A 57,671-nucleotide genomic window follows, 5' to 3' on the forward strand; every position below is an offset into this window, starting at 1 on the left:
CAGGTTGAAGGTTAGGTAACACTGACTGGAGGACCGAACCGACTACCGTTGAAAAGTTAGCGGATGACCTGTGGATCGGAGTGAAAGGCTAATCAAGCTCGGAGATAGCTGGTTCTCCTCGAAAGCTATTTAGGTAGCGCCTCATGTATCACTGTAGGGGGTAGAGCACTGTTTCGGCTAGGGGGTCATCCCGACTTACCAAACCGATGCAAACTCCGAATACCTACAAGTGCCGAGCATGGGAGACACACGGCGGGTGCTAACGTCCGTCGTGAAAAGGGAAACAACCCAGACCGTCAGCTAAGGTCCCAAAGTTATGGTTAAGTGGGAAACGATGTGGGAAGGCTTAGACAGCTAGGAGGTTGGCTTAGAAGCAGCCACCCTTTAAAGAAAGCGTAATAGCTCACTAGTCGAGTCGGCCTGCGCGGAAGATGTAACGGGGCTCAAACCATACACCGAAGCTACGGGTATCACGCAAGTGATGCGGTAGAGGAGCGTTCTGTAAGCCTGTGAAGGTGAGTTGAGAAGCTTGCTGGAGGTATCAGAAGTGCGAATGCTGACATGAGTAACGACAATGGGTGTGAAAAACACCCACGCCGAAAGACCAAGGTTTCCTGCGCAACGTTAATCGACGCAGGGTTAGTCGGTCCCTAAGGCGAGGCTGAAAAGCGTAGTCGATGGAAAACAGGTTAATATTCCTGTACTTCTGGTTATTGCGATGGAGGGACGGAGAAGGCTAGGCCAGCTTGGCGTTGGTTGTCCAAGTTTAAGGTGGTAGGCTGAAATCTTAGGTAAATCCGGGGTTTCAAGGCCGAGAGCTGATGACGAGTTGCCTTTAGGCGACGAAGTGGTTGATGCCATGCTTCCAAGAAAAGCTTCTAAGCTTCAGATAACCAGGAACCGTACCCCAAACCGACACAGGTGGTTGGGTAGAGAATACCAAGGCGCTTGAGAGAACTCGGGTGAAGGAACTAGGCAAAATGGCACCGTAACTTCGGGAGAAGGTGCGCCGGTGAGGGTGAAGCACTTGCTGCGTAAGCCCACGCCGGTCGAAGATACCAGGCCGCTGCGACTGTTTATTAAAAACACAGCACTCTGCAAACACGAAAGTGGACGTATAGGGTGTGACGCCTGCCCGGTGCCGGAAGGTTAATTGATGGGGTTAGCTAACGCGAAGCTCTTGATCGAAGCCCCGGTAAACGGCGGCCGTAACTATAACGGTCCTAAGGTAGCGAAATTCCTTGTCGGGTAAGTTCCGACCTGCACGAATGGCGTAACGATGGCGGCGCTGTCTCCACCCGAGACTCAGTGAAATTGAAATCGCTGTGAAGATGCAGTGTATCCGCGGCTAGACGGAAAGACCCCGTGAACCTTTACTATAGCTTTGCACTGGACTTTGAATTTGCTTGTGTAGGATAGGTGGGAGGCTTTGAAGCGTGGACGCCAGTTCGCGTGGAGCCATCCTTGAAATACCACCCTGGCAACTTTGAGGTTCTAACTCAGGTCCGTTATCCGGATCGAGGACAGTGTATGGTGGGTAGTTTGACTGGGGCGGTCTCCTCCTAAAGAGTAACGGAGGAGTACGAAGGTGCGCTCAGACCGGTCGGAAATCGGTCGTAGAGTATAAAGGCAAAAGCGCGCTTGACTGCGAGACAGACACGTCGAGCAGGTACGAAAGTAGGTCTTAGTGATCCGGTGGTTCTGTATGGAAGGGCCATCGCTCAACGGATAAAAGGTACTCCGGGGATAACAGGCTGATACCGCCCAAGAGTTCATATCGACGGCGGTGTTTGGCACCTCGATGTCGGCTCATCACATCCTGGGGCTGAAGCCGGTCCCAAGGGTATGGCTGTTCGCCATTTAAAGTGGTACGCGAGCTGGGTTTAGAACGTCGTGAGACAGTTCGGTCCCTATCTGCCGTGGACGTTTGAGATTTGAGAGGGGCTGCTCCTAGTACGAGAGGACCGGAGTGGACGAACCTCTGGTGTTCCGGTTGTCACGCCAGTGGCATTGCCGGGTAGCTATGTTCGGGAAAGATAACCGCTGAAAGCATCTAAGCGGGAAACTTGCCTCAAGATGAGATCTCACTGGAACCTTGAGTTCCCTGAAGGGCCGTCGAAGACTACGACGTTGATAGGTTGGGTGTGTAAGCGCTGTGAGGCGTTGAGCTAACCAATACTAATTGCCCGTGAGGCTTGACCATATAACACCCAAGCAATCTGTAGACTCGAAAGAGACCAGATTGCGGTGTGTGAAGACGCAATGAACCGAAAGTTCGACGCTCACAAAACACCGACAGCTGTCACATACCCAATTTGCTGAAGCGAGACCATCCGGTCACGAGTCAGTAGCCGAATTTCTTGACGACCATAGAGCGTTGGAACCACCTGATCCCATCCCGAACTCAGAAGTGAAACGATGCATCGCCGATGGTAGTGTGGGGTTTCCCCATGTGAGAGTAGGTCATCGTCAAGATTAAATTCCGAAACCCCAATTGCGAAAGCAGTTGGGGTTTTGTTTTAGTAGAAGTCACCGATTTTTGCCGGAACGTTACTGCGGTAACGGGCTGGTCACAGAATTTCTTGACGACCATAGAGCGTTGGAACCACCTGATCCCATCCCGAACTCAGAAGTGAAACGATGCATCGCCGATGGTAGTGTGGGGTTTCCCCATGTGAGAGTAGGTCATCGTCAAGATTGAATTCCGAAACCCCTGTCTGCTAAAGCAGACAGGGGTTTTGTCGTTTCAGGGGACACCAAAAACCTGTCTTCAAACCGCTCTGCGTGCCTTGCTGCTCCGACGAGCCTGCCATTTGCGCCACCAGATGTAGACGCCAGTCCCCGACAACCCCGCAATCAGAACACCCAATACTGCGATCATCACTTGCCCGGTGAAACCTATGATCCGCCCCCCATGTATCGGCAACTGCAACCGATAAAACTGCTCTCCCAACGTCCCTTCTCCTGCGATCTCCTGCCCTAATAATCGTCCGTCAGTACCGTGGAAGAACAACCAGGATTTGCCGTGGGCCTCGGTGTCATGCTGTCCAAACCCCGCACCGTAGAAGTTGTACTCAAAGCTGTAATACAACTCGCCGATCGCCGCTGTCAGCCCCAACCTTTTCCCCTCCTGCTGTGCCCTTTCGTATGCCTGTTGATAACTCAATCGAGTGATCCCCAGCTCTTCGGCAGGCATTCGTCCTCGGGCTTCATACACGCTCGGTTCAATCGGAGAAAACAACGACACCGCAGGTTTGAAGACCTGACTCGGCAGGTTCATCGCCACGCTGCTGACGGCTATCGGTAGCAACAACAACCACAGCCACAAGCCCCCTGCCCGATGCAGATCGAAGTTGAGCCGATAGGCATGCCCGCCCTTGATCTTCCAGGCGTTCGACCACTTCTTCCAGAACGGTTTACCCCGCGGCAACGTCAGCCAGAGGGCGATGAAGCAATCGATTACCCAGGCGATGGCCACCAACCCCATCAACAGCAAACCCCAGTTACCGGGCAGTGTCAGGTTGTAGTGAAACTCGAGAATGAACGGAACGAAGTTCTCACGCTGGAAACAGCATTCGCCCCAATAGCGCTGACCTTTCTGCTCGCCACTGACCGGGTCGAGGTAGAACACTTCATTGCGTTCTTTGAACGGTTCGCCCGTCGCCGGATCATTTCGCGGAACCGCCGCCAGTAATGCCGTGTGGCCTGCCTCGTTCGGGTACTCCATGTACCAGACCTGCAACTTCGGATGTAACGATTGCACCGCATCCACCAGCTCACCTGGCGGTAGTCTCGCCCCCTCGGCTGAAGCTGCGTAAAACTCCGGATTCAACCACTCATCCAGCTCATGGTGGAACGCCAGAATGCTCCCGGTAACCCCTGCCAGCAGCAGAAAAACCGCCGTTGCCAACCCGATATACCGGTGCAATAAAACCAGAAACGAACGCATGAAAATTCCCCTACAGATACGACAAAGCCAGCCCCTGAAATCAGGGGCTGGCTTTTTTATGCACAAGACAAAGGCTTAGAACTGGTAACTGACCGTAGCGGCGACGTTGCGCTCTTCGCCCATGTAGCAGAAGTCCAGACTGGCGCAGGAGGCCACGTAGGATTCGTTGGTCAGATTGTTCGCATTCAGGCGTACGTCGACACCCTTCAAACCGACCTTGCCGAGGTCATAGCCAATCGATGCGTCGAACAATGTGTAGGACGGCACCTTCATGGTGTTCTCTGCATCCGCCCAGCTATAGCCGACATACCGCACACCACCGCCCAGTCGCAGACCATCGAGTGCCGCGCTGTCGAACTTGTAGTCGGCCCACAAGGACGCCATGTGCCGTGGCGCCTGGGTTGGCGAGTTGCCTTTGTTCTCGATCACATTGGTCGGTGTGCTCAAGGTGCTGGTCATCGACTTCGAGTATTCAATGTCGGTGAAGGTGTAGCTGCCGAGTACTTTCAGGTTATCGGTCAACTGCATGTGCGCTTCCAGTTCCAGACCCTGAGAGCGGACAGCGCCTACAGCGCGATAGAAGTTTTCCTGCGGCAGCTTGGTCGCCAGGTTCTCTTGATCGATGTGGAACAAGGAGGCGGTGAACAGATTGTCGGTGCCCGGCGGCTGATACTTCAGGCCCACTTCCCACTGCGTTCCATCGGTCGGTGCGAGAGGATTGCCGGCACTGTCCGCGTAGGAGTTCGGATTGAACGACTCGGAATAGCTGACGTACGGCGCAAGCCCGTTATCGAACAGATACAGTGCGCCGGCACGGCCGGTGAGCTTGGTGCGTCGGTCGTTGATCTCGGTTCCGACCGGGCGGCCCGCTTCGGCGATACGGTTTTCGTCGGAGGTTTCCACCCAGTCCTGACGCAGGCCCAGCGAGAAGCGCCACTTGTCCATTTCGATCAGGTCTTGCAGGTAAACGCCGGTCTGCTCCAGGCGCCGCAGATAGCTGGTCTCGCCGTACGGTGTAATAGCGGAATTGCCGTACACCGGGTTGAACGCGTTGATCGGCGCTAGACCGCCGCTGGTCCAGTCGACCACGGTTTTGCGCCGCTGGTAATCCGCACCCATCAGCACTGTGTGCTTGGTCGCGCCGGTGAAGAATTCGGCCTGGAGCATGTTGTCGACGATGAACGCATGGAGGCGCTCGTTACCGCCGGTGTAGTAGCGATTCAGTTCGTTGCTGGTCGGCGACGTCCAGCCATAGGCGTACACCTGATCCATGTTCACTTTGGAGTCGAGGTAGCGGAAGTTCTGCCGCGCGGTGAAGACGTCGTTGAAGCGGTGTTCGAACTGGTAACCGAACGACTGCTGATCACGGGAGTAGCCATCGATGCCCGGCTCGCCTTCGAAGAAGTGCGGCGAGATACGATTACCGTTGCGTTGATGAATCGTGCCGTCGGCCGGCACGCCACCGTGATAGCCGCCATCCGGGTCATGCTGCAGATACGCTTGCAGAGTCAGTGAGGTGTCTTCGCTGAAATCGATGCTGACGGTCGGCGCGAGGGCGAAGCGCTTTTCCTTGTTGTGGTCGAATTGCGTGTCGGACTGATCCGTCAATCCGATCAGACGATAGGCGATGCGCTTGTCGTCATCGACCGGTCCGCTGAAGTCAAAACCGACACCGCGCTGGCCCTGAGTGCCGACGGTGGCTTGAACCTGGTGATAGGCCTCGTACAGCGGCTTCTTGCTGGTCAGCGCCACCAGACCGCCCGGCGAGCTGCGGCCGTACAGCACCGACGACGGGCCCTTCAGGATATCGACACGCTCGAGGAAATACGGATCGACCTGCATGGTGCTGTAGGTGCCGCTGTCGCCCATCGACTTGAGACCGTCGAGGTAGATGTTATCCACCGAACCGTCGTTGAAGCCGCGCATCGCCACATAGTCGTAACGGTGCGTGGCGCCGTAGGGGTTGGTCAGCACGCCGGGGGTGTAACGCATGGCCTGGGACACGGTTTGCGAGCCCTGGTCATCCATTTGCTCGCGGGTGACCACGGACACGCTTTGCGAAGTTTCCAGCAGCGCGGTACTGGTCTTGGTGGCGATCTGACTGTGCGTCGCGTTATAGCCGTCCATGCTGCCCAGTGCGTTGCCGAGGGCGAAGCCTTTGATGTCGGTGGTCGGCAGGGCCAGCGCTTCGGTTTCTGCGACCGAGCGCAACACATAGCTGCTGCCGTCCTGGCTGACCGCCTCCAGACCCGAACCACCGAGCAGATGACTGAGCGCCTGATCGGTCGAATACTCGCCCTGTACACCCGGTGACTGCCGGCCTTGGGTTTGCTGCGGCGTCATCGACAACGTGATGCCCGCCTCACGCGCGAACTGGTTGAGCGCATCGCCCAGCGGTCCGGGGGCGATGTTGTAGCGGTGGCTGCTGACCTCGCTGGCATTGGCCGCCATGCTCAGGCTCGGCAGCACGCCAACGCCCAGTGCAGTAGAAAACAGCGCCGCCCGAACGGCGTGGCGCAACAATCCCGATTCGGCAGAGAAATTCAGAGGGTTCTTACAGGTAACGCGCGCAGTCATTGTAGGTTTCCGTAGGCAGTCGCGAAGGCTGAGTTGAAGTGCTTACTGACTAAGCCGGACTTGCCGCGAAAACCCGCCAAAATACTTTCAGACCACAGACTCCAGCGTCACCCACCAACGGGTGCGGTAGCGCAATTGCACCGGCAGGGTCTGCGGCAGGATCGCCAGCAGCTTGTCGGTGTCCTCAAGACGGAACACGCCGGACAGACGCAAATCCGCAATATCCGACGCACAGCTCAGAAATCCCTGACGATACCGGCCGACTTCGCCGAGGAAGTCGCCCAGCCGCATGTTGCGCGTCACGATCAGCCCGTCGACCCAGGCGCCGGCGTCCATGTCCAACGGCGGCGCGGGACGTATCTGATGGTGATCGATCAGATAGCTCTGGCCGGCGATGGCCTCCGTCGAGTTGCCAGCGGAATGAATCGCGACCCGGCCACTGGTAACGCTCAGGCGGGTGCAACCCTCTTCCTGGCGCAGGATGAATCGAGCGTTGAACGGTTCGTAACTGGCATGACGATTCTGCACCCGCAGCGGTCGATCAAACGGCGCACCTTCATCGGCACCGCCGCAGGTGACGACGATTTCGCCACGGGTCAGTTTGATCAGCCGTTGTTGCGCGGTGTAATCAAGATCCACGCTGCTGGCGGTGTTGAGCTCGATCCGCGTGCTGTCCGGCAACTGGAAGCCACGGCGTTCGCCCGTGGCGGTGGCATAGTCGGCACGCCACTGTTGCCAGACGGAAGTGTCGCTGGCCAGCCATCCCGCCGAGCCCATCAGCAGCGCGCCGGACAATAGCTTCAAGGCCTGACGTCGACCCAACCCTTGCGCACTGTTTTCCAGCGTGTTGAACGCCACCTGCGCACCGGGCACGGCGCGCAGATTGTGGGTCAGTTCGGCTTGCAGAGACTGCACCCGCTGCCAGGCCAGTTCGTGATCATGGTGTTCGGCGCGCCATTGTTCGCACTGACGATTCAGACGCGGGTTGCCATGGTTGTTGCGCAGACGCAGGAGCCAGTGAATGGCCTGTCGGACGACTTGTTGCGGTGGCTCGGCGCGTCGGCCAAGCGAGAGGTTATCCACAGGCATCAGCTTTCATACCGCAACATGTAGCAGTGAAACAGCGCGTCGGCGACGTAGCGCTCCACCGAACGCAGGGACAGCCCCATCTGCTCGGCAATCTGTTTGTGGGTCAAACCTTCGCACTGAGCCAGCAGAAATGCCTGACGCACTTTTGGCTTCAAGCCTTCAAGCATGCGGGCGATGCCCTCGAGCAGTTCGATCACCAATGCGCGGGATTCGGCACTCGGAGTTTCGGCTTCAGGCAAATGGGCGATGGTTTCCAGATAGGCGCGTTCAATTTCCTCACGGCGCCAATGGTCGATCACCAATCCCCGGGCAACCGTGCGCAGAAACGCGCGGGGTGACTTGAGTTCCAGGCGCTCGGTGCGCTGCAACAGGCGAACGAAGGTGTCCTGGGCCAGATCCGCCGCATCGGCAGCATTGCCCAGCCGAGCGCGCAACCAGCCGTTGAGCCAGCCGTGATGACTCGTGTAAAGCGCCTGTACAGCCAACTCAGGTGAGGACATGAACGCGACAGCCCGAACGTCACAAATGATAATTAGTCGCATTGTCATCAAGGGTTACAGAATTTGCAACCGGCGCTGCAAACGCTCATCAAAAAAGCAGAGGCGACCGCTCTAATACGCCGTCCGGCGGGAATCTGGCAGAAATGCCATCCATTTCCCGCAAAACCCTAAGTTTTCTCCAAAGCGTGCCGACAGACTGGTGAGACATGCGTGCACCAAAGTAGAGCAGCCGTCAGAACGCTGCCTGCGCTGTACATGGAATGTTGCATCCGGAACGCATCCCCACTTTTCGCATAAGAAGTCCCATGAAATGAATCTCAAGTTCAGCCATAAAATCCTGCTGGCCGCCTCGGGCGTCGTGGTCCTGGCGTTCGCGCTGTTCACGTTGTACAACGACTATCTGCAGCGAAACACCATTCGCCAGAACCTCCAGTCCTCGGTCCAGCAGGCCGGTGACCTGACCGCCAGCAGTGTGCAGAACTGGATGAGCGGGCGGATTCTGGTACTGGAAAACCTCGCGCAGAACGTTGCCCATCAAGGCAAAAACGCCGACTTCCCGGGCCTGGTCGATCAACCGGCCTTCACCTCGAACTTCCAGTTCACCTACGTCGGTCAGGCCAACGGCGTGTTCACCCAGCGCCCTGACGCGAAGATGCCGGACGGTTACGACCCGCGTCAGCGTCCCTGGTACAAGCAGGCCGTGGCCGCTGACCAGACCATGTTGACCCCGCCGTACATGGCCGCCGTTGGCGGTCTGGTGGTGACCATCGCCATGCCGGTGAAAAAGAACGGCGAGCTGCTCGGCGTAGTCGGCGGTGACCTGAGTCTGGAAACCCTGGTGAAGATCATCAACTCGGTGGACTTCGGCGGCCTGGGCCACGCGTTCCTGGTCAGCGGTGACGGTCAGGTGATCGTCAGCCCGGACAAAGACCAGGTGATGAAGAACCTCAAGGACATCTACCCGAACGCCGGTGTGCGTATCGAGAAGGGCAACCAGAACGTGGTGCTCAACGGCCAGGAACGCATCCTGTCGTTCACTCCGGTCGCCGGTCTGCCGAATGCCGAGTGGTACATCGGTCTGTCGATCGACCGCGACAAGGCCTACGCCGCACTCAGCCAGTTCCGCACCTCGGCACTGATCGCAATGTTCGTCGCAGTGGGCGCGATTGCGGTGTTCCTGAGCCTGCTGATCACCGTGCTGATGCGTCCGCTGATCACCATGGGCCGTGCGATGCAGGACATCGCTCAGGGTGAAGGCGACCTGACTCGTCGTCTGGTGGTGGAAAGCAAGGACGAGTTCGGCGAACTGGGCAGTTCCTTCAACCAGTTCGTCGAGCGGATTCACGCCTCGATTTCCGAAGTGTCGTCGGCGACTCGACACGTACACGACCTGTCGCAACGGGTGATGGCATCGTCCAACGCCTCGATCATCGGCTCCGACGAGCAAAGCGCGCGCACCAACAGCGTGGCTGCGGCGATCAATCAGTTGGGTGCCGCCACCCAGGAAATCGCCCGTAACGCCGCCGATGCTTCGCAACACGCCAGCGGCGCGAGCGAGCAGGCCGATGACGGTCGTCAGGTGGTCGAGCAGACGATTCAGGCCATGACCGAGCTGTCGCAGAAGATCAGCCTGTCGTGCACCCAGATCGAAACCCTGAATGCGAGCACCGACAACATCGGCCATATTCTCGATGTGATCAAAGGCATCTCCCAGCAGACCAACCTGCTGGCGCTCAACGCGGCCATCGAAGCGGCCCGGGCCGGTGAAGCCGGACGCGGTTTTGCGGTGGTGGCGGACGAAGTGCGCAACCTCGCTCACCGTACCCAGGAATCGGCGGAAGAGATCCACAAGATGATCACTTCGCTGCAGGTCGGCTCCCGCGAAGCGGTGACCACCATGAACGCCAGTCAGGCGTCCAGCGAGGAGACCGTTGAAGTGGCTAACCAGGCCGGTCTGCGACTGGTCAGCGTGACCCAGCGCATCGGCGAAATCGACGGCATGAACCAGTCGGTGGCCGCCGCTACCGAGGAACAGACTGCCGTGGTGGAAACCCTCAACGTCGACGTCAACCAGATCAACCTGCTGAACCAGCAGAGCGTGGCCAACCTCAATGAAACGTTGAAGGATTGCGATGCGTTGTCGCAGCAGGCCAACCGTTTGAAGCAACTGGTCGACAGCTTCAAGATCTGACACCAAGTCAGACCGCGATCGTTCATCGCGGGCAAGCCCGCTCCCACAGGATTTCTGGCGCACACAACATTTGTGACCGACCGGGAACCTGTGGGAGCTGGCTTGCCAGCGATAGCGGTGGCTCAATCACCGCAGAACTGAAACCTTACACAAACAGCTTCAGCACATTGCCCATCGCATCATCGGCAAAGCCCTGCACGAAGTCCTTGAACCCCGGCAGTGCCTCGGGCCCACCGCTGGCCGGTTCGGCAATGATCGTCCAGGTTGCCCGCGACTTGCCCGCGCCCAGCGACTCTACATTCATCGCCGCCCACAGATTGGCCACGCCCAGGGTGTTGTAGATCGTGGTCCAGGTCATGCTCAGCGCCTGGTCGTCCCGAGAGTTGAGTTGCTCGACCACGATGTTGCCATCCTTGAAGAACTTCTTGCGCAGCGAAGACACGCCTTCGCCGGTCATTTCGATGTGCGACAGCGCCGGAATGAAACGGTCGAAACCGTCGAATTTGCCCACTACCGACCACACCTCATTGGCGTCCACCGGCACTTCCACCGAAGACACGACGTGGCAGCCGTGAGGATTCTTGATCAGGGTGTCGGGTTGCAGATTGCTCATGGTGTTGCTCCTTGGTTGATGAGTCAGATGAAGTTGATTTCTTTCAGGTAGTCGCAGCCGCGACGCAGCAGCGCCGGGGATTTTTCCGGGTAGTGCGCGCCCATCTGTTGTACGCCGGCCTGGGCGTTGGCGTGGCCGATCAGGGAGATGTCGCCGATGTCTTCCTCGAAGCCGTTGAGGTAGAAACCGAGCACGCCGAACAGCGCGTTGTCGACATCGACCCGGCCCAGTTGCTGCTGCCAGTCGGCGACGCTGACCAGCGAAAACTCGCTGCCGGTTTCGCGGAACGACGCAACGTAGGCATCCCAACTCAGAGGCTCCGGGTTGTGCAGGTTGAACACCGCCCGTTCGGGCGAATAACGGCTGGCGTGGAAGGCGATGAAACGGGCAAGGAAGTCCACCGGCATCAGGTCGAAATTCAGCGCGAAGGCCGGTACCTGGCCGAGCTGGATCGAGCCCTTGAGCATCAGCATCAAACGGTTCTTGTGCGGCTGGCACACGCCGCTGAGGCTGTTGAAACTGATGTTGCCGGGTCGATACAGATTGACCCGCACCCCACGCTCCCGGGCCCGTTCGAGGATGCGCTCACCGACCCATTTCGACAGGTTGTAGCCGTTGCGGATGTAGATCGGCGGCGTCGGTGCGGCGGGCAATTCCAGCACCCGGCCCGCGTCGTCGACGGTGCTGGAGGCCGACAGCGTCGAGACGAAGTTGAACACCTTCTTGCTGCGTCCTTCACACAGCCGCAGCAGTTCGAAAATCGGCTCGACGTTGTCCGCCGCCAGCGACTCGTAGTCGAGTACGTGATTGACGTTGGCCGCGTTGTGCACCAGCGCGCCGAACTCGCGATCCAGTCGCTCGAAATCCTCATTGGCCAGGCCCAGTTGCGGCCGGGTGATGTCCGCCGAATAGACCCGCACCCGACTCAGGTCCAGATGCTCCAGCCGGTTCTCTCGCAGCGCTTGGGCAAAGCGCTGCGCCGCGGTTTGCCCGCCGCCGTCGCGCACCAGACATGCCACCTCGCTGGCGCCCCATCCCAGCAGCGCCTCGACGATGTGCACGCCGACAAAACTGTTGGCGCCGGTGACGATCACCTTGTGAACATCGCCCATGCGGCTGATCGGCAACGGCTCGATTTCCAGCGCTCGCTCGGCGTCGGCCATCGCCTGAGCGCTGAGTACCGCGCTGTCATCGGTGCCGCGCACCAGCGTGGCGAGCTTGGCGATGGTCGGCAGTTCGATGAAGCGGTTGATCGAGATGCTGCGACCGAATTCCTCCCGCAGACGCAGGAGCATGCGTGACAGCAGAATCGAGTGACCGCCGAGATTGAAGAAGCTTTCGTCGGTGGAAATATCGCTGGTCGGCAGCTCTAGCAACTCGCCCCAGATCTCCAGCAGCAGCGCTTCGTCGGCGTTGGCCGGCAGGCATTTGGGGCCGCTGTCCTGCACGCTGACCGGCAATTCCAGCAAGGCTTTTCGGTCGACTTTGCCGTTGGCGGCGAACGGCATGTTCGGCAGTTCCGTCCATGCCACCGGTTGCATGTAGTCGGGCAAAAACTGCTGTGCGTGAGCTTTCAGCGACTCGCGCGCGGCATCCGATTGCGGCTGGGCGAGGAACGCCAGAATCCGTCGCTGACTGTCGATCACCACCGCGATCTGCCGATACAGCTGACTCTCGCGCAGGCACCGTTCGATCTCCTCCGGCTCGACCCGGAAGCCGCGGATCTTCACCTGATTGTCGCGCCGTCCGCACAGTTCGATGCCGTCCTCGCCCCACTTGGCCATGTCGCCGCTGCGGTAGGCGCGCAGACGCTGACCATCCGGCAACTCCAGGTCCAGATAGCGCTCGGCGGTCTGCTGTGGATTGTTCAAGTAACCCAGGCACACGCCGGGGCCGACGATGAACAGTTCGCCCACCGTTTGCTCCGGCACCGGTTGCAGGTCGTCATCGAGGATCAGCACCCGACTGTTGGCAATCGGTCCGCCGAGCGTGCGATTGCTGTCGCCCGGTTGCAGTTGCCGCGCGGTGATCAGCACCGTGGCTTCGGTCGGACCGTAGAGGTTGTGCAGCTTGCCCTGGCGGGTCAGTTGCTCGATCACGAACGGCTCACACACATCACCGCCGGTCATGATTTGCCCGACACTTTGCAATTGCTCCAGCGGCAGGATGCTCAACAGCGCCGGCGGCAGGAACGCGTGGGTCAGTTGCCGACGGCGGATCAGCGCCACCAGTTGCAGTGGGTCGCGGCGCTGGTTGTCGTCGGGCACTACCAGTTCCGCGCCTTCGAGCAGGGTCGGGAAGATGTCGATCAGCGACGAGTCGAAACTCAGTGACGAGAACTGCAACACCCGGCTCTCGGCGTGCAACTGCACGTAGTCGGCGTACCACGCGGTGAAGTGCGCAAGATTTGCCTGACTCAGCAGCACACCCTTCGGATGCCCGGTGGTGCCCGAGGTGTAGAGCGCCATGCACGGCGCATCGAGCTCGGGCCGACGACGCATCAACGGTTGCGACAGATCGGCGTCGGTGCAGTCGATGCGGCAGACATCCAGTCCCGGCATCGAACCGCTCAGCGGGTGTTCGCCGTCGTGCAGCAACAGCACCGCCCCGGCGTTTTCCAGAATGTACTGCTGGCGCTGAAGTGGATGGCTCGGCTCCAGCGGCAGGTACACCGCGCCGCTGCCGAGAGTCGCCAGGATCGAAGCAAACAGCGCATCGCATTTCGGCAGGCAAATCCCCACCACCCAGGGTTGCGGTTGTGTCTCCAGCATGGCCAGCAAGCGTTGCTGGATCGCCCGGCTGTGAGCATGCAACTGGCGGTAGCTCATCGACTGCTCGGCGAGGTGCAGCGCCGGGCGCTCCGCGTGCTCGATCAGACTCTGTTGCAGCCGCTCGATCACCGGGATCTGCGCCTGTTGCAGCAAGGCCGGATTAGCCGTGGCATTCAGGCGATGGACGTAGGCCAGACTGTCGAGAAACAGCAGGTTTTCCACCTGTTCGAAGTCCGGCGAACGGGCCGCTGTCGCGTGCTGGAAATACTCGGCATCGCGGGAAAAGCGGCTGACCAGCAGCGCCACTTCGTCCACCACCTGCGCCAGTGTTCGCTGGCGCAAGGCTTGACCGTTGCCGGACGGTTCGTCGGCGATGGGCACGCGGCTCAGCAGTGTCGTGTTGCAGAGGCATAGCAGATCGAGCACCGGCAGTCCGCCGATGCCCGTTGCACCAATGCCCAGGCGCAAGTTCAGCTGCGATGTGGTGCCGTAATCCTGCGGCGCAAGACTGCCGTCATCGATCACCAGATCCACCGACGGTGCAATCTCCGTCAGCAACGAATGACCGTGTTGTTCGAACTCCTCCGCCAGGTCGGTCAAGGCCTGGCTGCGGCCCCTCAGCAAAATGTCGAGACGTCTCATGTCAGCCTCCTTGTCAAACCAGGTAATCGCGCAGGGCGTGCTGCACGCACGGTGTGTCGAGCAGCGAACTGTTGTGGAAAAACCGCACGATGTTGCCCACCAGCGGGTGGTGGCGATTGATCGGGAAGGCCAGCCCGACCATCTCGTCTTTCAGGGCGCGGCGGGTGGCATCGTTGACCGGCAGGGCGTCGATCAGGCGCAGGTCGAAGGATTTCTGGATGTCGTTGGTCAGGTAATGGCCGATGAACACCGGCAGGATCTGCGCGATGCATTCGCGATCCGCATCACTCGCGGTGTGCCAGTAGATGCGCACCATCCGCGCCCAGAAACTCGAGTGCCGGCCCTCGTCGAGCAAGTGGTCGGCCATCAGGCCCTTGATCGACGGCTTGACCGTGTCGTCCCGGGCGAACGCCGCGACGTCGCCGGTCACGGTGTTTTCGGCGATGGCCACGCAGATCAGCTCCACGGCGCTGCGCAGGTGTTGCGGGGCCAGTTCGACGGCGGCCGGAATCGCCCGGCTCAGTTCGATTTCATTCGGCAGCTCGATCGGCTCGATGCCGGTCATGGCCACGGTCTGCTGCATGAAATCCATCGCTACCAGTGCGTGGTAATCCTCGTCCACCACCACGGTCATGGCGTCGTAGCGACAGGCGAACGGGAAGGGCACGGCGAAGCGGTTCTTGGCGATGCTGCGGGCGGTCTTGTCGACGATTTCGGTTTCGAAAATCACCACGTCGTTGATGAATTTGTACAACGTCTGCACCAGGGCGAAATCACGCTGCTGCGGGCATTCACGCAGGAAGGTCTCGCTGAGCACCAACGGCTGGCGGCTGAGCGGATAGATCAGCCGCGCGTCGTCCTCCAGCACGCGGCGCGGCCGGGTGCGAATGGTCGCGCGGCTTTCCCAGGCATCGGCGAAAGACTGGTAGTCGGCGGCATTCATTGGGCCACCTCCGCCAGCGGTTCACGCATGCTCAGGCGCAGACCGTCCCACAGGGCGATGCGGCTTTCCACGGCGGCGATGGCGCTGGCGTAGACCTCGGCTTCGCGCTGCGGATTGCCGTCCACCAGTCGGTCCAGCAGTTGTTCTGCAGCCGGGCCGTGGTCTTCGGAGTCGACCTCGATGTGTCGCTCCAGGTAGTAACGGAAGGTCGGCGCCTGTTCGACGCCGATGCCCCAGGCATCGAGCATGCGCTGGAACATGGTCGGGATCACGCTCTCGCGACCGTGCAGGAAGGCGGCAGCAACGCTGTGCCCTGGCGCATGCAGTGCGGTGTGCAGCGTGTCGCGGACGAACCGCGCAGCGGCCGGATCGACCTCGACGCTTTGCAGGGCGACGTCGTAACTCACGCCCTCCTGCTGCAGCGTGACGAAGCGTTCCACGGCTGTCGTGTCCGCACCGACTTCGCGCATGGCATCGAGGTACAGTTCGAAGTGACTGTAATGCCCGTGTGACAGCCGATCGTCCGATTCTTCCCCGAGCACGATTTCGTTGATCAGTCTTGCTGCGTGCGGATCTCGTGGCGGTAACCACGGCAGGCGAGTGCAAGTCAGTTCCTGCTGCAGGCGTTTGGTCAGCGACATGAAGTCCCAGACGGCAAATACATGGGACTCCATAAACCGGCGCAATGTCGCCAAAGAATCGATCTCGGAGAAGATCGGATGAATGCTGAGTTCGGCTTTCTTCAGTGTAAGTTGCTCTTTAGTTGGCATGGTTGCGAGACTCTGGTTAATAGGGAATAAGGATTGCTCAATTAATCGCTAACAACGTTGAGCAAGTTTCTCCAGGCGAACGACAGCCTCATTCGGTTTCGATGAAAACAGGCAATGTCTGAAGGGCCCGGGACAGCAGCAGACGGATAAACCGCTGCGAACCCGGCCGTAGCGCAAGGTTTTGCCGGGTTGGTGATTTCGGATCCAAACCCGGCGAAGAAAAACTAATACATCGCAAAACAACTTAACAAGTTTATTTTTAATTATTTTTAGTTGGCTTTTTTTGAAGTATGAGTGGGGCTGATAAAACTTATAAGTTAAGTTTTATTTGGGCGTGGTTGCTCCTTTCGGCGTTTAATGGCCAAAATTGAACGACAAGAGTGAATGCCTCACTCGAAGCAACTTTCAAATTAAGTAATCGAATTGATATGAGGGGATGAAGTCGGGCTGTAAGAGCGCCGTTTCTTCCTGTTCCCGTGACAAGGCTCCTTCCGTAGGTTCCTGGTGCGGGGACTGCTGCCGGGGCGGCGCGTCCCCGTTCTATATTGGGTTGGCGATTCAAGGGTGCGCGTAAATCGGCGCCGCGGCTATCGTCGAAAATGACTTCCTTGCGGTGCAAATTCCGGGCTGTTCAAAGCAGAAGGGAGGTTAGAGCGCAGGCGTCGATGTGCCACGGCAAATGACCGTGACGGGTGGGGGGATTTGTAAGCGGGTTATTCGCCGGGTGAGTGGAGGCTCACCCGGGAGGGAGGATTCAGTGCGCCGCTTTGCGGCTTTGGCCGGCGGAGCTGGCGAGGTAACGGGTGATGACCTCGACACCGCGGTTGAGGTGCTGCTCCAGCAGTGTCACGGCGTGCGCGGTGTCACGCTCTTTCACCGCCTGCAACAGCGCGCGGTGATCGTCCTGGGAGATTTTGCCCAGGCCCATGGCCTCGAGGTTGAAGCGCAGGAAGCGCTCTTCTTCGTTCAAGCCGTCTTCCACCAGCCGCAACAGTCGGCCATTGGGCGCCTTGCTGTAGAGCGCCATGTGAAACAGACGGTTGAGCCGACCGATTTCGGTGTAGTCGTGTTCGTTTTCCAGTTCTTCGATGAAACCGGCCGCGCGTTCGTGGTCGGCCGGGGTCAGCAGCGGGATCGACTGGCGCAGCGCTTCGGACTCCAGCAGAATGCGCAGCTCGTAGGTTTCCGTTGCGTCACCCTGAATCAGCGGTGCGACCACGGCGCCCTTGTGGGCAGTGACGTTGAGCAGGCCCTGGGCCTCAAGTTGACGCAAGGCTTCGCGCACCGGCATGCGGCTGACACCGAACAGGTCGGCCAAGTCCTGCTGGCGCACGGCGGTGCCGCAGGGCAGGCGCCCGTCGAGAATGGCGGCGCGCAGGGTTTCTTCGATGACCGAGCGCGCCAGATGCGCGGGAATCGGGCCGTCGACTTTGATGCTGTGGAGTGGCTTGGGCTTTTGGGTCACAACTGCACACCCTATGACTGCGGATTTGGATCCAAAGGACACTAGTGATTGCTCTACAGGTTGTCAAACCGTGTAGAAGAACCCTGTCACATCTGAAGTTTAGCGCGGCAGCGATGATCTCATGGTGCCATTGTTTTTTGCTGGGCTAACCTTCACCATCAAGCGCTTTCCTCTCTGCCCTGGATGCCTTGCATTGGCGGTACGTTACGTGATCCCACGGATTGCGCGCTGGCTTGCCGGCGCGCTGCTGCTGGCCGGCATCATGCTGGGCGGCCTGCATGCCGATTGGGATTTTTCCGCGATCAGCCGCAAGGCCACGGCACTGTACGGGCCGTTGGGCGCAGGGCAACAGCGGATTGATGCCTGGCAGAATCTGCTGGCCACGCAGAAGCAGGTCAGCGAGATGGAAAAGCTCAAAGTGGTGAACCTGTTTTTCAACAAACAGATGCGCTACGTCGAAGACATCGATCTGTGGCACGAGGTCGATTATTGGGAAACCCCCATCGAGGCCTTGTGGAAAGGCGCCGGCGACTGCGAAGACTACGCGATCGCCAAGTATTTCAGCCTGCGCCACCTCGGTGTGGCCAGTGACAAGTTACGCATCACCTACGTCAAGGCCCTGCGCCAGAACCGCGCGCACATGGTCCTGACTTACTATTCCAGCCCTGACGCCATGCCGCTGGTGCTCGACAGTCTGATCGACCCGATCAAGCCGGCCGCCGAGCGAACCGATTTGCTGCCGGTCTACTCTTTCAATGCCGAAGGGCTGTACCTGCCGGGCGCCAAGGGCAACAAGAAGGTCGGTGACACCAAACGCCTGTCACGCTGGCAGGATGTGTTGAAGAAAATGCAGGCCGAAGGATTTCCGGTCGAGACGACTAACTAGGAGCACGCGCTCAGATGTCTTTGTTCAAACAGCTGTTGATCGCTATCTGTCTGTTCCTGGTGGTCGCCTTCACCGGCAGCTTCATGGTCAGTCTGGAGAGCTCGCGCACCCAGTACGTCAACCAGTTGCGCTCCCACGCCCAGGATGCGGCCACGGCGCTGGCGCTGTCGTTGACGCCGAACATCGATGACCCGGCGATGGTCGAGCTGCTGGTCAGCTCGATCTTCGACAGCGGTTATTACTCGAGCATCCGCGTGGTCGATCTGAAGACCGACCAGACCATTGTCGAGCGCAACGGCATTCCGGCGGTTACCAACGTGCCGGACTGGTTCGTCAGACTGATCGGCCTGGAACCGGCCGGTGGCGATGCGCTGGTCAGCCGTGGCTGGGAGCAGGCGGCGCGGGTCGAGGTGGTCAGCCACCCGATGTTCGCCCTGGCCAAGCTCTGGCAGAGCGCGCTCGGCAGCCTTGGCTGGTTGCTGGTCTGCGGGGCGGTGAGTGCGGTGCTGGGCGCGCTGTTGCTGCGTCGGCAATTGAAGCCGCTGGATTACATGGTCAAACAATCCCACGCCATCGCCCGCCGCGAATTCCTCAGCCTGCCGGATCTGCCGCGCACGCCTGAATTGCGCCGCGTGGTGCTGGCGATGAACCAGATGGTCGAGAAGCTCAAGGCGCTGTTCCAGGAGCAGGCCGAACGCAGTGAAAAACTGCGCACCGAGTCCTATCAGGACAACCTCACGGGGCTGGCCAACCGGCGTTATTTCGAGATGCAGCTGAATGCGCGGGTGAGCAACCCGGAGCAAGCCAGTTCCGGTTATCTGCTGCTGTTGCGGGTCAAGGACCTGGCCGGTCTCAACCAGCGCCTCGGCGGTCAGCGCACCGATGAATTGTTGAAAGCGGTCGGCGAGCAACTGTCCCGCGAGTGCGCCAAATACCCGGAAACCCAGAACCTCGTCACCCGCATTCGCGGCGGTGAATTCGCCGTGCTGGCGCCGGGGTTGACCCGTGAAGAAGCGCTGCAATTGGCGCAGAGCCTCGACAGTGCGTTGAGCAGCCTGCACGCGACAGGTGCCACCGACGTGCCCGCCGTGGCTTCTATCGGCCTGGCGCCGTTCGCTCACGGCGATTCGCCGCAAGCGGTCCTCAGCCTCGGCGATCAGGCGCTGGCCCAGGCCGAAGGGCAGGGCGAGCAGAACTGGGCGTGCCTCGATCAGAGCCTGGTGGCGGAGGTCGGCGACGATCACCACGCCTGGCACCGCTTGCTCGATCAGGCCCTGAATCAGCAGCGCTTCGAGCTGTTCTTCCAGCCGGTGGTGGCGGCGCAGGACACGCAATTGGTGTTGCATTACAAAGTGCTGTCGCGTTTGCTCGACGAGCAGGGCCAGACCATTCCCGCCGGACGCTTCCTGCCGTGGCTGGAGCGCTTCGGCTGGACCGCGCGACTGGACCGGTTGATGCTCGAGCAGGTGCTGGAACAGATGGCCGGACATGAAGAATCTCTGGCGCTGAACCTGTCCTCGGCGACCCTCGCCGATCCGCAGGCGTTGAACAAAGTGTTCGAGATTCTGCGGGCGCATTCCAACCTCGGTGCGCGCCTGACCCTGGAAATCGGCGAGGAACAATTGCCGGAGCAAGCGGTGCTGGAACAATTGACCCGGCGCCTGCGTGAACTCGGTTTCTCCTTGAGCCTGCAGCGCTTCGGCGGGCGCTTCAGCATGATCGGCAACCTGGCGCGGCTGGGGCTGGCGTACCTGAAGATCGATGGCAGCTACATCCGGGCGATCGATCAGGAAAGCGACAAGCGCCTGTTCATCGAAGCGATCCAGCGTGCGGCGCATAGCATCGATCTGCCGCTGATTGCCGAGCGGGTCGAGACGGAAGGGGAATTGTCGGTGATTCGCGAGATGGGGTTGTATGGGGTTCAGGGGCAGCTCTTCGGTGAACCGAAACCCTGGGGCTGACTGATCGCTCCCACGCTCCGCGTGGGAGCGATCAAACGGATCAGATCAACCCGCCCTCATCCTCATCGATCAACTGACTCAACCCGCCCAGCGCTTCCCGCGCCTGGGTCCGGTCCATCAACTTGGCCTGGGCCGCCGCTGGCAGGTCGGTGACGCGGATCACGCCTTTCTGAGTCAGCACCTGAATCAGGTCATCGAGTACCCGGATCATTTCCAGGTCGCTCTGCTTGAGCTGTTTGAGGCTGTTCTCCACGGCTTCGTTGGCGTACCAGGCCTGGATTTCATGGTGGTCGGCCGGCAGCGTTTCCGTGGCCTCGGCGTAGGCCGCAGCTTCCACGCGAATCAACTGACCCTGCGCATCGCGTTGCACGTAAAACATTGAGCATCCCTCGGAAATGGACCAGCGTCATGCTGTCAGCAGCATAGCCAACTGCGCGCGAGTATGCGGTGCGCCGACGAAATCGTCACCGGTTCAAGCGCTGCAAACGTGACGGCCGCCCCAGTGGGGCGGCCGTTGTTCACGCATCAGCTGTTGTTGTGGTCGACCTTGATGGTCGGATCGCTGCCGGCAATCAGGTTGTGAATGTTGGCCGTGGACCAGTTGTTGCCTTCCAGTTTGATCGTCACGTCCGGTGTGGCGGCTGCGGCATCGCCCGAGTTGAACTTGCCGCCCGAGCTGACTTGCAGCGACGACACGCCGTCGACCGTGGTGATCTTCAGGAAGTTGTCGATGGTGCTGCCGGTCTCGCCCTGCAACAGGTCACGCAGGTCGATGCGGTCGCCTTCGCTGGCCTTGAAGTCCTTGATCACGTCGTTGCCGGTGTCGCCCGCCTTCCAGACGAAGGTGTCGGCACCGGAACCACCGATCAGGATGTCGTTGCCCTGACCGCCGATCAGCGTGTCGTTGCCGGTGCCGCCGAGCAGGATGTCATTGCCCTTGCCGCCGTCGAGCAGGTCGTTGCCGCCCGAGCCGAACAGGATGTCATTGCCCGCGCCGCCCAGCAGCGTGTCGTTGCCGTCGTGGGCACCGGACACATCGAACGCCTGATAGTGCTCGGTGATGTACTGGTGCACGTTGCTGGTGGTGACTTTGCTGACGTCGACCCCGGTTTCCTTGGCCACGAACGCCTGCATCGCCTGATAACCCTCGCCGGCAATGCCGTTGAAGCTCACCAGGTCGCCGAACAGGATGTCGTTGCCGTCGCCACCGCTGACGGTGTCGTTGCCCGGCATCGTCGCTTCGGTGTGGCCGATGATCGAGTTGGCCAGGTCCTTCGGATCGATGTTGGTCTGTGGCGTCTTGTCCGAATCGTACGGTTTCAGGTCGTTGAGGCTGACACCACTGTTGATGCCGATGGCCTCCACATTCGACAAACCGTTGAGCAAGGCGAAACCGCTGCTGGCGTTATCGGTGGTCGTCGTCGTGGTGCTGCTGCCGTTGCCCGCCAGACTCGAGATCTCGTAGGTACCGTCACCCTGAGCGTGGATGGTACCCAGGCTGTTCCAGCTCCAGCTGCCGTTCTTGTACGTCTGCAATACCACGGCGCCGGCAGTGTTGATACTCAGGTAGTGTGTGTTGTCGATGTAGGTGCTGAAGCTGTCGCCCAGTTTGTAGTTGCTGGTCTTGACCACATCATCGAGCTTCACGTTGCCGTACAGCGTCGGGTTGGTCTGCTCGTTGCTCTGGTAGTAAGTCGGCTGGCCGTCGGTAATGAAGTACGTGAGGTTCTTCGCCCCGGTGTTGGCCACCGCTTCGGCGCTCTGGAAGAAGTTCGCCGTGGCCTTGAACACGTCCTCGTAGTTGGTGCCGCCGCCGGACGACATCGAGTCCAGCACGGCCTTGAGCAAGGTCAGTGCGTTCGGGTCGTTGAGGTTCACCGACACCGACTTGTTGACCTGGGTGTCGAAGTCCACCAGGAAGATGTTCACGGTGCCGGAGTTGCTGCCCAGGCTCTGCTTGAGGGTGTTGAACACCGACGTCAGCGAGTCCTTGGCTGCATTGATCGACGAGGCGCTCATACTGCCTGAGCTGTCGACCATGAACGCGATGTTGTAGTTGGTGCCCGGCACCACGGTCAGGCCGCCGATGTCGGCGACGATGATGTCGTTGCCGTCGGTGCCGGTGACGGTGTCGTCGGCCGAAGTGGCGACCACCGCGTTGTACACCGCCGGCACCACGGTGACCGGGATGGTCGCAGTGGTGCTGGCCGAGCCGCCGACCTGTTCGGTTGAGGTCGAGGTCACGGTCAGGTTGAACTGGCCGTTGTAGTAGGTCGGCGGGGTCACGGTCAGGGTGCCGAGGTTCCAGCCGGTGACGTTGGCGTCGCCGCTGGTGGCGGTCACGGTGAAGCTGTGGCCTGCGCCATCGCTGAGCACCGAACCGACCGGTGCGCCGCTGATCTTGATGCTCAGGGTTTCCGAACCGTCGGTATCGGTCAGCGCGGTGCTTATCGACGACAGTTTCACGGTGGTGCCTTCGGCGCCGGTGTTGAGCTTGTAGCCGTCGTAATAGCCTTCGCCGTTGCTGCCGTGCAGATCGGAGACGGTCACGCCGGCATTCACCAGATCCTGCACGCCGGTATAGATCGGCACGCCGGCACTGCTCAGGTCGATCGGCGTGCTGCCGTTGACCGACAGGTTGACGTCGTAGCTGCCCGGGCCGCTCTGGTTGTGGTGGTAGATGTCCAGGGTGTAGTAGCCGCTGGTGGTCGGGGTGAACGAACCGTTGAGGTTGCCGCCCGCGCCCCACGTCGTGGACGCCACGCTTTTGCCGCCGATGGTCACCAGCAGGCTGTCGTCACCGGTGCCGCTGAAGGTGTAGGTCTTGCCGGCTTCCAGATAAATCAGGCCCGAGGTTTTCGACGCGGTGCCGGCAGTCACGCTGCCGTCGGACTGCACGTTGTTCACGGTACCGCTGGTGTTCGGCTTGCCGGCACCGTCGATCACGTTTTTCAGGGTGGTCGAGTTCGCGCCGCTGCCGTCGGTGCCCAGGCCCGACAGACCGGTCCAGACTTCCTTGATCAGCCCGGTGGATTTCACGCTGTTGTCGGCCACCGACAGGGTCGGTGCATCCGCCACCGGGGTGATGTCGATCTTGATGGTGCCAGTGTTGCCCAGCAACTGGCCGTCGGTTGGCTGGAATTTGATCTGCGCGTAGTCGGCCTGATTGTTACCAACGCCAGTACCACCGTAACCGTTCACACCCGACTCGTTGGCATCCGGCAGGAAGCGCAACTTGCCGGCGTCGATATCGGCCTTGCTGAAAGTCTGGTTGTTGGCGACATCTTTCCAGGTCGAGCCGTCCAGGTACTGCAGTTTGCCTTCGCCCGGCAGCTGGGTGATTTTCACGCCCAGGCTGCTGGCCGGGCTGTCGACGTCGCTGACGCCGAAGGTCGACCAGCCGAGAACCAGCGGGGTGTCTTCGGTGCCGGTGACGTTGACCGGTGCAGCGACCGGCGCATCGTTGACCGCCACCACGTTGACCGTGGTGGTCGCGGTGTTGGAGTAGTTGCCGCCATCGGTCACGGTCACGGTGATGATCCGTGGCACGGTGCTCGGGTCTTCACTGCTGTTGGTGAAGCTGATGTTCTTGATGGCCTGCATGTAGTCGGCGAGCGTCGCGTTACCCGACAGGGTCAGGGTGACGGTGCCGTTGGTGCTGTTGGCGTTGATGGTAATGCCGTTGACGCTGTTGCCCAGGTTCAGCGCATCGCCGTCCTGACGGTTGGTCAGCACGACGGTGGCGCCGGTCAGCATGGTGCTGTCCGGGTCGGTGATCTTGATGTCGGTGTCGGCAATCGACACGCCTGCGCCCGGGGTGTTCTCGGTGAAGGTCACCTTGTAGTCGGCACCCGTTGCACCGCTGGAGTTGTTGGCGTCCAGGTCGATGACCGGCGGTGCATCGTTGTCGATGATCGAGGTGCTGACGCTGCCATTGGTGCTGCTGACCGCCAGGTTTTCGAAGTTGCCACCGGTGGCCGAGTCGATCTTGACCACGAAGTTTTCGGTACCTTCGGTGATCTTGTCATCGATTGTGGCGACGTTGAACTGCGCACTGCTGGCACCTGCCGGGATCTTCACGGTGTACACGCCGGTAAAGTCCGAACCGTCGGCGGCGGTGCCGCTGTAGACGATTTTCAGGGTGACTTCGGTTTGCGCCGGGTTGGTCAGGCTGACGGTGTAGGTTGCGGTCTGACCTTCGGTCACCGAGGTGCTGCCGGTGATGCTGACGGTGGTGGTGTCGATGGTATCGGTGACGCTGGTCACGGCCGGTGTGTTGCTGGTCACCAGGTTTTCGAAATTGCCGCCCGTGGCGTTGGTGATCGTGGCCTGCACGTTGCCGGCGTCCTTGTAGACGTCGTCGGCTGGCGCAGGAACGGTCACGGTGCCGGTAGTTTTGCCGGCTTCGATGGTGATCACCGAACCGTTGCTCAGGGTCACGGTCACTGGCGAGCCAGCGGCGTTGGTCAGAGTCGCGGTGTAAGTGATCGAGCCACCCTCGGCGACCGAATTGGTAGCGCTGAGCGACAGATTGGTCGTGTCGACGGTATCGGTCACGGTGGTGCTGACCGGGGTCTTGTCGGCCACCAGATTCTCGTAGTTGCCGCCGCTTACGCCGGTGATCGCGTTGGTCAGTGGCGCATGACCATTCAACACGTCGTTCGGCGCGGTGGTGGTCACACTGCCGGTGGTTTTGCCGACTTCGATGGTGATCGACTGACCGTTGGCCAGGGTCACGGTCACAGGCGAGCCTGTCACTGGCGCGCCGACGGTCGCGGTGTAGACCACGTTGCCACCTTCGGCCGCCGTCGTGGTCGCGGTCAGCTTCACGGTGGTGGTGTCGATAGTGTCGGTGACGCTGGTCACGGCTGGTGTGGTGCTGGTGACCAGGTTCTCGAAGTTGCCGCCAGTGGCGGACTTGATCGTCGCCTGCACGTTGCCGGCGTCTTTGTAGACGTCGTCAGCTGGCGCAGGAACGGTCACGGTGCCCGTGGTTTTACCGGCTTCGATGGTGATCACCGAACCGTTGCTCAGGGTGACGGTCACTGGCGAGCCAGCGGCGTTGGTCAGGGTCGCGGTGTAGGTGATCGAGCCACCTTCAGCCACGGTGCCGGTCGCGCTGAGCGTCAGGTTGGTGGTGTCGACGGTGTCGGTCACGGTGGTGCTGACCGGGGTCTTGTCGGCCACCAGATTCTCGTAGTTACCGCCGCTCACGCCGGTGATCGCGTTGGTCAGCGGCGCATGGCCGTTGAGCGCATCGTTCGGCGCGGTGGTGGTCACGGTGCCCGTGGTCTTGCCGACTTCGATAGTGATCGACTGTCCGTTGGACAGGGTCACGGTCACAGGCGAGCCAGTCACTGGCGCACCTACGGTAGCGGTGTAGGTGACGGTGCCACCTTCGGCCGCTGTTGCGGTTGCGGTCAGCTTCACGGTGGTGGTGTCGATGGTGTCAGTAACGCTGGTCACTGCTGGCGTGGTGCTGGTCACCAGGTTTTCGAAGTTGCCGCCCGTGGCGTTGGTGATCGTGGCTTGCACGTTGCCGGCGTCTTTGTAGACATCGTCCGCTGGTGCAGGAATGGTTACGGTGCCGGTGGTTTTGCCCGCTTCGATGGTGATCACGGCACCGTTGCTCAAGGTCACGGTCACCGGAGTGCCCGCAGCATTGGTCAGGGTTGCGGTGTAAGTGATCGAACCACCCTCGGCGACCGAGTTGGTGGCGCTCAGGGACAGGTTGGTAGTGTCGACCGTGTCGGTCACGGTGGTGCTGACCGGGGTCTTGTCGGCCACCAGATTCTCGTAGTTACCGCCGCTCACGCCGGTGATCGCGTTGGTCAGTGGTGCATGACCATTCAATACGTCGTTAGGCGCGGTGGTGGTCACGGTGCCGCTGGTCTTGCCGACTTCGATGGTGATCGATTGACCATTCGACAGGGTTACCGTCACTGGCGAGCCAGTCACCGGAGCGCCAACAGTGGCGGTGTAGACAACGTTGCCACCCTCGGCCGCCGTCGCAGTTGCGGTCAGCTTCACGGTGGTGGTGTCGATGGTGTCGGTAACGCTGGTCACCGCTGGTGTGGTGCTGGTGACCAGGTTCTCAAAGTTGCCGCCAGTCGCGTTGGTGATCGTGGCTTGCACGTTGCCGGCGTCCTTGTAGACGTCGTCGGCTGGTGCAGGAACGGTCACAGTGCCGGTGGTCTTGCCCGCTTCGATGGTGATCACCGAACCGTTGCTCAGGGTCACGGTCACTGGCGAGCCAGCGGCGTTGGTCAGGGTCGCGGTGTAGGTGATCGAGCCACCTTCGGCCACGGTCCCTGTCGCGCTGAGCGACAGGTTGGTGGTATCGACGGTGTCGGTGACGGTGGTCGAAACCGGGGTTTTATCAGCCACCAGATTTTCATAGTTACCACCGCTCACACCAGTGATCGCGTTGGTCAGCGGTGCATGACCGGTCAGCACGTCGTTCGGCGCGGTAGTGGTCACGGTGCCGCTGGTCTTGCCGACTTCGATGGTGATGCTCTGGCCGTTGGACAGGTTTACGGTCACAGGCGAGCCAGTCACAGGGGCGCCCACGGTCGCGGTGTAGGTGACGGTGCCACCCTCGGCCGCTGTTGCGGTCGCGGTCAGCTTCACGGTGGTGGTGTCGATGGTATCGGTGACGCTGGTCACGGCTGGTGTGTTGCTGGTCACCAGGTTCTCGAAGTTACCGCCCGTGGCGTTGGTGATCGTGGCCTGCACGTTGCCGGCGTCTTTGTAGACGTCATCGGCTGGGGCGGCGACGGTCACGGTGCCGGTGGTTTTGCCGGCTTCGATGGTGATCACGGCGCCGTTGCTCAAGGTCACGGTCACCGGGGTGCCCGCAGCGTTGGTCAGGGTCGCGGTGTAGGTGATCGAACCACCTTCGGCCACGGTGCCGGTCGCGCTGAGCGACAGGTTGGTGGTGTCGACCGTGTCGGTGACGGTGGTCGAGACCGGCGTTTTGTCGGCTACGAGGTTCTCGTAGTTGCCGCCCGTCACGCCGGTGATCGCGTTGGTCAACGGCGTGTGGCCGGTCAGCGCATCGTTCGGTGCTGTGGTGGTGACAGTGCCGGTGGTTTTGCCCACCTCGATGGTGATCGACTGACCGTTGGACAGGGTCACGGTGACTGGCGAACCGGTCACAGGCGCGCCCACGGTGGCGGTGTAAGTGACAGTGCCGCCTTCCGCCGCCGACTCGGTCGCGGTCAGTCTGACCGTGGTGGTGTCGATGGTGTCGGTGACCTGGGTCACGGCCGGAACAGTGCTCGGAACAAGGTTCTCGAAGTTGCCACCGGTGGCGGTCGAAATGGTCGCCTCGACTTTGCCGGCATCTTTGTAGACGTCGTCTTTCGGTGCATCGACGGTCACGGTGCCGGTGGTTTTGCCAGCTTCGATGGTGATCACCGCGCCGTTGCTCAAGGTCACGGTCACCGGGGTGCCCGCAGCGTTGGTCAGTGTGGCGGTGTAAGTGATCGAACCACCCTCGGCTACCGAATGGGTGGCGCTGAGAGTCAGGTTGGTGGTGTCGACGGTGTCGGTCACGGTGGTGCTGACCGGCGTTTTGTCGGCCACGAGGTTTTCGTAGTTACCGCCGCTCACACCGGTGATCGCGTTGGTCAGCGGCGCATGGCCGTTGAGCGTATCGTTCGGCGCAGTGGTGGTCACAGTGCCGGTGGTTTTGCCCACCTCGATGGTGATCGACTGACCATTGGCCAGGGTCACGGTCACAGGCGAACCCGTCACTGGCGCGCCAACAGTCGCGGTGTAAGTAACGGTGCCACCTTCAGCGGCCGTTTCGGAAGCGGTCAGCTTCACGGTCGTCGTGTCGATGGTGTCGGTGACTTCCGTTACGGCTGGAACGGTGCTCGGAACCAGGTTCTCGAAGTTGCCACCGGTTGCGTCTTTGATGGTCACTTCGACTTTGCCGGCGTCTTTGTAGACGTCATCGGCAGGTGCTGGAACGGTCACCGTGCCGGTGGTTTTACCGGCCTCGATGGTGATGACGGCGCCGTTAGACAGGGTCACGGTCAGCGGAGTGCCGGCAGGATTGGTCAGGGTCGCGGTGTAGGTGATCGAACCGCCTTCGGCCACGGTGCCCGTCGCAGTCAGCGACAGATTGGTGGTGTCGACAGTGTCGATCACGGTGGTGCTGACCGGCGTTTTGTCGGCCACCAGATTTTCGTAGTTACCGCCGCTCACACCGGTGATCGAGTTGGTCAGCGGCGTGTGGCCGTTGAGTGCATCGTTCGGTGCGGTGGTGGTGACGGTGCCGGTGGTCTTGCCGACTTCGATGGTGATCGACTGACCGTTGGACAAGGTCACGGTGACCGGCGAACCGGTCACCGGTGCACCCACGGTGGCGGTGTAGGTAACAGTGCCGCCTTCTGCCGCCGACTCGGTCGCGGTGAGTTTGACCGTGGTGGTGTCGGTGGTGTCGGTGACTTCGGTCACGGCCGGAACCGTGCTCGGCACCAGATTCTCGAAGTTGCCACCGGTGGCGGTCGAAATGGTCGTTTCGACTTTGCCGGCGTCTTTGTAGACGTCGTCTTTCGGCGCATCGACGGTCACGGTACCGGTGGTTTTACCGGCCTCGATGGTGATGACGGCACCGTTCGACAGGGTTACGGTCACCGGCGTACCCGCCGGGTTGGTCAGGGTCGCGGTGTAGACGATCGAGCCACCCTCGGCCACCGAGCCAGTGGCGCTCAGGGTCAGGTTGGTGGTGTCGACGGTGTCAGTCACGGTGGTGCTGACCGGGGTCTTGTCGGCCACCAGGTTTTCGTAGTTACCGCCAGTCACGCCAGTGATCGCGTTGGTCAGCGGCGCATGGCCGTTGAGCGCATCGTTCGGCGCGGTGGTGGTCACGGTACCCGTGGTTTTACCGACTTCGATGGTGATCGACTGACCATTGGCCAGGGTCACGGTCACAGGCGAACCGGTGACAGGCGCACCGACAGTCGCGGTGTAAGTAACGGTGCCGCCTTCCGCCGCCGACTCGGTCGCGGTCAGTTTCACCGTGGTGGTGTCGATGGTGTCGGTGACGTTGGTTACGGCCGGAACGGTGCTTGGCACCAGGTTCTCGAAACCACCGCCAGTAGCGGTCGAAATGGTTGCCTCGACTTTGCCGGCGTCTTTGTAGACGTCGTCTTTCGGTGCATCGACGGTCACGGTGCCGGTGGTTTTACCGGCCTCGATAGTAATGACGGCACCGTTCGACAGGGTCACGGTCACCGGCGTACCCGCCGGGTTGGTCAGGGTCGCGGTGTAAGTGATCGAACCACCCTCGGCCACCGAGTCGGTGGCCGTCAGGTTCAGGTTGGTCGTGTCGACAGTGTCCGAAACCGAGGTATTTGCCGGTTTGCCGTCGACCGCCAGGTTTTCGTAATTGCCACCGGTGGCCTTGTCGATGGTCACGCTCAGCGAGCTGCCGCCCGCCAACGGGCTGTTCGGCGCGACGAAATTCACGGTGCCGGTGGTTTCGCCGACGGCGATGGTGATGGTCTGTCCGTTGGACAGGGTCACGACGAGCGGCGAACCGGTCACTGGCGCCGTCACGGTCGCGGTGTAGACCACGGTTTCGCCTTCGGCGACGTTGGCGGTGGCGGTCAGCGACACGGTGGACGTGTCGATGGTGTCATTGACGGTGGTGACCGCGGGGGCGGTGCTGGTGACCAGGTTCTCGAAGTTGCCACCGGTGGTGGTCGAAATGGTCGTCTCGACTTTGCCGGCGTCCTTGTAGACGTCGTCCTTCGGTGCATCGACGGTCACGGTGCCGGAGGTTTTACCGGCCTCGATGGTGATCACGGCGCCGTTGCTCAAGGTCACGGTCACCGGAGTCCCGGCGGCGTTGGTCAGGGTCGCGGTGTAGGTGATCTGGCCACCTTCGTTGACTTCCGGCGTGGCGCTCAGGGTCAGGTTGGTGGTGTCGACGGTGTCGGTCACGGTGGTGCTGACCGGCGTTTTGTCGGCTACGAGATTTTCGTAGTTACCGCCGCTCACGCCAGTGATCGCGTTGGTCAGCGGTGTGTGACCGTTCAACGCATCGTTCGGCGCAGTGGTGGTGATGGTGCCGGTGGTCTTGCCGACCTCGATGGTGATCGACTGACCATTGGCCAGGGTTACGGTCACAGGCGAACCAGTGACAGGCGCGCCGACGGTCGCAGTGTAAGTAACGGTACCGCCTTCAGCCGCCGACTCGGTTGCGGTGAGTTTCACCGTGGTGGTGTCGATGGTGTCGGTGACTTCGGTAACCGCCGGAGCAGTGCTCGGCACCAGGTTTTCGAAGTTGCCACCGGTTGCATCCTTGATGGTCACTTCGACTTTGCCGGCGTCTTTGTAGACGTCGTCTTTCGGCGCATCGACGGTCACGGTGCCGGTGGTTTTACCGGCCTCGATGGTGATAACAGCGCCGTTGCTCAGTGTCACGGTGACTGGGGTGCCGGCCGGGTTGGTCAGCGTTGCGGTGTAAACGATCGAGCCGCCTTCGGCCACGGAACCTGTCGCGCTGAGGGTCAGGTTGGTCGTGTCGACGGTGTCGGTGACGGTGGTCGAAACCGGGGTCTTGTCGGCCACCAGATTTTCGTAGTTACCTCCAGACACGCCAGTAATCGAGTTGCTCAGCGGGGTGTGACCGTTCAACGCATCGTTCGGCGCGGTGGTGGTGATGGTGCCGGTGGTCTTGCCCACTTCGATGGTGATCGTCTGACCGTTGGCCAGAGTCACGGTGACCGGCGAGCCAGTCACCGGAGCGCCAACAGTTGCGGTGTAGGTGACAGTGCCGCCCTCAGCCACCGACGTATCGGCGCTCAGCTTCACGGTCGACGTATCGATGGTGTCAGTCACTTCAGTGACGGCCGGAACAGTGCTCGGCACCAGATTCTCGAAGTTGCCGCCGGACGCATCCTTGATGGTCACTTCGACTTTGCCGGCGTCTTTGTAGACGTCATCGGCCGGAGCCGGAACGGTCACGGTGCCAGTGGTTTTACCCGCTTCGATGGTGATCACCGAGCCGTTGCTCAGGGTCACGGTCACTGGCGTGCCAGCCGGATTGGTCAGCGTGGCGGTGTAAACGATCGAACCACCTTCAGCCACGGAACCTGTAGCGCTCAAGGTCAGATTGGTGGTGTCGACGGTGTCGGTGACTGACGTCACGGCCGGCGTCTTGTCGGCGACCAGGTTTTCGTAATTGCCGCCGCTGGTGCCGTCGATCTTCACGCTCAGCGTGTTGCCGCCGGCCAGTGCATCGTTCGGTGCGGTGTAGTTGACGCTGGCGCTGCTGGCGCCGACCGGGATGGTGATGGTCTGGCCGTTGGACAGGGTCACGACCACCGGCGAGCCGGTCACCGGTGCGGTGACGGAGGCGGTGTAAACCACCACGCCGCCTTCAACGGTGCTGGCCGTGGCGCTCAGGGAAACGGTGCTGGTATCGATGGTGTCGGTGACGTCGGTCACCGCCGGGGTCTTGTCGACCACCAGGTTTTCAAAGTTGCCGCCGCTGGTCTTGGTAATGCTGGCGTCGACTTTGCCGGCGTCCTTGTACACGTCGTCGCCCGGTGCGGCGACGGTGATGGTACCGGTGCTCGCGCCTTTGGCGATGTTGATCACCGCGCCGTTGCTCAGGGTCACGGTCATGGCCGTGCCGGCCGGGTTGGTCAGGGTCGCGGTGTAGATGATCGAACCGCCCTCGGCGACCGAACCGGTGGCGCTCAGGCTGATATTGGTGGTGTCGACGGTGTCGGTAACCTTGGTCACCACAGCCGTACGGTTGGCATCGACCTGTTCGAAGTTGCCGCCGCTGTGGCTGGCAATCGCGGTCTGCACCTTGCCGCCATCGATGTAAGGCGTGTTGGCCGGCGCAGGGAAATTCACCGAACCGCTGGTGGCACCGGCGGCGATGTTGATGACCGCGCCGTTGGCCAAGGTCACGGTCATGGCGGTGCCGGCCGGGTTGCTCAGGGTCGCGGTGTAGGTGATCTGGCCACCTTCGCTGACGGTGTCGCTGGCGCTCAGGGTCAGCGTGGTCTTGTCGATGGTGTCGTTGACCGTGGTGCTGACTGGCGTCTTGCTGACGTCGAGCTTCTCGAAGTTGCCACCGCTGGCATCGGTCATGGTCACGGTGAGCTTGCTGACATCCTTGTAGACGTCATCGCTCGGCGCCGGGATGGTCACCGAACCGCTGGTCTTGCCGGCTTCGATAACGATGGTCTGGCCGTTGCTCAGGTTGACGGTCACCGGCGTCTGCGCGGCGTTGGTCAGCGTTGCGGTGTAAGTGATCGACGTGCCTTCGAGCACATAGCTTTCGGCGCTGAGGGTCAGGTGCGTGGTGTTGATGGTGTCGGCGACGTTGGTCACCGCTGGCGTCGGGTTGGCCACCAGGTTTTCGAAATTGCCGCCGGAAGTGTCCTTGATGGTCACTTCGACTTTGCCGGCGTCTTTATAGACGTCATCGGCCGGGGCTGGAACGGTCACGGTGCCGGTGGTTTTGCCGGCTTCGATGGTGATGACGGAGCCGTTGCTCAACGTCACGGTCACCGGGGTGCCGGCCGGATTGGTCAGGGTCGCGGTGTAGACGATCTGCCCGCCCTCGTTGACGTTGCCGGTGGCGGTCAGCGATACGGTGGTGGTGTCGACGGTGTCGGTGATGGTGGTGCTGACCGGTGTTTTGTCGGCCACGAGGTTTTCGTAGTTGCCGCCGCTCACACCGGTGATCGAGTTGGTCAGCGGTGCATGGCCGGCCAGTACGTCGTTCGGCGCCGTGGTAGTCACGGTGCCGGTGGTTTTGCCGACTTCGATGGTGATCGCCTGACCGTTGGCCAGGGTCACAACCACAGGCGAGCCGGTTACCGGGGCGCCCACCGTCGCGGTGTAAGTAACGGTTCCGCCTTCCGCCGCCGACTCGGTCGCGGTCAGTTTGACGGTCGAAGTGTCGATGGTGTCGGTGACCTGGGTCACGGCCGGCACAGTGCTTGGCACCAGGTTTTCGAAGTTGCCGCCGGTTGCGCCGGTAATGGTCGCTTCGACTTTGCCGGCATCCTTGTAGACGTCATCGGCAGGCGCTGGAACGGTCACGGTGCCGGTGGTCTTGCCGGCTTCGATGGTGATGACCGCGCCGTTGCTCAAGGTCACGGTCACCGGCGTGCCGGCCGGATTGGTCAAGCTTGCGGTGTAGATGATCGAGCCGCCCTCGGCCACGGAATCGGTGGCGCTCAGGGTCAGGTTGGTGGTGTCGACGGTGTCAGTGACGGTGGTCGAAACCGGAGTCTTGTCGGCGACCAGATTCTCGTAGTTGCCGCCGCTCACGCCGGTGATCGCGTTGGTCAGCGGTGCGTTGCCGGCCAATGCGTCGTTCGGTGCTGTGGTGGTCACGGTGCCGGTGGTCTTGCCCACTTCAATCGTGATGCTTTGGCCGTTGGCCAGGGTCACGGTGACCGGCGAGCCAGTTACGGGCGCTCCAACTGTCGCGGTGTAAGTAACGGTACCGCCCTCGGCCGCCGATTCGGTCGCGGTCAGTTTGACGGTGGTGGTGTCGACGGTATCGGTCACGTCGGTGACGGCCGGAACGGTGCTTGGCACCAGGTTCTCGAAGTTGCCGCCGCTGGCGTCCTTGATCGTCACTTCGACCTTGCCAGCGTCTTTATAGACGTCATCGGCAGGCGCCGGAACGGTCACGGTGCCAGTGGTTTTACCCGCTTCGATGGTGATGACGGAGCCGTTGCTCAACGTCACGGTCACCGGGGTGCCCGCAGGATTGGTCAGGGTCGCGGTGTAAACAATCGAACCGCCCTCGGCGACAGTACCGGTGGCGCTCAGGGTCAGGTTGGTGGTGTCGGCAACGTCTGTCACCGTGGTCGAAACCGGGGTCTTGTCGGCCACCAGATTTTCGTAATTACCGCCGGAAACGCCGGTGATCGAGTTGGTCAGCGATGCGTTGCCAGCCAATGCGTCGTTCGGCGCGGTGGTGGTCACGGTGCCAGTGGTTTTGCCCACTTCGATGGTGATGGTCTGACCGTTGGCCAAAGTGACAGTCACCGGCGAACCGGTGACTGGTGCGCCAACTGTAGCGGTATAAGTAACGGTGCCGCCTTCTGCAACCGAAGTATCAGCCGTCAGTTTGACCGTCGACGTGTCGATGGTGTCAGTCACTTCGGTGACAGCGGGAACAGTGCTTGGCACCAGGTTCTCGAAGTTGCCGCCGGTGGCGTCCTTGATGGTCACTTCGACCTTGCCCGCGTCTTTGTAGACGTCATCGGCAGGCGCCGGAACGGTCACGGTGCCAGTGGTTTTACCCGCTTCGATGGTGATGACGGAGCCGTTGCTCAACGTCACGGTCACCGGGGTGCCGGCCGGATTGGTCAGGGTTGCGGTGTAGACGATCGAACCGCCTTCCGCCACGGAACCGGTGGCGCTCAGCGACAGGTTGGTGGTGTCGATGGAGTCGGTGACGGTAGTGGTCGCTGGCGTCGTGTTTGGCACCAGATTCTCGAAATTGCCGCCGGTAGCGCCGGTAATCGTGGTGCTGACGGTGCCGCCGTTGTTGTAGACGTCATTCGGTGCGGTCGGCACGTTGACGCTGCCGGTGGTCTGGCCGGCGCCGATGGTGATGGTCGAACCGTTCGACAGGGTGACGGTCACCGGTGTCTGCGCCGGGTTGGTCAGGGTTGCGGTGTAGGTGATCTGGCCACCTTCGACCACGGTGCCGGTGGCGGTCAGAGTCAGATTCGTGGTGTCGACCGAATCGACGATCGTGGTAACGGCCGGTGTCGGGTTCGGCACCAGGTTTTCGAAGTTGCCGCCCGTGGCACCGGTGATGGTGGTGGTGACGGTGCTGCCGTTGTTATAGACGTCATTCGGTGCGGTCGGCACGTTGACGGTGCCGGTGGTCTGGCCGGCGCCGATAGTGATGGTCGAGCCGTTCGACAGGGTCACGGTCACCGGCGTCTGCGCCGGATTGGTCAGGGTCGCGGTGTAGGTGATCTGACCGCCTTCGGTCACACTCGGGCCCGCCGTCAGGGTCACGGTGGTGGTGTCGATGGTGTCGGTGACCTGGGTCGTGGCCGGGGTGGTCGGCGGGGTCACGGTGATGCCGTTGCCGCCGGTGGTGCCGGTGACGGTCACGTCGATCTGGGTCGGGTCGTTATAAACAGTGTCGTTCGGCGCCAGGGGCACGTTGACGGTGCCGGTGGTGGAACCGGCCGGAATCACGATCACCGCACCGTTGGACAGGGTGATGGTCAGGTCGGTCAGCGGCGCCTGGGTCAGCGTTGCGGTGTACACCAGCACGCCGCCGGCTTCGGTGATGCTCGGCGTGGCGCTGAGGCTCAGGGTCGATTCGCGCAGGGCATTGGCGTTGGTGTCGGTGGTCTGGCCGCCGGTGATGTTCTGTGCGGCCTGGCCTGCAGCGTTGATGCCCGCAGTGGGGAAACCGATGGTGGGGTCGACGCGGCCGGCGGTCGCATCGAGCATCACGAAGCTGTGACCGCCGCCGGCGGCACCGCCAGTCCCTGCGGCGCTCGGGCCGGCAGCGGTGGCGTCAAGGGCGGTAGTCGGGTCGACACCGGCGGCGATGGCTTGTTGCAGCTCTTCTACCGACGGCGCGGCTTGCGCGGTGGCTTCGGCCAGGTCGGTGCTGGAGTCCGGGGTATCGGCGCTCCACTGAGTGTCACGGCCCAGATCGATCGTGCGGCCATCGGCCAGTTCCAGGGACACGGCGCCGGAAACGCCGGTGTCGACCTGATCGCCGGCAAACAGCCGGTCGCCTTCAACGAGTACGCGACGGACGCCCTCTGGGGACACCACGAAAACCTGACCGACAATGCTTTTGACGATGGCAACAACACTGCTCATTGAAGACTCTCCGGGTGTCACGTTCAGTTGACTTCCATAGACCTGATGGCTGTCTGCGCCGATTCAGTCTGGACGTACTTTTAAAAAAAGATGAAGCAAAGTTGACGCTGCTGCTCGTCAATATTTTGGCTAGATTCTTTCGCTATTAACTTTATGCCAAACTATTGACCTTCTGGGTGCCATCCTAAACAATCGTCCCAGTAATGTCACATTGATATTTATGCGGCGACCTGCCCTTCAGCGTGTGATCCAGTTCCGGTTTTAAACTTTCCGACATACGGTCATTCCGGTTGCCATCTTCCGACGCAGCTCACCAATTTGCTGTGATTCAAGACAAGAAGTTCTGGGAAATCTTTACCATGCGTTCGCACCTGTTCAAGGCTCTACCCTTCGCTCTCGCCGCCTCTTTCGTACAAGCACAATCCTTACCAGAAGCCATGCAGCAGGCGCTGGATGTCCATCCGGAAATCCAGGCAGGGGTCAACAGTCGGCTGGCCGCGGATTATCAATTAAAGGCTGCAAAAGGTGGATACCTGCCCAAGGTCGATCTGCTGGGCGGTTATGGTCGTGAAGGCACCGACAGCGTGACCACCCGCGCCAATGGTGGCGGCAATCACTGGGAAACCCTGAACCGCAGCGAGTCAAGTTTACGTCTCTCGCAAATGGTTTTTGACGGTTTTGCGACGTCCAGCGAAGTCGGGCGTCAACAAGCCACCGTCAACTCCCGCGCGTATTCCCTGCTCGGCACTTCCGAACGCACCGCGCTGACCGTGGCCCAGGTTTATCTGGATGTGCTGACCCGTCGCGAATTCGTGCGTCTGGCCGAAGAAAACCTAAAAAGCCACCAACGTATCTACGACCAGATCCAGCTGCGCACCCAGCGCGGCGTCGGCAGCGGGGCCGACCTCGATCAGGCCGAAGCGCGTATGGCTCAGGCCCGCAACAACCTGATCACCGAGCAGACCAACCTCGCCGACTCGGAAACCAACTTCCTCAGCGCCGTCGGCCAGATGCCCGATCAGCTGGAGCGTCCGGCGCCGTTCATGGCGATGATGCCGGCCAACCTGAATGAAGCGCGCCAGCAGATGCTGGAAAACAGCCCGATCCTGCGTTCGGCCGAGTCCGACATCGCCGCGGCCGAGAAGCAATACGAGACTGCCAAGTCGACCTTCTACCCGCGCTTCGACGCCGAGCTGGGCCGCACTGCCGACAACGATCTCGACGGCCAGAACGGTCACAACAACGAATGGCAGGCCATGTTGCGCATGCGCTTCAACCTGTATTCGGGCGGCAGCAACAAGGCGGATCTGGAGTCCAAGTCCTACCTGTCGAACCAGGCGCTGGACATCCGCAACAACGCCTTGCGCCAATTGAATGAAGAGCTGGGCCTGGCCTGGAACGCCCTGAACAACGCCAACGCCCAGGTGCCGATCGCTCAGCAGTACGTTGATCACAGCACCTCGGTGCGCACTGCTTACCAGCGCCAGTTCAGCCTCGGCGAACGAACCCTGCTGGATTTGCTCGACAGCGAAAACGAGCTGTTCACCGCTTCGCGGCGTCTGGCTGAAATCAAAAACATTCAGTTATTTACTCAGTATCGAATCAAGGCGACCATGGGCGAATTGCTCAAGAGCCAGGGAGTGGTCGCACCCTTGGCATCCGTTGTGCAGAACGACGTGAAGCCCAAGGTTCAGCTGCCTGGGATGAATTGAGTTGTCCCTTTTCAACTGCTAAAGAGTGTCGAGCGTGGAATCAGAAGTCAGTCGAGTTCATCTCAGTCATGATCCACGCGCGTTGCACGACGATCCGTTACTGGATGGTCTGCTCGCTCTTTGCATGCTCCACCAGAAACCCGCCAGCGCGGCGATGCTGACCACCGGCCTGCCGTTGCCCAAACAACGCCTGAGTGTCGAGCTGCTGCCCCGTGCAGCGGCGCGCGCCGGGCTGCAAGGGCGGGTGCTGCAGCGCAAGCTCGAAGAAATTCCGGCGATTGCCATGCCGGCGCTGTTGCTGCTCAAGGATGGCCGCAGTGCCGTCCTGCTCGGCTGGCAGGGCGAGAACGAAGCACGGGTGCTGCTCAGCGAAAGCGACGGCGGCGAATCCCTGGTCAGCCGCGAACTGCTGGCCGACGACTACACCGGCAAGGTGTTCTTCGCCCAGCCCCAGCACAAATTCGACGTCAACCACGGCACGCTGATCCCGCGTGCGCGCTCGTGGTTTCGCGACACCCTCAAGCGTTCGCGCTGGCTGTATGCCGACGCCATCGCCGCCAGTTTCCTGATCAACATCATCGCCATGGCCGCGCCGCTGTTCGTGATGAATGTCTACGACCGCGTGGTGCCGAACCAGGCCGAAGCGACCCTGTGGGTGCTCGCGCTGGGCATCACCGGCGCCTATCTGTTCGACCTGATCCTCAAGAGTCTGCGCAGCCTCTGCCTGGATCTGGCCGGCAAGAAAACCGACCTGATCATCTCCGCCACGCTGTTCGAACGCATCGTCGGCATGGCCATGAAATACCGCCCGGCGCGGGTCGGGAGCTTTGCCCAGAACATTCATGAGTTCCAGAGTCTGCGCGACTTCCTCGCCTCGCTGACCCTGACCAGCCTGATCGACCTGCCGTTCACCATCCTGATCTTCATTGTCATCGCGATTCTCGGCGGGCATCTGGTGTGGATTCCGGTGCTGGCCTTCCCGATTGCGCTGCTGATCGGCTATGCCTTGCAGAAACCGCTGGTGGCAACCATGGAACGCACCATGGCCCTCGGCGCCGAGCGTCAGTCGAGCCTGATCGAAACCCTCGCCGGCCTCGACGCGGTGAAGGTCAACAACGCCGAAAGCGAACGCCAATATCAGTGGGAGCAAACCATCGGCACCCTCAGCCGCCTCGAGCTGCGGGTGAAAATGCTCTCCGGTCTGGCGATGAACATCACTCTGCTGATCCAGCAACTGGCCGGGGTGATCATGATCGTCTTCGGCGTGTACCAGATCATCGCCGGCAACCTGAGTATGGGCGGCCTGATCGCCTGCTACATGCTCAGTGGCCGCGCCCTCAGCCCGCTGGCGTCGCTGTCCGGTCTGCTGACCCGTTACCAGCAGGCGCGGGTGACCATGACTTCGGTCGACCAGATGATGGAGCTGCCGCAAGAGCGCAATTTCGAAGAGCGCCCGCTGAGCCGCAAGGTGCTGCAAGGCGCGATCGAATGCCGCCAGCTCAGCTTCACCTACCCGGAACAACAGAACCCGGCGCTGAAGAACATCAACCTGGTGATCCGTCCCGGCGAGAAGATCGGCATCATCGGCCGCAGCGGCTCGGGCAAAAGTTCGCTGGCGAAATTGCTGGTCGGCCTCTATCAGCCGGACGACGGAGCGTTGCTGGTGGACGGCGTCGACATCCGCCAGATCGACGTCAGCGAGCTGCGCTACAACATCGGCTACGTGCCGCAGGACATCCAGCTGCTGGCCGGCACCCTGCGCGACAACCTGGTTTCCGGCGCTCGTTACGTCGAAGACGAACTTGTCCTGCAGGCCGCTGAACTGGCCGGCGTCCACGAATTCGCCCGACTGCACCCGCAAGGTTATGAGCTGCAAGTCGGCGAGCGCGGGCAGAACCTGTCCGGTGGCCAGCGCCAGAACGTCGCCCTGGCCCGGGCGCTGTTGCTCAATCCGCCGATTCTGTTGCTCGACGAACCGACCAGCGCCATGGACAACACCGGCGAAGAACGCCTCAAGCAACGCCTCGCGGCGGTGGTGGAAAACAAGACCGTGGTGCTGGTGACGCACCGGGCATCGCTGCTGTCGCTGGTCGATCGCCTGCTGGTGGTCGACCGTGGACAGATTCTCGCCGACGGCCCGAAAGCGGCCGTCATGGAAGCGTTGAAGAAGGGGCAGATCAGTGTTGCTTAAGTCGGGTTTCAAGGATTCGATCCGCCGCTACTTCAAGGGCTCGGCATCGCTGCAGGGCCAGCCGCTGCCAGAGGTCAACAAGGCCTTGATCGAGGACGCGCCGCGCGTGGTGCGGTTGACGATCTGGGCGATCATCGGTTTCTTCGTGTTCCTGATGTTGTGGGCCAACTTCGCCGTCATCGACGAAGTGACCAAGGGCGACGGCAAGGCGATTCCTTCGTCGAAGATTCAGAAAATCCAGAACCTCGAGGGCGGGATCGTCTCCGAGCTGTTCGTCAAGGAAGGCCAGATCGTCGAAGCCGGCGCACCGTTGGTACGCCTGGATGACACGCGTTTCGCCTCCAACGTCGGTGAAACCGAGGCTGATCGCCTGTCGATGCTGCTGCGGGTCGAGCGCCTGAGCGCCGAGGTCGATGACCGGCCGCTGAATTTCCCCGAGGACGTGCTCAAAGCCGTGCCGGGTCAGGCCAAGAGCGAAGAGTCGTTGTACATCAGCCGTCGCCAGCAACTGCACGACGAGGTCGGTGGCCTGCAGGAACAGTTGATTCAGCGCCAGCAGGAGCTGCGTGAATTCACCTCGAAGCAGGCGCAATACCGCCAGCAACTCGGCCTGCAACGCCAGGAAATCAACATGTCCGAGCCGCTGGTGGCCCAGGGCGCGGTATCGCCGGTGGAAGTGCTGCGACTCAAGCGTGCCGAAGTGGAAACCCGTGGTCAGCTCGACGCCACCACCCTGGCGATCCCGCGCGCCGAATCGGCGATCAAGGAAGTACAGCGCAAGATCGACGAGACCCGCGGCAAATTCCGCAGCGAAGCCCTGACCCAGCTCAACGAGGCGCGCACCGACCTGAACAAGGCCCAGGCCACCGGCAAGGCGCTGGAAGACCGGGTCAGCCGGACGCTCGTCACCTCGCCGGTGCGAGGCATCGTTAACAAGATGCTGGTCAACACCATCGGCGGCGTGATCCAGCCGGGCAGCGACCTGCTGGAAATCGTGCCGCTGGACGACACCCTGCTGGTCGAAGCGAAGATCCGCCCGCAGGACATCGCGTTCCTGCATCCGGGCCAGGAGGCCACGGTGAAATTCACCGCGTATGACTACACCATCTACGGCGGTTTGAAAGCCAAGCTGGAGCAGATCGGCGCCGACACCATCACCGACGAAGACAAGAAAACCACCTACTACGTCATCAAGCTGCGCACCGAGCGCAGCCATCTCGGCACTGACGAGAAGCCGTTGCTGATCATCCCGGGAATGGTGGCGTCGGTGGACATCATCACCGGCAAGAAGACCGTGCTGAGCTATCTGCTCAAGCCGATCATCCGGGCGCGGGCCGAGGCGTTGCACGAACGCTAGATCTTTATTGGCCTTTCAGGCCTCTTCGCGAGCAAGCCCGCTCCCACACTCGACTGCGTTTTTCCAGAGACACGCGATCGAGTGTGGGAGCGGGCTTGCTCCGGGCGGCGATCCGACGAAGGCGTCTGTCGGAACAACACATTCCGTCCAGAAGTGACACAAATGGTCACTCACCATCCAGTCCAATCCTAAGCATTCGCCATATCGTTATTCGTTAACAGTATTTAAATTCCGCTTCTTATAGCTATAAAGTCAGCCTCCTGCGTACCTGCCGACCAATCGGCGCGCCGCACGACACGAACCAACACGCAATTCAGCGTGAGTTTCTGATCGACGCGCGCGCCATCGAGCGCGCCGTGCGTGGGAGATTGATTGATGTCCGCAGCTACTGCTACCCCAAGCGCCGCGACTGCCGCGCCGCAAACCTTCGAAGTCCGCCCGTTCAGCGGTGCCGTCGGCGCCGAGATCATCGGCCTCGACCTGACCCGTCCGGTCAACGACGAAGACTTCGCCCGCATCCACCGCGCGCACCTCGATCACCACGTCGTGGTGTTCCGCGACCAGCGCATCACCCCGCAACAGCAGATCGACTTCAGCCGCCGCTTCGGCGTGTTGCAGATCCACGTGCTCAAGCAGTTCCTGCTGGCCAATCACCCGGAAATCCTCATCGTTTCCAACATCGTCGAAAACGGCCAGAACATCGGCCTCGGCGATGCCGGCAAGTTCTGGCACTCGGACCTTTCCTATAAAGAGCTGCCGAGCCTTGGCTCGATGCTGCACGCCCAAGAGCTGCCGTCTGAAGGCGGCGACACCCTGTTCGCCGACATGCACAAAGCCTGGGACAGCCTGCCCGACGCGCTGCGCAAAGCCGTTGAAGGCCGCTCGGCTGCGCATTCCTACACCGCGCGCTACAGCGAAACCAAATTCGAAGGCAACTGGCGCCCGACCCTGACCCCGGAGCAACTGGCCCAGGTCGCCGAGGTCGTGCACCCGGTGGTCCGCACCCATCCGGAAAACGGCCGCAAGGCGTTGTTCGTCAGCGAAGGCTTCACCACCCGCATCGTCGGTCTGCCGGAGGACGAGAGCAAACAACTGCTCGACGAGCTCTACGCCCACAGCGTGCTGCCGCAGAACATCTACCGCCATCAATGGCAACCCCACGATCTGGTGTTCTGGGACAACCGCTCGCTGATCCACCTTGCCGCCGGTTGCCCTGCGCACCTGCGCCGCAAGTTGTATCGCACCACCATTCAGGGCGACGCGCCTTTCTGATTTGCCGGAGATCCGATCATGTCCAAACGTCTTCCATTCGCGCCGCTGGCAGCGGCCATCGGCCTCGGTTTCAGCCTGATCGCCGGTAGCCTGGTGGCGCCGACTGTGGCCCACGCCGAAGGTGAAATCCGCATCGCCGAGCAGTTCGGCATTGTTTATCTGTTGCTCAACGTGGTGCGCGATCAGGGACTGATCGAGAAGTACGGCAAGCAGGAAGGCCTCGACATCAAGGTCGACTGGACCCAGCTGTCCGGCGGCGCGGCGGTCAACGATGCGTTGCTCTCCGGCTCCATCGACATTGCCGGCGCCGGTGTCGGGCCGTTGCTGACGATCTGGGATCGCACCCACGGCAAGCAGAACGTCAAAGCCGTGGCCTCGCTGGGCAACTTCCCGTACTACCTGGTGAGCAACAATCCCAAGGTCAAAACCATCGCCGACTTCACCGAGAAGGACCGCATCGCGGTGCCGGCGGTGGGCGTTTCCGTGCAGTCGCGTTTCCTGCAATACGCGGCGGCCAAACAGTGGGGTGACAAGGAATTCAATCGCCTCGACAAATACACCATCGCCGTTCCGCACCCGGACGCTACTGCTGCATTGATCGCCGGCGGCACCGAACTGACCGGGCATTTCTCCAACCCGCCGTTCCAGGATCAGGCGCTGGAGAATCCGAACGTCCACGTCGTGCTTAATTCCTATGACGTGCTCGGCCCGAACTCGCCGACCGTGCTGTTCGCCACCGAGAAATTCCGCAACGAGAACCCAAAAACCTACAAGGCATTCGTCGAAGCGCTGACCGAAGCCGCACAGTTTGCGCAGAACGATAAAGGCGCGGCGGCCGACACTTACATCCGCGTGACCAAGGCCAAGATCGACCGCGCTGCGTTGCTGAAAATCATCGACAACCCGCAATTCGAATTCAGCGTCACGCCGAAAAACACCTACCCGCTCGCCGAATTCCTCTACCGCGTCGGCGCGATCAAGAACAAACCCGAATCTTGGAAGGACTACTTCTTCCAGGACGCCAAACCGTTGCAGGGGAGCTGATCGACATGAACGCCCCTTTGCAAGGCCACGCGGCCAGCAACCCGATTGCCACGGCGCAGGCGCTGCTGGCGGTCGACCAGGTCAGCCTCGAATACCGCACGCCGCAACGCGTTGTGCGGGCCACCCACCAGGTCAGCTTCGAAGTCGATCAACAGGATCGCTTCGTGCTGCTCGGTCCTTCCGGCTGCGGTAAATCCACCTTGCTCAAAGCCGTCGCCGGGTTCATTGCACCGTGCGAGGGCGAGATCCGTCTGCAGGGCCAGCGGGTCGACGCGCCGGGACCGGACCGGATCGTGGTGTTTCAGGAGTTCGATCAACTGCCACCGTGGAAAACCGTCAAACAGAACGTGATGTTTCCGCTGCTGGCTTCGCGCACGCTGAAGAAAAAGGAAGCTGAAGAGCGTGCGCTGCATTACCTGGAGAAAGTCGGTCTGGCGGCGTTCGCCGATGCCTACCCGCACACCTTGTCCGGCGGCATGAAAGCGCGGGTGGCGATTGCCCGGGCGCTGGCGATGCAGCCGAAAATCCTGCTGATGGACGAGCCGTTCGCCGCGCTGGATGCCCTGACCCGGCGCAAGATGCAGGAGGAATTGCTGCTGCTCTGGGAGGAGGTGCGGTTCACCTTGCTGTTCGTCACCCACTCGATTGAAGAAGCGCTGGTGGTGGGCAATCGGATCCTGCTGTTGTCGCCGCATCCGGGGCGGGTGAGGGCGGAAGTGCACAGTCATCAATACGATTTGCACAGCCTCGGCGGTGTGGCGTTTCAGGAGTCGGCGCGGCGCATTCATCGGTTGTTGTTCGATGAAGGACAGTCGCCGGAAACCGAGCGCGAACTGGATTTCACCGATATCCGCATCGCTTATTGAGCCGCCTGGAGGATTGCCCGATGAGCCATTCATCATCCGTACGTCAAGAATTCGAAAACGATCTGCAACCGCTGACCAGCGTCCCGGTGGAGCGCGAGCTGCCGCTGGGCCAGCGCCTGTGGCAACAGGGCTGGCTGCGCAAAAGCGTGATCCTGATTTTGCTCGCCGTGCTCTGGGAGGTTGTGGCCCGGGTGCAGAACAACGACCTGCTGCTGCCGAGCTTTTTGCAGACCAGTCACGCGCTGTATGACGGTCTGCTCAGCGGCGAACTGCTGGGCAAGGTGTGGATCTCGCTGGTGGTGCTGATCAAGGGTTACCTGATCGGCATTGTCCTGGCCTTCGCCCTGACCACGCTGGCGGTTTCGACCCAGGTTGGTCGGGACTTGCTCAGCACCCTGACCTCGATGTTCAACCCGCTGCCGGCGATTGCCCTGTTGCCGCTGGCGTTGCTGTGGTTCGGGCTGGGCCAGAACAGCCTGATTTTCGTGCTGGTGCATTCGGTGCTGTGGGCGCTGGCGCTGAACACTTACGCCGGGTTTCTCGGCGTCTCGGAAACCCTGCGCATGGCCGGGCGCAACTACGGCTTGAAGGGCATGCGCTTCGTGCTGTTCATCCTGATTCCGGCGGCGCTGCCATCAATCCTCGCCGGACTGAAAATCGGCTGGGCCTTCGCCTGGCGTACCCTGATCGCCGCCGAGCTGGTGTTCGGTGCCACCAGCGGTAAGGGTGGTTTGGGCTGGTACATCTTCCAGAACCGCAATGAGTTGTACACCGACAAAGTATTCGCCGGTCTGGCGGTGGTGATCCTCATCGGTTTGCTGGTGGAGAACCTGGTGTTCGACACGCTGGAGCGGGTGACGGTGAAGCGCTGGGGGATGCAGCGCTGAGAGGTGTGCGGAAGCGGCTGGCCCTTTCGCGAGCAAGCCCGCTCCCACTTTTGAAATGCATTTCCCCTGTGGGAGCGGGCTTGCTCGCGAAGACGTCGGTTCATGCGCCACCGATTTCAAGTATGTTTGCTAGCATTGCATCCAGATCAATCCTGATCGGTCACGAGTGCTCAGCATGCAACTCCCGGACATGAACCTGTTGGTTGCTCTCGACGCTTTGCTCGACGAGGGCAGCGTGGTCGGCGCCGCGCGGCGGATGAACCTCAGCCCGGCGGCCATGAGCCGCACGCTGACGCGGATCCGCGAAGCCATTGGCGATCCGATTCTGGTGCGCGCCGGTCGCGGTCTGGTGCCGACGCCCAAGGCCCTGGAACTGCGCGAGCAGGTGCGCGATGTGGTCGAGCAGGCGGCGTTGCTGTTTCGCTCGGCCGATGCCGTGGAACTGGGCACGTTGCGCCGGCGTTTCAGCATTCGTGCCAACGATTTTTTCGTCGGGGTGTACGGCGGCAAGCTGTTCGACACCCTCGATCAACTGGCGCCGCACTGTGAGCTGCGCTTCGTGCCCGAAGGTGACGGTGACGATGAAGCCCTGCGCGAAGGGCGGATCGATCTGAGCGTGAGCAACACCCGCCCGGTGACGCCGGAAGTCAAAGTGCAGAACCTGTTTTCCACCCACTTTGTCGGTCTGGTGCGCGAGGATCATCCGCTGCTGGATGGCGAGATCACGGCCGAACGTTACGCCGGTTTTTCCCACATCAGCATGTCCCGCCGGGGCATCGCCCGTGGGCCCATCGACACCGCTTTGAATGCCCTGGGGCTGGAGCGGCGGGTGGCAGTGATTGCGCCGAGTTTCCACGCGGCGATGTTCGCCCTGCCGGACTCCGACCTGATTTTGCCGGTGCCCAAGGAAGCGCTGCTCAGCGTGCGGCGGCTGGGCTTGAAGCTGCGCTCGTTCAATCTGCCGGTCCCGTTGCCGACCCTGATGCTGACCCAGGCCTGGCACCCGCGTTTCGACAAGGATCCGGCCCACCGCTGGCTGCGTGAAACCCTCAAGACCTGCTGCGACGAAACCTGGCTGGCGGCACAGCCCTGACGATTGCGTCTGGCGCACTTATAAGCTGCCAATAAGTCAATTTTCGTCAGCACTAAGCCCCACTAACATGCTCCGGTATTTTTCCCTCCGGAGTTTGCTTGCATGACATCCCTGACGGTCACGGCGCCGATCGCCGCAACCGCTCCGATGGCAGCCGCGCCACCGGTGTTCGGGGCGCGAATCATCACCGGTCTGGTCGGTGTGCTGCTGGCGGTGCTGGTGTCGGGTCTCAACGAGATGGTGACCAAGGTCGCCCTGGCCGACATTCGCGGCGCCCTGAGCATCGGCTACGACGAAGGCACCTGGCTGGTCGCCGGCTACACCGCGACCTCGGTGGCGGCCATGGCGTTCGCGCCGTGGTGCTCGGTGACCTTTTCCCTGCGTCGCTTCACCCTGTGCGCCATCGGCGTGTTCACCCTGCTTGGGGTGCTCTGTCCGTTCGCCCCGAACTACGAAAGCCTGTTGCTGATGCGCATCCTGCAAGGCCTGGCTGGCGGCGCGTTGCCGCCGATGCTGATGACCGTCGCGCTGCGATTCCTGCCGGCCAACATCAAGCTTTACGGTCTGGCCGGTTACGCCCTGACCGCGACGTTCGGTCCCGGTCTCGGCACGCCGCTGGCGGGGTTGTGGACCGAATACGTCGGCTGGCAATGGACGTTCTGGCAAATCATCGTGCCGTGCCTGATTGCCATGGCGATGGTTGCGTGGGGCATTCCACAGGATCCGCTGCGTCTGGAGCGCCTCAAGTCGTTCAACTGGAAAGGCCTGCTGCTGGGCTTTCCGGCGATCTGCATGCTGGTGATCGGCCTGTTGCAGGGCAATCGTCTGGACTGGTTCGAATCCAACCTGATCTGCGCTTTACTCGGCGCCGGTTCGCTGTTGCTGGTGGCGTTTCTGATCAATGAATGGTCGCAGCCAATCCCGTTTTTCAAGTTGCAGATGCTCGGCATTCGCAACCTGTCGTTCGCCCTGATGACGTTGGCCGGTGTGCTGGTGGTGCTGCTGGCGGTGGTGCTGATTCCATCCAGTTATCTGGCTCAGGTACAGGGTTACCGGCCGGTGCAGACGGCGCCGATCATGCTGATCGCGGCGTTGCCGCAGTTGATCGCGCTGCCGCTGGTGGCGGCGCTGTGCAACCTGCGCTGGGTCGATTGCCGCTGGGTGCTCGGCATCGGTTTGAGCATGTTGACGCTGTCATGCCTCGGTGGCTCGCAGCTGACCTCGGAATGGATTCGCGACGATTTCTACGTCCTGCAATGGCTGCAGATTTTCGGCCAGCCGATGGCGGTGCTGCCGCTGTTGATGTTGTCGACCGGCAGCATCCAGCCCCAGGACGGGCCGTTCGCCTCGGCCTGGTTCAACACCGTGAAAGGCTTGGCGGCGGTGGTCGCCACCGGCGTGATCGAAGCGCTGACCACTTCGCGCCTGCATTTTCATTCGACGATGCTGGTCGATCGCCTCGGCAACTCACCGCTGGCCGCAAGCAATGACCCCGGCCTCGCCCATCGTCTGCACGAACAGGCGGTGGTGCTGACTTCCTCGGATCTTTATCTGTGCATGGCCGGCGTCGCGGTGGCGCTGATCCTGCTGATTTTCTGGCTGCCGACGCGGATCTTTCCGCCGCGCGCGCCGACCTGACTGGAACAGAAGGTTTTTATGACGACTCAAGCAAAGCAAAAACTCGCGGTGGCCGTAGCCGCTGCGCTGGCGGTTGGTGTGCTGGTGTATCTGGCGATGCCCGGCCTGTTCGGCAAACGCACCCAGCAGAACACCAACGATGCGTTCGTCTCTGCCGACTTCACCCTGGTGGTGCCGCGTGTGGCCGGATTCATCAAAGAGGTGCTGGTGGAAGACAACCAGCAGGTCAAGGCCGGGCAATTGCTGGCGCTGATCGATGACCGCGACCTGCGCGCCGCCGCCGAAGCCGCCGATGCGCAAACCCTGGTGGCCCGCGCTCAATTGCAGAACGCCAAGGCCACGCTGGAGCGCCAAACTTCGGTGATCGCTCAGGCGCAGGCGTCGGTGGTTTCGGCCAAGGCTGAAATGGCTTTCGCCCAGCAGGAATTGAACCGCTACAACCACTTGGCCGGCGTCGGTGCCGGCACCGTGCAGAACGCGCAGCAGGCGCGCACCCGGATTGATCAGGCTTCTGCGCGGTTGGACACGGCCACCGCGAAACTGGCGGCGGAACGTAAGCAGGTCGAGATTCTGACGGCGCAGCGCGATGCCGCCGAAGGCAGTTTGAAGCACGCTCAGGCCGCGCTGGAAATCGCCAGTTTCGAGCTGTCCTACACGCGCATCACCGCGCCCCAGGACGGCATGATCGGCGAGCGCGCCGTGCGGGTCGGCGCCTATGTGACGCCGGGCAGCAAACTGCTGGCGGTGGTGCCGCTGAAACAGGCCTATGTGGTCGCCAACTTCCAGGAAACCCAGCTCACCGACGTGCAGCCGGGGCAGGACGTGGTCGTGCGGGTCGACAGCCTCGGCGGCGAAGCCCTCACCGGCCGTGTCGAGAGCATCGCCCCGGCTACCGGCGTGACCTTCGCGGCGGTCAAACCGGACAACGCCACCGGCAACTTCACCAAAGTCGTGCAGCGGATTCCGGTGAAGGTCCTGCTGGATCCGGGCCAGCCGCTGGCCGAACGGCTGCGAGTGGGGATGTCGGTAGAGGCGAGCATCGACACCGAAAGCTCGGCCACCTCGGTGCGTGAGGTGACGCAGCGATGAAGCGCTTTCAGTCCATGACGGTTGTCCTGAGTCTGTCGGCGTTGGCGGCGTGCACCGTCGGCCCGGACTTCCAGAAACCCGAAACCACCCGGATTGCCGAGTGGGCCAAACCGTCAAAAAGTGCCCCCAGCCAGGCCGTCAGCGAACCGTTGAACGAGCGCTGGTGGGAAGTCTTTCACGACGCGCAGCTCTCGGCCCTGACCCAGCGCGCCTTGCGCAGCAACCTCGATCTGCAACTGGCCAGCAGCCGTCTGCAACAAAGCCGCGCGGCCCGTCAGGTGATCAGCGCCGACCGCTATCCGACGACCGCCGCCACCGGCAGCTACGCCCGTAAACGCAACAGCGGCGAAGGCTTGAACGACCCGTCCGGGCACAATGGCGATTCCGCCTTCAACCTGTGGGATGCCGGTTTTTCCGCCTCCTGGGAACTGGATTTCTGGGGCCGTGTGCGCCGGGAAACCGAAGCGGCCGATGCCAATCTCGAAGTCGCGGAAAACGACCGTCGCGGTGTGCTGCTGGCGGTGCTCGCGGACACCGCGCAAAACTACATCCAGCTGCGTGGTGTGCAGAACACCCGCGCGGTCACCGAGCAGAACCTCGACGTGGCGCGGCACAGCCTGAAGCTCTCGCAACTGCGCCTTAACGATGGCGTGGCCACCGATCTCGACGTCGCCGAAGCCGCCGCGCAAGTGGCGGCCATTGAATCGCGGCTGCCAGCGCTGGAGCAACGTCAGGCGCAACTGATCAACGCCATCAGCCTGTTGATGGGCGAACCGCCACAGGCCTTGGCTCAAGAGTTATCCACAGACGCGCCGGTGCCGCAGTCGCCATTGACCGTCGCCATCGGCCTGCCGTCGCAACTGGCCGAACGCCGCCCGGACATTCGCCAGGCCGAAGCCCGGTTGCATGCCGCCACCGCCAACATCGGCGTGGCCAAGGGCGATTTCTATCCGCGCATCACCCTGTCCGGCAACCTCGGCTCGCAAGCCATGCAACTCAGCGATTTCGGTTCCTGGGGCTCTCGCGCCTTCGGCATCGGCCCGCAGTTCAGCCTGCCGCTGTTCGACGGCGGCCGCTTGCGCGGCATGCTGCAACTGCGCGAAGCCCAGCAGCAGGAAGCGGCGATCGGTTATCAACAGACCGTCCTGCGCGCCTGGCACGAAATCGACGACCAACTGACCGCCTACAACGCCAGCCAGCGCCGCCGCGACAGCCTCGCCGAAGCCGTGCGCCAGAACCAGATCGCCCTGCGCACTGCGCAACAGCAATACGTCGAAGGCGTGGTCGACTTCGTCAACGTCCTCACCGTGCAAGGCGCACTGCTCGCCACCCAGGAACAATGGGTGGAAAGCTCCACCGGCGTTTCACTGGCGATGGTCGGGCTGTACCGGGCGCTGGGTGGGGGATGGGAGTCGGTGTACCCAGACGAGAACCGGACCGCCGTGTTGCCGGATGTCGCGAAAGCGCCAGCCGGCGTCGACGATTCTGCTGTGGCTGACCTAAAGTGATGAGCAGGTTGGCGCGTCATACTCTCGTGGCGCAACGGCGCGGCAAGAGGAAACAATGGCGGTTAACAGAGTCACGCCAATGGGCGACACGCAAGATCCCTTTGCCGCACCCGGCTCCTGGTTCGGCAGTCTGCGCTGGGTGCGCTGGGTAAAACATCATTGGCTGTGGCCGATCCTCGCGCTGGCGGCGTTCGTGCGTTTTTATGACCTGACGGCGGCGGCGATCTGGGGCGATGAAGGGTCCAGTCTGCTGTTGGCGCGCTATCCGTTGAGCGAAATCTGGAAGCACGCGGCCTTCGATGTGCATCCGCCGCTGTACTTCATACTGCTGCATGGCTGGATCGAGCTGTTCGGTGACGGCATCTTCGCGATCCGCTGCCTGAGTGCGCTGGCCGGCATCGCGGCGGTCGGGTTGGGCGTCTGGCTGGTGGATCGCCTGGCCACACGCCGGGCCGCCTTCATCGCCGGTCTGTTGCTGGCGCTGCTGCCGACAGCGGTGCGCTACAGCCAGGAAGTGCGCATGTACGCGTTGCTCGGAGGACTGTTGCTCGCCGCGAGCCTGGCGCTGGTTTACTGGATCAGGCGCCCCCAGCGAAACCGCTATCTCGTGATTTACGCGTTGTTGATGAGCGCGGCCTTCTACACCCACTACTTCGCCGTTCTCGCGGTTTTGTGTCACTGGCTCTACCTGATCGCGATCCGCGTACAGCGCGGTTATCGATTCCGCCATATCCAGCGCTGGAACTGGTGGCTGGCGAACTTGGCCATCGTCGTGCTGTACCTGCCCTGGCTGCCCAATCTGCTCGACTTGATGCAGCACATGGAACAGCTCAGGGCCGGCGGCGATGTCGGCTGGGAGCCGGCCGTCACCTTGAGTTCGCTGCCGTCGATGATCTGGTCGTGGTTGATTCAGGACGATGGCGATACGTTACCGCTGCTGACGTTCGCAGCGTTGCCCCTGGCATTGCTGGCACTGGCGGCTGTCGCGGTGATGCGCGACCGCAGCGTGTCGCGCGGCAGTATGCTGTTGGCGCTGTACACCGGACTGCCGCTGCTGCTGGTATTTGCGGTGTCGTTCATCACGCCGGTCTTCGTCGAGCGCTATTTGACGGCGTACGCCCTGGGGTTGCCGATGCTGGCGGCGTTGGCCGTTGACCGTTTGTACAGCCACGCACGGTTGCTCGCTTTGGCGGTGTTGGTCTCTCTGATCGGCGTGGAACTGCTCGGCGTGAACAACAACGCCACCGTCGACAGCGATGATCAGTTCGATCGCGTGGTGAATTACGTCAATCAGCATTTCCTGCCGGGCGATCGTATCGTCACCAGCGACATGCTCTGGTACTTGAGCTACGTCTATTACGACCGCAGCGGTGCGCAGGTGCGCCTCTTTACTCCGCCGACAGCGGACGGCCGTTCGACACAACCGAATGAGTACGGCTTCGGCACACTGGTGAGCCGCGAGGTCTATCTGGACAGCCTCGCACAATTGCCGGGGCATGGACGGGTCTGGCTGGTCGGGACGTTCGGCGCTGCGGAAGAATTCTCACCCTTACCCGCCACCTGGCAGCCCGGCGCCGAAATCCATGCCGGCGGCGCCAACGCACGCCTGTTCATCCCCCAGCCACCACTCGACTAAAGCCGCACCTCTATAGACGCCGCTGCCGACTGCGAGCTTTTGCCTCAGGATTTACCTGACAAATCTGCCATGCCCTTGAGCAGTTCGATCGGCAACGGAAAGACGATGGTCGAGCTCTTGTCCCCGGCAATCGAACTCAAGGTCTGCATGTAGCGCAGTTGCATGGCGCCGGGCTGGCGACCGAGCATTTCGGCGGCCTGCATGAGTTTTTCCGAGGCCTGCAATTCGCCTTCGGCGTGGATCACCTTGGCTCGCCGTTCCCGCTCGGCTTCGGCCTGCTTGGCGATGGCGCGCACCATCGATTCGTTGAGATCGACGTGCTTGATCTCGACATTGGCGACCTTGATTCCCCAGGCGTCGGTCTGGGCGTCGAGCACTTGCTGGATGTCGATGTTCAGGCGTTCGCGTTCGGCCAGCAGTTCGTCCAGCTCATGTTTGCCGAGCACCGCGCGCAGGGTGGTCTGGGCCAGTTGGCTGGTGGCCATGAGGAAGTCTTCGACCTGGATGATCGCTTTCTGTGGATCGAGCACGCGGAAGTACAGCACCGCGTTGACCTTCACCGACACGTTGTCGCGGGTGATCACGTCCTGCGGCGGCACGTCGAGGACGATGGTGCGCAGATCGACCCGGACCATTTGCTGCACCACCGGAATCAGCAGGATCAGCCCCGGCCCTTTGACCTGCCAGAAGCGTCCGAGCTGGAACACCACGCCGCGTTCGTATTCGCGCAGGATGCGGAACGTCGAGCCGGCCAGGGCGATCAGCAACAGCAGCAGCGCGACAAAACCGATTTGCAGACCCATGATCACTCTCCGAGCGGTGCCGCGTCAGTCGCGGCCACTTGCAGCAACAGGCCCTTGCGTCCGACCACCCGCACCGGTTGCCCGGTGTGCAGCGGCGTGGCGCTCAGTACCTGCCAGCGTTCTCCTTGTAATTGCACCCAGCCGTTGCGGCTGTCTTCCGGTTGCACCACCGTCACCGCCGTGACACTGCCGAGCAGGCCGGCATCGCCGCTGACCGGGTGGCGCGGTCGGGTTTTCAGGGCGCGGACCAGCAGCGCGATCAGCAACAGGGCGCTGACCAGGCCGAGGCCGATCATCATCGGTACCGGCAGTTCGGCGTTGCTCAGGATCAGTGCGCCGATCACGAACATGACGATGCCGCCGAGGCCGATCACCCCGTAGTTGGGCAGCGCGGCTTCGGCGATCAGAAACGCGATGCCCAGGGTGATCAGCCACAGACCGACCGGGCTGACAGCGGTAAACGGGGTGTCTGCCGCAACCACCGTTCCACTCAGCAGCACCAGGGCAAACGCACAGCAACGGATGTTCACGTGACCCTCCGCGAGAGTCAGGGGTTGTTCTTACAGTCTAGTTGAGGCTGTGGCTGGATGAATTTTGATCAATTCTCCTGCCCCGCCAGTGGGCGGATTTCCCGGTGCTCGCGGCTCGCCGGACTAGACTTTCAAGGACAGCCACAGCGTTTCATTACCGTCCGCCGCGCAGCGTCGGCGGGCACCGAGGTGCATCATGCGTATGGCCAAGAAAGTGCAGAGCAGCCTCAACCGGGCGCAATGCGAATATGACATCGTCACCCACCCGCACTCGTCCAGCAGCCTGGAAACGGCGCGGGTCTCCGGGATTGCCGCAGAACGGGTGGCCAAATCGGTGATCCTGGACGACCGTCACGGGCACTACCTGATGGCGGTGCTGCCCGCCAGCCGACACCTGGACTTGAGCAAGGTGCGCAGCAGCGGCGAATGGCAAATCACCCGCGAAAGCAATCTGGCGCACATTTTCGACGACTGCGAACGCGGCGCCGTACCGCCACTGGGCGATTCCTATGGCCTGGACATGGTCATCGACCCGCTGCTGACCCGGCAGAAAGACATCTACCTGGAAGCCGGCAACCACAACAACCTGCTGCACATGAGCATGCCCGAGTTCCTGAAAATGGTGCCGCATGCGCAGGTGCGGGAGTTGAGTCAGTAGCTTTTTTAGCGTCTGTGCCGACGCCAATCGCGAGCAAGCCCGCTCCCACAGGCCCTGCGCTAAACCTGTGGAGCGGGCTTGCTCGCGAAAAATCTTTCACACCCTACAAATCTCGCAGGAGTTCCGACATGGAAAACCCGACGCACAGCCTCCCATCCCTGTTCAAGCAACTCGGCCTGGACAACGACCCGGTCAGCATCGACCAGTTCATCGCCACCCATTCCCCGCTCAAACCCGAACTGCACCTGTGCGACGCGTTTTTCTGGAGCGAGAGCCAGGCGGATTTCCTGCGGGACGAAATTCTCGATGATGCGGATTGGGCGGAGGTGGTGGATCAGTTGGATGTGATGTTGAGGAAGGGGCGGGGGTAGTTATCAGCTTGCCGTTCGTAAGCTGAATCAACTCATCCGGTTGCCAGTAATGCTTCCTTAGACCAGAATTACGACCTCAATTGAGGTCTTTTATTATGCAAAGTGTTCTGGCCGATATGGCTGTCAGTGTTTCTGAATTGAAGAAAAACCCCTCCGCAGTGCTAAACGGCGCGCACGGAGGAGCAGTTGCTGTCCTGAATCACAACCGGGTCATGGGCTACATGGTGCCGGCTGACGTTTACGAAGCCATGATGGAGCGGCTCGATGATCTCGAGTTGGCAGAAATCGTTCGTTCTCGCAGTCACGAGACTCCCATACCGGTAAGCCTGGATGACCTATAAGCTCGAATTTCTGCCTTCCGCTCACAAAGAGTGGAACAAACTGGGTCATACGTTGCGTGATCAATTTAAAAAGAAGCTGGCTGAGCGTCTTGAGCGTCCCCGTATTCCGGCTGACTCGCTCCACGGCATGCCTGATTGCTACAAGATCAAACTCAAAGCGTCCGGTTATCGACTGGTTTACCAAGTGATCGAAGAGCGGGTGGTTGTCTCGGTAGTCGCCGTGGGTAAGCGCGAGCGAAGCGACGTCTACGAAAACGCGAAAAGACGCTGAGTTGAAGCACGCAACCCAATTTTTTTCAAAACTTGACTGAATTTCCCCACCAATGCGATATTGATAGTTAGCAAACTAACAGTGTGTGCATTCCCTCGTGCCGAATAACCTCGACGCTCTCCAGATGAACATCAGCAGTGCCATGGTGGTGGCCGCCAGGCATTGGCGGAAGATCTGCCAGACCACGCTGGTCAATTATGGAATTTCCGAAGCCTGCGCCGTCCCGTTGTTGATGATCGGGCGGTTGGGCGAGGGTGTGCGCCAGGTGCAGGTGGCGCAGGCGGCGGGGATGGAGTCGCCGTCGCTGGTGCGCCTGCTCGATCAGTTGTGTCACGCCGGGTTTGTCTGCCGCACCGAAGATGCCCAGGACCGTCGCGCCAAATGCCTGAGCCTGACCGACGCCGGCCGTGAGCTGGTGCAAGCGGTGGAGGCGCAACTGGTGCGTCTGCGTCATGAAGTGCTCGAAGGCATCGACCAGCGCGATCTGGAGGCTACGCTTCGAGTACTGAGAGCTTTTGAGGCGGCCACTCCGCCAACGGTGATCAATCCGTGAACGGGTTCTTTTCCGGCATGCCCCCGGCGCGGGACTGGTTCTACGGGGTCCGCACGTTTGCGGCTTCGATGACCGCGCTGTACATCGCCTTGCTCATGCAGATGCCGCGCCCGTACTGGGCGATGGCCACGGTGTACATCGTTTCCAGCCCGTTCCTCGGCCCGACCAGTTCCAAGGCGTTGTATCGGGCGATCGGTACGTTTCTCGGTGCGGCGGCGGCGGTGTTGTTCGTGCCGATGTTCGTCCAGAGCCCGTATGTGCTGGTGGTGGTCATCGCCTTGTGGACGGGGATTCTGCTGTTCCTGTCCTTGCATTTGCGCACCGCCAACAACTACGCGCTGATGCTGGCCGGCTACACCTTGCCGTTGATCGCCCTGCCGGTGGTGGATAACCCGCTGGCGGTGTGGGACGTGGCCGAGTCGCGGACTGAAGAGATCTTTCTCGGCATCGCCGTAGCGGCGGTGGTCGGCGCGATGTTCTGGCCACGGCGCCTGGCGCCGGTGTTCAACGACGCCGTGGGCAAATGGTTCGCCGACGCCACGACTTACAGCCTGAAATTCCTCAGCCGCGACGTGCAGCCCGAAGAGGTCGCAGCCCTGCGCATGGCGATGGTTGGCAGTTTCAACAGCCTGGAATTGATGATCGGCCAGTTGCCGCACGAAGGTGCGCGGCCGCAGACGGTGCGCAACACCAAGGAACTGCGCGGCCGGATGATTCACCTGCTGCCGGTGATCGACGCCCTTGAAGACTCGCTTTACGCCCTCGAACGGCGCACGCCCGAGCTGGTGGAAAAATTCGCCCCGCTGCTCACTGCGACTCGCGAATGGCTCAGCCACAAAGACGCCGATCTCGGCCGCTGGCAAGCCCTGCGGGATCAGCTCGAAGCGCTGCAACCGAGCGCCGAAGCCCTCGAAGATCGCAAACAGTTGCTGTTTTCCAACGCGCTGTACCGCCTCGGCGAATTCATCGATCTGTGGCAGGACTGTCGCAGCCTGCAGGACGCGATCCTGTGCGAGCGCCAGGACAGCTGGCGCGCGGTCTATCGCCACTGGCGCCTTGGGCGTCTGACGCCATTTCTCGACCGTGGGCTGATGCTGTATTCGGTGGCCTCGACCATTCTGGCGATCATCGTTGCCTCGGTGTTGTGGATCCTGCTGGGCTGGACCGACGGCGGCAGCGCGGTGATTCTGGCGGCGGTGTCGTGCAGCTTCTTCGCCTCGATGGACGACCCGGCGCCGCAGATCTACCGGTTCTTTTTCTGGACCGGAATGTCGGTGCTGTTTGCCAGTCTGTACCTGTTTCTGGTGCTGCCAAACCTGCATGACTTTCCGATGCTGGTGCTGGCGTTCGCGGTGCCGTTCATCTGTGTCGGCACCCTGACGGTGCAGCCACGCTTCTACCTCGGCATGCTGCTGACGCTGGTCAACACCTCGTCGTTCATCAGCATTTCCGGTGCTTACGACGCGGACTTCTTTGCCTTCGTCAATTCCAACCTGGCGGGCCCGATGGGGCTGTTGTTCGCGTTTATCTGGACCCTGATCGCCCGGCCGTTCGGCGCCGAGCTGGCGGCCAAGCGCCTGACCCGTTTCAGCTGGAAAGACATCGTCAGCATGACCGAACCGGCGAACCTCGCCGA

General features: G+C 61.5%; 34 protein-coding genes and 3 rRNA genes (2 of these 37 only partly in view). 24 read left to right on the forward strand and 13 right to left on the reverse strand.

Annotated features, from left to right (window positions below; translation table 11 throughout):
• From K3819_RS00625 to rrf (K3819_RS00635), 3 genes are all read left to right on the forward strand, one after another.
• Positions 1 to 2,203: ribosomal RNA gene (locus K3819_RS00625) — 23S ribosomal RNA — on the forward strand; it begins 688 nt to the left of the window's first position.
• Between the two features lie 156 nt (positions 2,204 to 2,359).
• Positions 2,360 to 2,475: ribosomal RNA gene (gene rrf / locus K3819_RS00630) — 5S ribosomal RNA — on the forward strand.
• 106 nt (positions 2,476 to 2,581) lie between these two features.
• A 5S ribosomal RNA gene (gene rrf, locus K3819_RS00635) occupies positions 2,582 to 2,697 on the forward strand.
• Between the two features lie 73 nt (positions 2,698 to 2,770).
• Here rrf (K3819_RS00635) and K3819_RS00640 read toward each other — a convergent pair.
• From K3819_RS00640 to K3819_RS00655, 4 genes are all read right to left on the reverse strand, one after another.
• The gene (locus tag K3819_RS00640) at positions 2,771 to 3,949 is read right to left on the reverse strand and encodes a PepSY domain-containing protein (RefSeq protein WP_221398439.1); all 1,179 of its coding nucleotides are present in this window, start codon (positions 3,947 to 3,949) and stop codon (positions 2,771 to 2,773) included.
• 75 nt (positions 3,950 to 4,024) lie between these two features.
• Complete coding sequence (locus K3819_RS00645) at positions 4,025 to 6,526, reverse strand: TonB-dependent siderophore receptor (protein WP_221398440.1); 2,502 nt, start codon at positions 6,524 to 6,526, stop codon at positions 4,025 to 4,027.
• Between the two features lie 87 nt (positions 6,527 to 6,613).
• Positions 6,614 to 7,615, reverse strand: a complete 1,002-nt coding sequence (locus tag K3819_RS00650) for a FecR domain-containing protein (protein ID WP_221398441.1) — start codon at positions 7,613 to 7,615, stop codon at positions 6,614 to 6,616.
• On the reverse strand, positions 7,615 to 8,115 hold the full coding sequence (locus tag K3819_RS00655) for a sigma-70 family RNA polymerase sigma factor (protein ID WP_221398442.1): 501 nt from the start codon (positions 8,113 to 8,115) through the stop codon (positions 7,615 to 7,617). The genes K3819_RS00650 and K3819_RS00655 overlap by 1 nt, the downstream gene beginning before the upstream one ends.
• A gap of 310 nt (positions 8,116 to 8,425) precedes the next feature.
• On the opposite strand from K3819_RS00655, the gene K3819_RS00660 reads away from it, so the two are divergent.
• Complete coding sequence (locus tag K3819_RS00660; protein ID WP_064592567.1) at positions 8,426 to 10,306, forward strand: methyl-accepting chemotaxis protein; 1,881 nt, start codon at positions 8,426 to 8,428, stop codon at positions 10,304 to 10,306.
• 145 nt (positions 10,307 to 10,451) lie between these two features.
• Here the strand turns inward: K3819_RS00660 and K3819_RS00665 are convergent, their stop codons facing one another.
• The 5 genes from K3819_RS00665 to K3819_RS00685 all read right to left on the reverse strand — a co-directional run bounded on the left by K3819_RS00665 (position 10,452) and on the right by K3819_RS00685 (position 17,510).
• On the reverse strand, positions 10,452 to 10,919 hold the full coding sequence (locus K3819_RS00665) for an SRPBCC family protein (RefSeq protein ID WP_085613337.1): 468 nt from the start codon (positions 10,917 to 10,919) through the stop codon (positions 10,452 to 10,454).
• 23 nt (positions 10,920 to 10,942) lie between these two features.
• Complete coding sequence (locus K3819_RS00670; protein ID WP_221398443.1) at positions 10,943 to 14,332, reverse strand: non-ribosomal peptide synthetase; 3,390 nt, start codon at positions 14,330 to 14,332, stop codon at positions 10,943 to 10,945.
• Positions 14,333 to 14,345: 13 nt separating this feature from the next.
• A complete protein-coding gene (locus K3819_RS00675) occupies positions 14,346 to 15,275 on the reverse strand; it encodes a diiron oxygenase (protein ID WP_221398444.1) in 930 nt (309 codons plus the stop codon).
• A complete protein-coding gene (locus K3819_RS00680) occupies positions 15,272 to 16,045 on the reverse strand; it encodes a DUF3050 domain-containing protein (RefSeq protein ID WP_221398445.1) in 774 nt (257 codons plus the stop codon). The genes K3819_RS00675 and K3819_RS00680 overlap by 4 nt, the downstream gene beginning before the upstream one ends.
• Before the next feature lie 754 nt (positions 16,046 to 16,799).
• Positions 16,800 to 17,510: a GntR family transcriptional regulator gene (locus K3819_RS00685; RefSeq protein ID WP_221398446.1), complete on the reverse strand. Its 711-nt coding sequence runs from the start codon at positions 17,508 to 17,510 to the stop codon at positions 16,800 to 16,802.
• Positions 17,511 to 17,703: 193 nt separating this feature from the next.
• Here K3819_RS00685 and lapG point away from each other — a divergent pair, with 193 nt between their 5' ends.
• Both lapG and lapD read left to right on the forward strand, forming a co-directional pair.
• A complete protein-coding gene (gene lapG / locus K3819_RS00690; RefSeq protein ID WP_039773040.1) occupies positions 17,704 to 18,396 on the forward strand; it encodes a cysteine protease LapG in 693 nt (230 codons plus the stop codon).
• 14 nt (positions 18,397 to 18,410) lie between these two features.
• Positions 18,411 to 20,357: a cyclic di-GMP receptor LapD gene (lapD, locus tag K3819_RS00695; protein ID WP_221398447.1), complete on the forward strand. Its 1,947-nt coding sequence runs from the start codon at positions 18,411 to 18,413 to the stop codon at positions 20,355 to 20,357.
• Between the two features lie 40 nt (positions 20,358 to 20,397).
• On the opposite strand, the gene K3819_RS00700 is transcribed toward lapD, so the two are convergent.
• Both K3819_RS00700 and K3819_RS00705 read right to left on the reverse strand, forming a co-directional pair.
• A complete protein-coding gene (locus K3819_RS00700; RefSeq protein ID WP_085613332.1) occupies positions 20,398 to 20,736 on the reverse strand; it encodes a tryptophan synthase subunit beta in 339 nt (112 codons plus the stop codon).
• Between the two features lie 146 nt (positions 20,737 to 20,882).
• Positions 20,883 to 36,215, reverse strand: a complete 15,333-nt coding sequence (locus K3819_RS00705) for a LapA family giant adhesin (protein ID WP_221398448.1) — start codon at positions 36,213 to 36,215, stop codon at positions 20,883 to 20,885.
• A gap of 359 nt (positions 36,216 to 36,574) precedes the next feature.
• On the opposite strand from K3819_RS00705, the gene K3819_RS00710 reads away from it, so the two are divergent.
• The 12 genes from K3819_RS00710 to K3819_RS00765 all read left to right on the forward strand — a co-directional run bounded on the left by K3819_RS00710 (position 36,575) and on the right by K3819_RS00765 (position 52,508).
• Positions 36,575 to 37,927 carry a TolC family outer membrane protein gene (locus tag K3819_RS00710; RefSeq protein WP_011331849.1) on the forward strand — a complete coding sequence of 451 codons (1,353 nt, stop codon included), beginning with the start codon at positions 36,575 to 36,577 and terminating at the stop codon, positions 37,925 to 37,927.
• Positions 37,928 to 37,961: 34 nt separating this feature from the next.
• The gene (locus K3819_RS00715) at positions 37,962 to 40,118 is read left to right on the forward strand and encodes a type I secretion system permease/ATPase (protein WP_064592577.1); all 2,157 of its coding nucleotides are present in this window, start codon (positions 37,962 to 37,964) and stop codon (positions 40,116 to 40,118) included.
• The gene (locus K3819_RS00720; RefSeq protein ID WP_011331851.1) at positions 40,108 to 41,475 is read left to right on the forward strand and encodes an HlyD family type I secretion periplasmic adaptor subunit; all 1,368 of its coding nucleotides are present in this window, start codon (positions 40,108 to 40,110) and stop codon (positions 41,473 to 41,475) included. The genes K3819_RS00715 and K3819_RS00720 overlap by 11 nt, the downstream gene beginning before the upstream one ends.
• Positions 41,476 to 41,850: 375 nt before the next feature.
• Positions 41,851 to 42,747 carry a TauD/TfdA family dioxygenase gene (locus tag K3819_RS00725; RefSeq protein ID WP_039773033.1) on the forward strand — a complete coding sequence of 299 codons (897 nt, stop codon included), beginning with the start codon at positions 41,851 to 41,853 and terminating at the stop codon, positions 42,745 to 42,747.
• 18 nt (positions 42,748 to 42,765) lie between these two features.
• A complete protein-coding gene (locus K3819_RS00730) occupies positions 42,766 to 43,791 on the forward strand; it encodes an ABC transporter substrate-binding protein (RefSeq protein WP_007957722.1) in 1,026 nt (341 codons plus the stop codon).
• Between the two features lie 5 nt (positions 43,792 to 43,796).
• Positions 43,797 to 44,657 (forward strand): ABC transporter ATP-binding protein, encoded by an 861-nt coding sequence (locus tag K3819_RS00735; protein ID WP_007957720.1) that lies wholly within the window; start codon positions 43,797 to 43,799, stop codon positions 44,655 to 44,657.
• Between the two features lie 20 nt (positions 44,658 to 44,677).
• Positions 44,678 to 45,544, forward strand: a complete 867-nt coding sequence (locus K3819_RS00740; RefSeq protein WP_011331855.1) for an ABC transporter permease — start codon at positions 44,678 to 44,680, stop codon at positions 45,542 to 45,544.
• Positions 45,545 to 45,719: 175 nt separating this feature from the next.
• Positions 45,720 to 46,637 (forward strand): LysR family transcriptional regulator, encoded by a 918-nt coding sequence (locus K3819_RS00745; RefSeq protein WP_039773030.1) that lies wholly within the window; start codon positions 45,720 to 45,722, stop codon positions 46,635 to 46,637.
• Positions 46,638 to 46,739: 102 nt separating this feature from the next.
• The gene (locus K3819_RS00750; protein ID WP_221398449.1) at positions 46,740 to 48,275 is read left to right on the forward strand and encodes an MFS transporter; all 1,536 of its coding nucleotides are present in this window, start codon (positions 46,740 to 46,742) and stop codon (positions 48,273 to 48,275) included.
• Between the two features lie 18 nt (positions 48,276 to 48,293).
• Entirely contained in the window at positions 48,294 to 49,364 is a 1,071-nt protein-coding gene (locus tag K3819_RS00755) for an HlyD family secretion protein (protein ID WP_085613328.1), read from the forward strand.
• Entirely contained in the window at positions 49,361 to 50,872 is a 1,512-nt protein-coding gene (locus K3819_RS00760; RefSeq protein WP_260329025.1) for an efflux transporter outer membrane subunit, read from the forward strand. The genes K3819_RS00755 and K3819_RS00760 overlap by 4 nt, the downstream gene beginning before the upstream one ends.
• A 55-nt stretch (positions 50,873 to 50,927) precedes the next feature.
• Positions 50,928 to 52,508, forward strand: coding sequence for a glycosyltransferase family 39 protein (locus K3819_RS00765; protein WP_085613327.1), 1,581 nt, complete (start codon positions 50,928 to 50,930; stop codon positions 52,506 to 52,508).
• Between the two features lie 44 nt (positions 52,509 to 52,552).
• Here the strand turns inward: K3819_RS00765 and K3819_RS00770 are convergent, their stop codons facing one another.
• Both K3819_RS00770 and K3819_RS00775 read right to left on the reverse strand, forming a co-directional pair.
• On the reverse strand, positions 52,553 to 53,311 hold the full coding sequence (locus K3819_RS00770) for a slipin family protein (protein WP_039773021.1): 759 nt from the start codon (positions 53,309 to 53,311) through the stop codon (positions 52,553 to 52,555).
• A gap of 2 nt (positions 53,312 to 53,313) precedes the next feature.
• A complete protein-coding gene (locus K3819_RS00775; RefSeq protein WP_221398450.1) occupies positions 53,314 to 53,841 on the reverse strand; it encodes an NfeD family protein in 528 nt (175 codons plus the stop codon).
• A 196-nt stretch (positions 53,842 to 54,037) separates the two neighbouring features.
• On the opposite strand from K3819_RS00775, the gene K3819_RS00780 reads away from it, so the two are divergent.
• The 6 genes from K3819_RS00780 to K3819_RS00805 all read left to right on the forward strand — a co-directional run.
• Positions 54,038 to 54,499: an aminoacyl-tRNA deacylase gene (locus K3819_RS00780; RefSeq protein ID WP_007957669.1), complete on the forward strand. Its 462-nt coding sequence runs from the start codon at positions 54,038 to 54,040 to the stop codon at positions 54,497 to 54,499.
• A gap of 128 nt (positions 54,500 to 54,627) precedes the next feature.
• Entirely contained in the window at positions 54,628 to 54,870 is a 243-nt protein-coding gene (locus K3819_RS00785; RefSeq protein ID WP_221398451.1) for a DUF2789 domain-containing protein, read from the forward strand.
• Between the two features lie 95 nt (positions 54,871 to 54,965).
• The gene (locus tag K3819_RS00790) at positions 54,966 to 55,211 is read left to right on the forward strand and encodes a type II toxin-antitoxin system Phd/YefM family antitoxin (RefSeq protein ID WP_039773014.1); all 246 of its coding nucleotides are present in this window, start codon (positions 54,966 to 54,968) and stop codon (positions 55,209 to 55,211) included.
• Complete coding sequence (locus tag K3819_RS00795) at positions 55,201 to 55,482, forward strand: type II toxin-antitoxin system RelE/ParE family toxin (protein WP_039773012.1); 282 nt, start codon at positions 55,201 to 55,203, stop codon at positions 55,480 to 55,482. Before K3819_RS00790 ends, K3819_RS00795 begins: the two co-directional genes overlap by 11 nt.
• A 124-nt stretch (positions 55,483 to 55,606) precedes the next feature.
• Complete coding sequence (locus tag K3819_RS00800) at positions 55,607 to 56,035, forward strand: MarR family winged helix-turn-helix transcriptional regulator (RefSeq protein WP_039773010.1); 429 nt, start codon at positions 55,607 to 55,609, stop codon at positions 56,033 to 56,035.
• Positions 56,032 to 57,671, forward strand: the 5' portion of a protein-coding gene (locus K3819_RS00805; protein ID WP_221398452.1) for an FUSC family protein. The gene runs 424 nt beyond the window's last position; only the first 1,640 of its 2,064 coding nucleotides appear in the window; it begins with the start codon at positions 56,032 to 56,034; its stop codon lies beyond the right edge, outside the window. The genes K3819_RS00800 and K3819_RS00805 overlap by 4 nt, the downstream gene beginning before the upstream one ends.

Source organism: Pseudomonas sp. 3-2, assembly GCF_019710535.1.
Lineage (GTDB): Bacteria > Pseudomonadota > Gammaproteobacteria > Pseudomonadales > Pseudomonadaceae > Aquipseudomonas > Aquipseudomonas pharyngis.

What these genes read in the sequence shown, in the direction of transcription:
- K3819_RS00640 (WP_221398439.1), bottom strand. Translation starts at nt 3,949, where the DNA reads ATGCGTTCGTTTCTGGTTTTATTGCACCGGTATATCGGGTTGGCAACG.
- K3819_RS00645 (WP_221398440.1), bottom strand. Translation starts at nt 6,526, where the DNA reads ATGACTGCGCGCGTTACCTGTAAGAACCCTCTGAATTTCTCTGCCGAA.
- K3819_RS00650 (WP_221398441.1), bottom strand. Translation starts at nt 7,615, where the DNA reads ATGCCTGTGGATAACCTCTCGCTTGGCCGACGCGCCGAGCCACCGCAA.
- K3819_RS00655 (WP_221398442.1), bottom strand. Translation starts at nt 8,115, where the DNA reads ATGTCCTCACCTGAGTTGGCTGTACAGGCGCTTTACACGAGTCATCAC.
- K3819_RS00660 (WP_064592567.1), top strand. Translation starts at nt 8,426, where the DNA reads ATGAATCTCAAGTTCAGCCATAAAATCCTGCTGGCCGCCTCGGGCGTC.
- K3819_RS00665 (WP_085613337.1), bottom strand. Translation starts at nt 10,919, where the DNA reads ATGAGCAATCTGCAACCCGACACCCTGATCAAGAATCCTCACGGCTGC.
- K3819_RS00670 (WP_221398443.1), bottom strand. Translation starts at nt 14,332, where the DNA reads ATGAGACGTCTCGACATTTTGCTGAGGGGCCGCAGCCAGGCCTTGACC.
- K3819_RS00675 (WP_221398444.1), bottom strand. Translation starts at nt 15,275, where the DNA reads ATGAATGCCGCCGACTACCAGTCTTTCGCCGATGCCTGGGAAAGCCGC.
- K3819_RS00680 (WP_221398445.1), bottom strand. Translation starts at nt 16,045, where the DNA reads ATGCCAACTAAAGAGCAACTTACACTGAAGAAAGCCGAACTCAGCATT.
- lapD (WP_221398447.1), top strand. Translation starts at nt 18,411, where the DNA reads ATGTCTTTGTTCAAACAGCTGTTGATCGCTATCTGTCTGTTCCTGGTG.
- K3819_RS00700 (WP_085613332.1), bottom strand. Translation starts at nt 20,736, where the DNA reads ATGTTTTACGTGCAACGCGATGCGCAGGGTCAGTTGATTCGCGTGGAA.
- K3819_RS00705 (WP_221398448.1), bottom strand. Translation starts at nt 36,215, where the DNA reads ATGAGCAGTGTTGTTGCCATCGTCAAAAGCATTGTCGGTCAGGTTTTC.
- K3819_RS00710 (WP_011331849.1), top strand. Translation starts at nt 36,575, where the DNA reads ATGCGTTCGCACCTGTTCAAGGCTCTACCCTTCGCTCTCGCCGCCTCT.
- K3819_RS00725 (WP_039773033.1), top strand. Translation starts at nt 41,851, where the DNA reads ATGTCCGCAGCTACTGCTACCCCAAGCGCCGCGACTGCCGCGCCGCAA.
- K3819_RS00730 (WP_007957722.1), top strand. Translation starts at nt 42,766, where the DNA reads ATGTCCAAACGTCTTCCATTCGCGCCGCTGGCAGCGGCCATCGGCCTC.
- K3819_RS00735 (WP_007957720.1), top strand. Translation starts at nt 43,797, where the DNA reads ATGAACGCCCCTTTGCAAGGCCACGCGGCCAGCAACCCGATTGCCACG.
- K3819_RS00740 (WP_011331855.1), top strand. Translation starts at nt 44,678, where the DNA reads ATGAGCCATTCATCATCCGTACGTCAAGAATTCGAAAACGATCTGCAA.
- K3819_RS00745 (WP_039773030.1), top strand. Translation starts at nt 45,720, where the DNA reads ATGCAACTCCCGGACATGAACCTGTTGGTTGCTCTCGACGCTTTGCTC.
- K3819_RS00750 (WP_221398449.1), top strand. Translation starts at nt 46,740, where the DNA reads ATGACATCCCTGACGGTCACGGCGCCGATCGCCGCAACCGCTCCGATG.
- K3819_RS00755 (WP_085613328.1), top strand. Translation starts at nt 48,294, where the DNA reads ATGACGACTCAAGCAAAGCAAAAACTCGCGGTGGCCGTAGCCGCTGCG.
- K3819_RS00760 (WP_260329025.1), top strand. Translation starts at nt 49,361, where the DNA reads ATGAAGCGCTTTCAGTCCATGACGGTTGTCCTGAGTCTGTCGGCGTTG.
- K3819_RS00765 (WP_085613327.1), top strand. Translation starts at nt 50,928, where the DNA reads ATGGCGGTTAACAGAGTCACGCCAATGGGCGACACGCAAGATCCCTTT.
- K3819_RS00770 (WP_039773021.1), bottom strand. Translation starts at nt 53,311, where the DNA reads ATGGGTCTGCAAATCGGTTTTGTCGCGCTGCTGCTGTTGCTGATCGCC.
- K3819_RS00780 (WP_007957669.1), top strand. Translation starts at nt 54,038, where the DNA reads ATGCGTATGGCCAAGAAAGTGCAGAGCAGCCTCAACCGGGCGCAATGC.
- K3819_RS00785 (WP_221398451.1), top strand. Translation starts at nt 54,628, where the DNA reads ATGGAAAACCCGACGCACAGCCTCCCATCCCTGTTCAAGCAACTCGGC.
- K3819_RS00790 (WP_039773014.1), top strand. Translation starts at nt 54,966, where the DNA reads ATGCAAAGTGTTCTGGCCGATATGGCTGTCAGTGTTTCTGAATTGAAG.
- K3819_RS00795 (WP_039773012.1), top strand. Translation starts at nt 55,201, where the DNA reads ATGACCTATAAGCTCGAATTTCTGCCTTCCGCTCACAAAGAGTGGAAC.
- K3819_RS00800 (WP_039773010.1), top strand. Translation starts at nt 55,607, where the DNA reads ATGAACATCAGCAGTGCCATGGTGGTGGCCGCCAGGCATTGGCGGAAG.